Genomic DNA, 57671 nt, shown 5'->3' on the forward strand with positions numbered 1-57671 from the left:
GCGACGAGCTTGCGCAGCTTCGCGTTCTCGTCCTCGAGCTGCTTCAGCCGGCGCATCTCGGCCGGCAGCAGCCCCTCGTACTTCTTCTTCCAGTTGAAATACGTCGCCTGGCTGATCCCGGCCCGCCGGCAGATCTCCGCCACCGGAATTCCGTCCGCGCCCTGCTTCAGGATGAACGCCTTCTGGGCGGCCGAGAACTTCGAATCCTTCATCGTCTTCCGCTCCTCCCAGCTCATGGGAAACGACGCGGAAAACTCTAGCTCAAAGCGATCCAGTTTTAAGGGCTCAGATCAGGCTGCGCGTCCAAACGCAATTACAGCTGCCCCGACCCAAAGCGTCTATTGGCCTTAGGGTCAGTATTCCGGAGCTCGCCCCTCGACGTTGGGATCAGGAAGTCCATGCATCGCGAATCGCAAAAACTCTGAATCCCGAATCTGTGCAAGCGCCGGAGTTTGGCCCGGGGCGCTCCGCCGTCAACAAACTGATTTAAAAGCGATTTTTCCGTTTTCAGAGGGGCGCGGCCGGCACCGATTTGAATGATCTATACGCTGCTGCCGTATAGTCATGCTTCGGTGCCGGAACACAGAGGTTGCCGCATTCACAAAGCTGGGGAGCGGTTCAAATTGCGCTGGCTCCGGATTGGTGATCGGATCACAATCCTCGTGAGTACGTGAAACCGCAATGACGCGCTGACAACTGATGCAAACGACTGCGTTGGAGGACGCATCCAGTGTGCCTGGCCTTTCCGACGGAACGGATATGAATTCTCAACCATCGCAAGATCGTGAGCTCGATCATGAACATATCTTTCGAAGAAGGACTGGCGGTTCTTGAGGCCCTCGCCAGAAGTAATTGCCCCAGTACGATTAGCCAGATAAGTCTGCAGACGCGTTTCGACGAAGACACGATTCAGAATACATTGAGAATCCTTGAGATGACGCGATACGTCTCCGTATCACGCCATTCTTCGCGGGTTGCTCTATCACCAAAACTCTGGAGCTTAGGTTTTTGCTTGAAAGACCCGACAGACCTCAAGCGTGTGGCAGAACGGCACCTTTCAAAGCTCGCGATGGAAACCCGTGAGTCAGCGTGCTTGGCTGTGATTGCAGATAAAGAAATTGTAATTGCCGCCGGTATCAATGCTCCTGAACCGACTGTGACTGAATTCGATGTCGGAACTAAAGTGCCAGCCCGGCATTGTGCAGCAGGAAAATCGATCCTCGCATTTCAATCGCTGCAGATAATGCGTGAATTTGAGACAAGTGTCTTTGAAGTCGCGAGAGAAAAATCTGACGTCGAGGCATTTCGACGCGAACTCGAGCTGATCCGAGCCCGAGGATATGCTATTGAATTCGGTGAAGCAGGTGGAATGAGGTGCGAGGTCGCGGCGCCCATTAGATGTGCCGATGGAGTGATCGAGGCAGCCGTCGGTATATCAGGACCATCAAACCGCTTAACCTCAGAAGTGATTCCAGTGATTGCAGAGAATATCTTGGAAGCGGCCGAAGAAATTTCGCGTGAGTTGAATTATTTGAGCGGCGGCACAGCGTTCAAATCTTGAAGTGCCGCGGCTTTTTGGAGAGCGACTTGAACCACGAATCGACCAACTCGCGCACCCGAACTATGGCAAGGAATGCTCTCTGTCGCGGCACATCCCGCGATCTCGACGCTGCGGTGCGATGACCCAGGCTCAACGGATTGGCTCCCTTTCTGATCGGACAAAGCGACAAGACTATGGGGCTGAGCGGTACGACGGCAATGACCGAAACTCGGGTCCTTAGGCGTCGAGTGTATCATATCGGCGGCTACGACCCGGCGCCGCCATCGGCGGTGTTCGAACGATTCGCCAAGGAGTTGCGACGTTTCGAGCGTGCTTGGGGCGCACACACGACAATCTCTCAACTTGTGGTCAGTGGGGATCTCGCCGCTTGGCAAGTGTCTGCGTCGGGCTCCAACTGGCGTACCGAAATTGAGATGCGACTCGTCCGATGGGATGATGTGATAACCAGCGCAGGCACGCGGCCAACATGGAGCCGCCTGGTGCCTGCGATAGTAGCTTTTTACGATTTCCTGATTGCGGGGGCTTTGGTAGCCTACCTGCGGTCGAGCTGGCGATATGCCATGTTCTTCATCTATCCGTTCCTGATTCTTGCGTTGATCGCGGCACTCTCCGTTGGAGCTGCAATATTCACTCAGAATCTTCTAGGGAATTATTTTGCATCAATATTGAGTTTTCTTATCAGCGCATATCTGTTGTTGCACGCAGCAGACCGCTGGTTATATCTCAGTCTATTACTCGAAGATTGGATTTTCTCTAGCCATTACGTCCGCAGGGGGGATAATAATTTAGGCGATCGCTTACAGCGCATCGCGGCTGATATCGCAGACAATACCCGAATGGAGGCGGTGGACGAGATTCTCATTGTCGGGCACAGTTTAGGCGCGGTGCTTGCCGTCGATCTCATCGATCGCGTGATGAAAATCGAATGCGATCGACCTGGAGCCAACCGGAAGCTGGCCTTTCTGTCCGTCGGAGCTTCCATTCTCAAGATTGGGCTCCATCGCGCCGCATCCGGATTTCGCGCCGCGATCGGACGAGTAAGCTCCAATCGCAACGTGTTTTGGGCAGATTACAGGGCTCGTTCCGATGTTATGAATTTTTTCGGGGCGGAGTTGCTGCTACACTTGAATCTCCCCCCTACCGACTCCCCCGTCGTCCGGAATGTGAGCATCCGACGGATGATCGCTCCGGAGCGTTATCCACGAATCCGAAAGAACTGGTACAAAATGCACTGTCAATTTGTGAGAGGTAACGACCGACGAGCAGCCTATGATTACTTTATGGCGACCTGCGGGCCAATTTCCGCGGAACGGATCGCGCGATCGGAGCGAGGCGCGACAGATTTGTTCGATGTAGACGGCAGATTGATCGAATCGGCCAACTTCGCAGACGATATCAAGACCGTGGGGACGGCAAGACCATGACCCTTTCTGTTGCGAAGGCGATCTACCTAATTCTCGCAGTTGGTTGGTACGTGATCCGCATTCCTCACGAGCGGCGTTCTCGTCGGACTCCTATTTCCCGTTCGGCGCGCGGGATCAAGGAACGAATATTGCTTTCTATTTCTTTTACTGGCTTAGGTATCTTGCCTTTTTCCTACATTGCCTTCGGCTTTCCACGTTTTGCAAAATACACATTCCAACCCTCTCTTGCTTGGGCAGGAGCAGTTACTTCTATGGCAGCGTTGCTGCTGTTTTATCTTACCCATCGCGCCCTGGGGCGGAATTGGTCCGTTTCTCTAGACCTTCGTGAGAGCCACAAATTAGTGACAGATGGAATTTATACGTATTTGCGTCACCCGATGTATTCAGCCTTCTGGCTATGGGCCATTGCGCAAGCGCTTCTTTTGCCCAACTGGATTGCGGGCCCGGCTGGCTTGGTGGGATTTGGTACGCTCTATTTTTTTCGGGTCGGCGAGGAAGAAAAACTCATGAGAGAGGCCTTCGGAAACGAGTACCGGGACTACATCAATCGAACCGGCCGCATCGTCCCACGCGTGGGCAGCGTTCACCCGCACCGCTAACGAAAGGACAGGGACGCGAGTAAACTTGGTTCCGTTTTGCCGCGCGCATGTTGTTTGGCAACCATAACTCGTCGTAGGCGCCCCCCGGGATATTTTGCCAGTTGAAATTTATCATGGCATCTGAGACTGTTTGAGGGTGCCACACGACGATTTGAATACGAAATTGTTCGGCACCATGTTGCGCAATTACACTGGAATATAAATTGCGCTGAGCTGAGAATGGGCTTGTTAACTGAGGGCGAACCGATGAAAAAGATCGTAGTGTTGGCCGTATCTGTTGCACTCATTAGCGTTGGCGGGTGTGCTTCCATCGGTAAGGGGAAGGGCAAAGCTCCGCCTCCGGCTGCTGCGCCCATCGTAACCAAGGGCTAGCGTCGTCAGTCAAGAAAGCGGTCGAGTAATCGACCGCTTTCTCCTTGGGTATTGCAATACAGTATTCGGCGTGCGGAAATCCTGCATCCGTGCGCGTGCTTGATCGGGAGGCCTGCGATGCGGTTTGGGACAAACCCCTCAGTTCGCTCTTGGATCTTGGCTTGTGGCCTGGCGGGCGGGCTGCTGGTCTCTGGATACGATATAGCGGGCGCGCGCGATCGCAGCAGCTTCCAAGGTGGGGGGCACGTATCTCCCTCGACGAATGTGGTCTCCACATCCCGGCTGTCATACCCGTCACGCGAGAAGGCGCAGTATTTTGTCGAGTTCCGCTCCCGTTACGCCCTCAGCTATGGCCACACGTTCTTGGTTCACGGGCGCCTTAACGCGAGAGGTGAAATAGGCCCGGTAACGGCGGATCAGGTCGCGGGGCTTCACCCCGCTGGCGAGGGACCGCAGCTATGGTCGGTCGGCCACGTCGTTCCTGTTCCAGCAGAAACGGGCCCGAGCGATGGCGATTTGGAAGATCAGTACATCTCCAATCGCTTCCGCGTGCTGCTGGACGAAGCTCAGTACCGCCGCGTTTTAGCTTATATCAAACGCAAGCAAAGAACTGCTACGATGTGGCATGCCGTTCTTTATAATTGCAATCGTTGGGTTGGCGAGGTAGCGCAATTCATGGGAATGGATGCTCCGGATAATACGCTATTGTACCCAGCGGATTACATATCTAGCCTTCGGAGTCTCAATGACCGTAAGATGCTGGAGCCGCAATTTTCAGCTCACCGAACTTGGTAAATGCTGCCGGACGCCGCAGCACTCCGAGTACGATAGGGAGAAGCCCACGCGAAATTCAAGTGCTGCAATGTTCGTGTCGCTGCGGGCCGGCCGCCCTCCTTTCGGCGGCATCTATCTGAATGCATTGCTCCGAGAATAATCGGGGTGCAACAGAGAGCCTCGAGCGTCTTGATATTTGCTTCGATGACGCTCACCATATCCACCTATCGAAGGACGATAACCGGTGTTCCGATCGAAACTCGGCCGAACAGATCGATTATATCGTCGTTAAGCATGCGGAAGCACCCATAGGACGCAAACGTTCCGATAGAATCGGGCCTGTTTGTTCCGTGGATCGCGTATTGCCCTCCGCCAGAAAGCGTCAGAGCGCGGGCACCCATAGGATTTCGCGGAGACCCTCCCGAAATTACATCCGGAAGTCTTGGATTATCTCGCTTTATCTCAGTGGGTGGCGACCAGGCTGGATCAATATACTTTCCTTCTATTTTTACGGAGCCTACCCACTGCTTCGTTGATCTGCCGACCGCCACTCGATATCGAATAGCCGTGCCGTCCTCCAAAATTAAATATAACTGTCTGTCTTTTGTCTTGATGACGATGGAGCCAGGTTCTTCCTTGCCGGCGTAGGAAACGGAATCTCGGGCGCTGACAGGGGAAACCAGCAGGAGTGCCGCGAAGATCGTCGGCGAGAGCGTCCGGCAATTCTGCATTCCACTCTCCTGTCCGGTCGGTTCGGCGCACGAATTGAGGCTGCTGACCCTGCTCCGGTCATCCTCAGCGTCACGTAACGTGCCCCAGCCAGAGGCATTCGACCGAAATCATATTCTTTTGTTCTTCCGGAATTCAAGTTCGTGATCTCAGGCGAATTCTGCAGCGCCGATTGCCGAAGATAATGTCGTGAAGCATGATCCGGTTCCGATTGATCAAATGCCCTCTCCTGCAGCCGATCCTCAAGTCTCTTGATGACTTGCTGTCGCGTCAGAGCGCTCGTCCGGCATTTTTGCTGACGTGCGGCGGGGCATCGCGTTGGCTTGGCACAAGAGGCCCTCCTCGATTGTCATATGGTGTTTCGATGCAGAAGCCTGAACATGCCTCGGCCGCCGATTAATCATTCGAATTCAATCGCTATGTGTACTTGCAGAGGAGCGCGCGATCGGAGCCGGTCGTGTCCCTCTGAAGCGGTAAAATGACATTCAAATCTGTTGGTTGACGGCAGAGCGCACGGGTGGTCCTGAGCCCTGGAAACTGGACCGCTTTGGGTTAGGGTTACAACCATCACCGACGAGCCAATAGGCGCATTGCGGATGCCCGCAGATCCGGCCATCGGGCCGTCCATGCTGTGCCCGGCAAAAAGGCGGGCAGATACCAGCCAAAAAACTGGCCACCCTACTGAATTGTCAGCGTAATCGAGTGCCCGGATTTCGATTTCTCCAAAGTGACGAAAATATCACTTCAAGACGGATTTCGGCGCGCGTCGTTTGCGAATGATCGTCATTCACTTCCCGCTAATGCTTTCGTGTGCAACCAATAGGGTCTCCACTGTGCATGGGAGGAGGATCACATGCGTCTACGCCTTGTATCCACTGCTCTAGCAACATGCCTTGCTACCTCGACCTTCGCCGCCGATCTTCCGAGCCGCGCGCCACCAGTCGCCCCCATCGTCTACGCACCGGTGTTCACATGGGCCGGACTTTATGTGGGCCTCAACGCCGGCGTGGGATGGGGGGACTCAGGCGGCGTCATCGTCACAGGGCCGACGGGTGCCTCTTCCGCTTCTCTGGGCGGCGGCAGCAGCGACGGCCGCTTCGTCGGTGGCGCCCAGATTGGTTATAATTGGCAATCCGGCGCCGTAGTTTACGGCCTTGAGACCGACATCCAGTATGTCGACACGGGCGGCGGCAACGTGGCCTGGGGACCCTACACCTGGTGGGCAGGCCGAGGCGGTGGCGATGGCGCCTATCTCGGCACCGTTCGCGCCCGCCTGGGCTACGCTTTCGACCGGACCTTGATCTACATCACGGGTGGCCTCGCCTATGGTGGCCTCAACACCAACCCGCTCACCGGCAACTCCACGAGCAACGCAGGCTGGACCGTCGGTGGTGGCGTCGAATATGCCTTCACCAACAACTGGATCTTCAGGGTCGAAGGTCTTTACGTCGATACCGGCGAAGGCAGAACGACGCGGGCCTTTTTCAACCCGGCAGGCGGCGCTCTTCCGGCTGGAACCTATACTGCGACAACCAGCGGCGGCGGCGGTGCCGGGCTGGTTCGAGTCGGCGTGAACTACAAGTTCTGAGACGAATACGTGGGACCTGGGAGCAGCCCGGCGCTTTGCGCCGGGCTGTTTAGCGAGGCTTGGATTGCAAATGCAGTTGCTCGGGCTGCGGCCGCAGGCCTCGCCAATACCCTTGCTACACATGCGCTGGTCATTGGCCGGCAGAGCGTGCCCGGCGCGCAATCTGATCAAATTCGCCCGGCGAGCGCGTCCGTTCCTCGCATATCCGGATCGGCTCAGGACAGCCGGGCCGGGAAGACCGCGTCCACAATTCGAACATCAGCTCGACGAAACCTGCATCGGCGAAGGGTGCGAGCATTGGCTCGCACAGCCATTGAAATTCTCAATGAATAGCCCCGACCGAAAGCATATTTCCCAAAAGGCGCTGCTTGGGAAGAGACTAGGCGCCCTTGCGCCGAGGACGACGACTTCCGCGACCGAATTACCGGCGCCAGAAATCGGACGATCCTGACGTCCGCTAACGGGATGGACCGGATGCTCCCGCCGCCGCGTGAGCTGCGGCGTCGGCTTCGACGCGAACGGCAAGATCGCCTTCCGACGCAAGATCCCGCGCTTGGCGCTGGAGGAGACCTTCAAGACCCTCCCGGGCTGTATCGTCGGGATGGAGGCGTGCCTGAGCGCTCATTTCGTCGCCCGCACGTTGCGCAGTCTCAGGCACGAGCCCCGCATCATTCAGGCGAAGTACGCCAAGCTTTCCGCGGCTAGGACGCTGATGTTGTCCGCCTGCCGCGCGCGGCCTGCTTTACCGGCACGGCAGCGGCCTTCCGGCCCAGCCCCATCGACTTCGCGAGGTTGGAGCGGGCTTCCGCATATGCCGGCGCGACCATCGGGTAGTCGGCCGGTAGGCCCCATTTTCCGCGGTACTGTTCCGGCGTCATACCGTACTTCGAATTCAGGTGACGCTTGAGCGATTTGAACTTCTTGCCGTCCTCCAAGCAGATGATCCAGTCCGGCGTGATGGATTTCTTGATCGGTACCGCCGGGGCAAGCGTTTCCACGGGTGCCGGGGGCGGTTCTTTGCCCAACCCGGCTAGAGCGCCATGCGTGCGCTCGATGAGGCCGACGAGCTCGGCTTGAGGCACGCTGTTGTGCTGAACATATGCCGCGACAACCATCGCAGAGAGTTCAAGCACAGCCTTGTCGTCGCCAGCCATCATAAGCCTCCATCGTTATGAAGGGGGCTTAGCAGATCAGGCTGGCTGGGCAATCCTGATCTAAGTTCAATCATAGCATCCCGACTCGATTGCAAGGCCAAGCTATCCTCTCCACCCCCCGTCAGGATATTGTCCTCAGCGCAATGAAATTGCCCAGCGAGTTGGATTGCCGGGCATTTTTGACGACTGGGGAACGAGTTGCCCGCTCGTCCTACGAGGCTTCAGTATGGCCGATGCCGTCCACGAGCATGTTGCAGCCGCGCGAGGCGAGGCCCCACCGTCGGGTCACGGCGCCTGCCGCCGCGGTCAGAACGCCGCCCGTGGTCTGAGCGATGCCCAGGTTCTTCTCGCCGACGCCGGCGCCGTTAACGGTGTCCAGCTTGGCATCGGTCATGGCGACGGAGACTTCGGAGCCGGTGTTGCGAGCGTCGGTCATGTCGATCTCTTCATGTGGGCCGGTAGTTTCTTCGTCCGGCCTGATGAGAGGCATTTGACCGTGGCGCGCTTACACACGCCTTACAGCCCCGTTGAGAAGCCCCTTAGCGGAAGTCGAGATGCCCGAGTTGGGTCGGGAGCCGACGTATTCAGGAGGTTACGGAGATGTTTGGCGGCCGGTCCCGCTTCGGCGGGCCGGGCTTTCTTCGATTCAAAGCAGGATGATCGCGCTCATCTGGAGGCCTCGCGTTGGGTTCGAACCGAGGATGTGAGGACTTGCGATCCCCCGCGTAGCCATTCCGCCACGAAGCCGTTTGAGGGGTCTACAGCTGCTGCGCTTGCTAGCCTGTTAATTTTGTAGGGAATTGCCTTTCACTGCTTCGGCTGGTGTTTCGCCTGCTCTAGGCTGGCGCGGGCTAGCATCGCTTCGAGCTGGGCGAGCGCGGTCATGGGAAGGACGAGCAGCAGATCGGAGTCGCCCGCCGTCTCAAATTTCACTGCGGCATCGCCGCGCGCGTCGCTGCTCACCTGGATCTTTGTCGGCTGAATCACCGGGATCTCAACGGTTGGCTTTTCGGACATCACTTGGCTCTCTCAGCGTATTGTCCAATCAGCCTCGATCCCGCTTCGGCGGGGCAAGGCCTTTCATTTTGGAACTAACCTCGCTGGTTCGCGTTTCCAAGCCGGATTTCAGAGTATTGCTCGATCTCAGGTCGAGCAATGGGGCTGGAGGCCCACGTGAACCCCGCCACCCCATGGCGGGGTTTGCCGTTTCAAAGCATCACCCCTTAAGATCTGCGCACCTCAAAGGTCGTTGGGACAACGTTCATCTTTCGCCATCAATGTCTCAAAGCGCCTTCGATGCGGCGTGGCGCTGAGTTGCCGCGTCTCCCCCAAGCCGTGGGTGGCTCGGCGCCTTTTTCCCGCTATCCCGCGAGGGCGTCCCCGATGTCCCGCTCAAGCTCGATCACGATGCGCCGATAGTCTGCCGCGATAGCAACCGCCGCCGGCTCCGCTTTCTGAGACCACCGGATGTAAGCGAGTGATGCTAGTTCATAGCTTTCATAGAGGTCGAGAATCGAACCGTGGGCGGGTCGCTCAAGCTCGCCCCGCCGCTCGGGTCAGCGGAGCATCAGCCGAGCCAGCCCTGATTTCTGTTCTGGCGTCATTGCGACCGCTGCGATCAAAGGCGCAAGCCAATCCCTCTTTGGACCCGCAAATATTGCCCTTTGGGTCCAAGCTTTCGCGCCTGTCTGGATTGCGCCCCTTGAGGCGGACATGGTGACGGCCAGCAATTGACGGGGAAGCCGGGCTTTCGAAGGATGAAAGCCCATGGTTCGACATCGTTCCCACAGCATCGAGTTCAAGCGCCAGGTAGCCCAGGATTATCTGGCGGGGGAGACGCTCCATAGCCTCGCTCGAAGGCACGATCTGTCGCGCAACCTGATCCGCATTTGGATTCAGAAGTTCGAAGCCGGCGCCTTCGACGACGAGGCGGCCGCCGCCGTTACGATCGAAGCCTACGAGGCGCACACCCACTGCATAACGATCTCGCGTCGATCATGTTCGAAGTCGACATCGATATCGGGCGGCTCACGGCGCTCCTCCGAGACGAAGCGCTCGAACAGGAGATCGTTGACGCTGGGATCAATCGAGGTAATGCCGAGAACGAAGCAGACGGCCGAGTTCGCGGCCGAGCCCCTCCCCTGGCAAAGGATATCGCGCGAGCTGGCGAAGCGAACGATCGCGTTCACCGTCAGGAAGTACGGCGCGTACACGCGGGCGCACGGGGCTCGTCAGGTCACTTTAATCCAGGCCGAGCATCTCGGTACTATCGCCAGCCATCTCTCGGCCGCTCACAGGTTTTGCCGGGCGACCTGCGCCGTAACGTCGTTACTCAAGGCATCAATCTGCTCGCGCTGAAAGACAAGCGCTTCAGGATTGGCTCCGCAATCTTGCAAACCACCGGAGAATACCATCCGTGTTCGCGGATGGAGGAGATACTCGGCGTTGGCGGGTACAACGCCGTTCGCGGGCTCGGCGACATCACTGCCCGCATCATCGAGAGCGGTATGGTCAAGGCCGGGGACGGCATTGTCGTCGATTTCGGAGACCGACTTGCAGGCGGATCTGCCTAGGTCCACCGTCCAGAGACGTTGTTGGCCTCAAACCTGCTCTGTTCCTTGCGTCAGTCGCACGCACGCGACAATTTGCCGCGACGCCGCTTACCTCCCAGGCTTGGGGAAAGCGCGCCTCACGAACCGCGAACCCGCAAAGCCATATCGCCAGGGCTGCTCGGCGGCTTTCGAAATTCCAATGCGAGTGCTGCGAGAAATCTCCGGCGCATGTGATCGGTCGACAATCGAGAACGGGCGGCGTTCCAAACTCAGCCCATTATAGGCGCCCGTTATCCCAAGCGCCTGGGCCAACCGTCCCGGCCCATTGCATAGGGTTACCGTGCTGCGGCGACGCGCCCGCATTTCGGCCAGCCCATCTGTCGGCTCGATGGCCCTAAGCAAGACCGCGCCAGCGCCTTCAGCGACGATATTCAAACACCAGTGAAGCCCATAGGACCGATAAACGTAAGCGTGCCAGGAAGGCCCGAACATAGCCGCATTTCGCGGCGTCAGACCTCGGAAGCTGTGCGAAGCTGGATCGTCAGCGAGAGCCACCCTGTTTTCACCAACGAATGCTCAGCCCTCCGCGGCCGGTGATGCTGTGGCTGTCGGCGAAATGGGCCAGGCTGGTCTGGGCCTCGACCTCGCCATAGAGCGCATAACGGCCCCATTCGTATTTGGCGCCGAGGCCGAGCCCGCCCCAGAGCCGCTCCTGACAGCTGGTTAAGCGCGTGCCGGCGAGCGTTGCCGTCGTTCCGTCAAGGAATTCGTAATGCAGGTTGGCGATGCCGTAGAGCGAGGCATTGACCTGTCGTCCTGCGTTGTCGCGCCAGCTCTGCCGGTAGTCCGCGGAGATGCCGAGCCGCCCGCGCAGGCTGGCGCCATCGCCGAGCGCGACGCGGGCGCCGAACGGGTCGATGAAGCTGTCCGCATCGATATGTGAATAAGTCAGCTGCGCCTGTGGCGTCAGAGACCAGGCGCCTGATAGCGCGATGCGCTGTCCTAGTTCGAGCCCCAGCGCATAGCCGAAGCCGGCCTTGCCTTTGGCGAGCTGGCGCCCGGCCGTCGTGGACGACAGGTCGCTGTCGAACCAGCTGAGCTTGGTCTGCGCGTCGGCATAGAAGCCCGTCGCGCCATACCATGTCAGCGCCCCGCCAAAGCCGCGGCCCGAGGCTCTGATCTTGCCGCGCCCGAAGACCGAGGCGATGTCGGCCAGCGCTTCGCCATGATGCAGCGAGACGCCACCGACCAGCGTGCCGGCATCGCCTGCGAAAACCTGCCCGTCGGCGCCGGCCTGCAGGCGCCAGCTATCGATCATGTAGCTCGTGCCGGTCGTCGAGAAACCCGGCGTGATGCGACTGTGGGCTGCATCTATGCGGGCCCAGATCGCCCTGCCTGCCGCGTTCGCCGTGTCATCCGTCCGGCCGTCGAAGCGCTCGCCGACGCGCTGACGCAGCGTCTGGAGCTCGTTCAGGCTCTGCAGGACCTGGCCATAGGCTTCATAGATGGGCGCTCCCGGTTGGTAGATCGGACCGACGTCGGTCGGGCCGCTCGACGGTGAGGTGGAAGACGGCGGCGCCATATAGGCAGAGCGCAGATACCAGTCGCCGTCGTTCGGCGTGCTGATGCCGTTCTTCTGCAGGGTGTAGGCATAGGCGCCGGCGACGACGGCCTGCTGCCCCTTGAAGACATAGTTGCCCTGGAGCGTGAAGACGCCGTTCGAGGCCCCGCCGACATCGACGATCTTGATGCCCTCGATGGTCTGTGCGCCGGCGCCGCCCTGGTTCAACACCGTGACGAGGGTCGTTCCCGCGGTGCTGCCGGTGATGACGAGGCGGTCGGACGGCGAGGAATCGCCGCCGAGCACGGTTTCGATCTCGAGCCTGCCACCATTACCGAGATAATTGCCGTTGATCGTCAGCGTGCCGATCGAATTGCCCGGCGCGATCATGCCCCCCGGCTGATTGATCGTGGCGCCGACAGTACCGATGCCCTGGAGGCGGCCGCCGATGACCTCCATCGTCCCGCCAAGGATACCATTCACGGCGAGCGTGCCCGCCACCACGCTGCCGGCGCCGGTGAAGGTCGCGCCGCTGTCGCCGGTCAGCTCCAGCTTGCCCGCTCCGTCCTTGATCAACGCGCCTGCGCCGGTGAAGCTGGGAGACATGCCGATGTCATGGCCATCCGTGTCGATGACGACGCCATTCCCGGAGAGGTTGATGGTGCGGGTGTCGAAGCCTGCGAAGAAATTGGGATTGTCGTCTGTAGCACGCAGGAGGCCGCCATCGAAGGTGACGCTCACAGCGCCATTACCACCGAAGATCCGTCTGGTTTCCAGGACGCCTCGATTGTTCGTGGGGCCCTGCAGAAGCAGCGTCCCGCTGGCGACTGAGCTCTCACCGATCCGGACTCCGCCCTCTGCGCGAACCAACCCGCCATTCTCGACCGTCAGCGAACCGGTTCCGAGATTGCCGATGGTGAGGTTATAGGGCGACATCAACCACTTCGACCCCGCTCCCGTCACGGTGACGGTGCCGGTGTTGTTGGCGCCGATATAGCCCTGATTGCTGGTGACGGTTGCGCCCGCTTCGATGCGCAAGGTGCCCACGTCGAAGCTGCCAACGGTAAACTGTCCGGTACTGGTCCAGGTCGTGCCCGCGCCGGTCAGTACGACGTTGCCCTGACCGCTGCTGCCGACGAGACCCTCCGTGCTCGAAACCGTTGCGCCGCCCTCGACGCGCAAGGTTCCGGCGCCGGCCCCACCGACGGTCAGCCGGCCGCTGTTCTGCCAGGACGAGCCAAGTCCGCTGACCAACGCATTGCCCCCGCCGCCGATACCGCCGTCGGTATTCGACACCCGGCCGCCAGCCAGAATGTTCAGTACTCCGACGCCGCTATATCCGACATAGAGCTCACCGGCATTGGTCCATGTCGAGGCCATGCCGTTGCTTTTAACGCCCGAGACCGTGACCGTGCCCTGGCTGCCCAGATCGCCGGCGATATAGGCGCTTAGGCTGCTGACTTTGCCGCCATCGAGGATGGTCAGCGAGCCGGTGCCGGACTGCCCGACGACGAGGTCGCTGGTATTGGTCCATGTCGATGCATTGCCGCTGCCATCGATGCCTGAAACGGTGACCGTGCCATTCCCGGCCACATCATTGCCGATCGTGCCGAGATCGTTGGTGACGGTTCCACCGGCCGTGATGTTGAGCTGGCCAATACCGGTATCGCCAACCAGGAGATCGCTCCCAACGGACCAGTTCGGTGACTGGGCAGGGCCAGGGTTCAGATCGCCGCTGCCTGTAACCGATTGCGCGTAGGCTGGCCGCATCCCGGCGGCACAGAGCAGGGCGGCGATAGCCGTCGAGAGAAGCTGCGGCTGGCGGGAGAAGCCGGAGCCGACATGGCTCCTGATGGTCCGTCTCAGCACGTCTCAGCCCCCGGCGCGATGTCGCTTCGTGTTCGTTCCGTTCCCCGCATAGGCGCATATCCACGCGGAGAATCTTGCTGCAAGCGAATCGACGCTGCCGATTGCATAGGCTGACGTTCAATAGTTAATCGCAATGGCAAGGTGCGGCCTCTCCGGAACGACTTTCGGTTCCAGAGAGCAGCCGGACGATCTCACTTGGTGGTATAGCCACCGTTGACGAGAATGGTCTGTCCGGTCATCCACCAGCCATCCGAGACCAGAAAGCGGATGAAGGGCACGATGTCCTCGATGTCGGTCAGGCCCGTCTTTGTAAACTTAGACAAAGCTGCCGCATTCTTGTGATAAGCTTGAGCGTCGGCGTTTTCGGCAGGGTAGAAGAAGGATGTGTCCATCGGGCCCGGGCCGATCGCGGTCACCGAGATGCCCCGCTCGCCGAACTCTTTCGAAGCTGCGCGAGTGAAGTGCTCGACCGGCGCCTTCGTGCCGGCATAGGCGGCGTAGAAGGGTGTGTAGGCGCCAAGCAGCGAGGTCACGAGCGTGCAGATCTTACCGTTGTCATTGACGTGCTTTCCCGCCTCCTTGAGGAAAAAGAAGGCGGATTTCGAGTTTACCGCAGTCATTTCGTCGTACTCGGCCTCGTTGATCTCGACGAAGGGTTTCTTCAGAACCTTGCCGACCGTATTGATGGCGATGTCCGGTTTACCGATGGCGGCGACGGTGTCCGCGAAGAGCTTCTCGACCGCGCCGGCCGTGGTCAGGTCCGACTGAAGGGCGATGGCCTTTGCACCGGTGGCCTTGATGGCTGCGACCGTCTCATCCGCCGCGGGTTTGGTCGCGCTCGTGTTGTAGTGGATGGCCACGGCCTTCGCGCCGTGCTCGGCCAGATCACGGGCAAGCAGCCCGCCGAGGTTCTTCGCCCCGCCAGCAATGAGAACCGTCTTACCCTTGATGCCGTGATCGAACATGTTTCGCCTCCACTGGTCGCGGAAGCCAAAACGCGACCCTCGGCGAAACTGATAACGTTTTGGACGCCTGACCAGAGCAGCGACAGTATGTGCTCCTGACTCCCCTTGACGAGGCGGGCATTTTGGAGTTTGGCGCCAGTTGCGGAAGATTCGTGGCTTTCCGGCTCTTTCAAGGATCGATGCGAGTATCGGTCACCGCGAACCCGGCCTTGTCCAGGCCCTCCACGATATGGGCGATGTAATCTTCCTGGAACTTGCGCCCGCGCCAATCGGCATAGAATTCAGCGGTGTAGTTAGGCCTTAAACGGCGCAGGATTTGCAGATGCATCTCTGCTTTGGCTGTGGCGCCGAGCTGCCCGCAGACGGCCGCCAGCATGACATGCATGAAATAATACTTCTCATCGATGCTCAGGTTCGAGGCCAGCTGCAAGGCGCCCTCGTAGTCGCGCTGGCGATATAGCTCCAGGATCGGGACACCGTATGACATCGCCGGATGGTAATGCTCGCGCGCGTTCGCACGCCGCACGAGTTCGACCCCTTCCTCATAGCGACCCATGACATAGAGCCGATTGCCCAGCGTCAATTGATGCTCGCCGGATCCCGGGTTCTGGGTTATGGCCCGCCGCCCGGCCCTTTCGAATTCCTCGAACTTCCCCATGGCGAACAGCACCGTCGAGCGCATGCTGTGAGCCAGAGCCGAGTGCGGCGCGACGCGAATGGCCTCGTCGGCCATGTCGAGAGCTTCCTGCAGGATCCTGCCACCCTCAGCCGGCCGGGCGTAGAGACCTCGAATCTCGTTCATTTGGATATAGGACAGCATGGCCCAAGCGTCCGAATAAAACGGCTCCTCTCTGACCGCGGCCTCAAGGCATTTCCGGATATCCTTCTGCTCTGTGTCGTCGAGGTTCGCCAGGTAAGTGACGGCGTGCACGACACAGCTATAGGCATCCTGGTGCTTGTCCGGGTGGAGTTTGCGCTCATTCACGTTGATGATGCCCCAGCGCTGCCCGATCTGCCTTGCGACGGTTTCGCCGATGGCCTTCTCCGCCGCCATCATCGAGGACGCTCCGGCTGACTCGATTTCCTCGCGCGAAGCCAGAATGAGCCCCGACCGGTGCTCGCTCAGCATCCATTGGCATCGCAGCGTTCGTTCCTCAGCGTCGGCGGCGACGTCGAGGACATAGAGGCTGCCGGCCCCGCTGGGACGCAGCGACGCGACGAGCTCCTCAAATGATTTGTGAGGCTCGAGACCGGCGATGCGCAGGCCGTGATAGGCAACGAGAGCAGCGACAACTGAGCGGATCGTGCGAGACGATGCCTCGCTGGAGCCCCCGCCGGCCGCTGCCCTGACCACAATGATCGGGATCTTGTGCTCGGGCCCCCGCTGGCCTTCTTCCGGCGGCGCTTGCGCCGACATAGGCCGAAGCCCCGCCCGAACCAGTGTCTCGTTGCTGCCCGAAATCCCGGCCGCTTTCGCCTGACGATGCTCGAAGCGCGGGACGTATCCGCCGACGGGCAGATGAATCACCACGTTCTCCGCGGCGCCATCAACAGCGTAATAAAGGGCCAGTGCCGAACGCAGGCGGGTTGCCTCGTTGCGAACGACGGCATCCTTGGCGGGGTCGAAGTCGACGCCTTTGCCAAAGACGTCCACAGCGATCGTGTAGGCCTTCAGCTGGGCGCTTTTTCCCTCGATGGCCTTTTCGACGACATATCGGAGGAAGCGCGCGCCTCGTGCTGAAATCCGCGTGCTCGGCGCATTCAACAGGTTGTCGAGCGCCGATGCGATTTCCCTCTCTTCAACGCCACCGATAGGCATAACGCTGCTGGATCCACCCTGCCATGCATCCCACGTGCGGGGAGCCGATTGCCACGGGGCGCAGTAATCTTTGCCTGACTGCGCTTTGCTTCACTGCAGCATAGCGCTCCGCGTTCAACAATTGTCCGCCCCCAAAATTTCCGGATATTTTGCTCACGGTCCCGATGCGCTCCAAATGGCGCGAGACAATTTCCGCCTTAAGGCATCCAGCCAACGCCAGCTGACACCGGCTGAGTAGGCACCCAACGCCTGCTTCCGGGCAATGGCCCAATGTCCGCAACTGGCGCGCTACCGACGGAAAATCATATGAGTATCCAGCCTAAGCGTATTCGGGCCGGCGCGGCGTGAACACATCAAGATTGATCACCGGCTCATCGCCGACGACCTCGCCCCAATGCTCGACATTCGACGGGATCACGACTAGCCCCCCGGGACCGATCAGATGCTCCTCGCCGCCGATGAAGAAGCGGATGGTGCCGCTGACGATATACGCGATCTGCTCATGGGGATGGCTGTGCGGTTTGGGCTCGTGTCCAGGCATCAGCCGGTGCAGCGCCACCGTCGCTGCATTACCGGAGAAGGCCTTGCGGTCTACACCCGGGCGCACCGGTGTCCACGGAATCTGGCTCCAGTCGATCTTGTGAATGTCCATGGCAGCGGCTCCGATCGTCGCTCAGTCAGATAGTCACTTGGGTGGTCATTTGGCGGCGCCGAGGATCCCCGACGGGCGGATGAACAGGAACAGCAGCAACACCGACAGCGCTGCGACATTCTTCAATCCGGCGCCGAAGCCAACGATGGCGAGCGCCTGCAGCAGGCCGAGCAGCAAGCCGCCGAGAAAGGCGCCGAAAGGCCGCCCGAAGCCGCCGGCGATCGCGGCGATGAAACCGCTGATCGCGAAGGGCACGCCGACATTGAAGGCGGTGTATTGCGTCGGCGTGATCAGGATGCCGGCGATTGCGCCCAGCGCGGCGCTCAGCGCGAAGGCCAGCGCCAGCATGCGCGAGATCGGGATGCCCTGCAGCGCCGCGGCCTCGCGATTGATCGAGCAGGCGCGCATCGCCTTGCCGGTCCGGGYCAGCCCGAAGAATGCGGCGAGCGCTGCGACGATCGCGAGCGAGCCGCCGACGATCCAGATCAATTGGTAGCCGATCGCGACCGGGCCGATCATTAGCGGCGGCCGGTCGGTGAAGACGGGCAGCGTCTTGGGCTGGTCGCCGACCGCGATCAGGGTCAGCCGCTCGACCACGATCTGTGCGGCGAGCGTAGCAAGGATCATGACGAACATCGTCGCCTTGCGGTTCCAGAGCGGCCTGACGACGACGCGCTCGATCGCGACGCCGAGGATCGCCACCGCCGCGATCGCGATCAGCGCCGCCAGCGGCAGCGGCACGCCGTTCCGCGCGAACAGCACATGGGTGATCATGCCGCCCAGCATCACGAACGCCCCTTGGGCAAAGTTCACAATGCCGCTGGCGTTGTAGATCACGCAGAAGCCGATGCCGATCAACCCGTAGACGCAGCCGATGCCCAGCCCGCTGACCAGGACCTGGGGGATATAGGACCAGTCAGCCATGGGGCGTCTCCTGCATGGTCGGCTCGCCTGCGGACGATTTTCCGGTGCCCAGATAGGCCGCGATCACGGCCGGGTCGGCGCGGACTTCGGCCGGGGTGCCTTGCGCGATCTTGCGGCCGAAATCGACCACGATGACGCGATCGGCGGTGTTCATCACCAGCGTCATGTCGTGCTCGATCAGGAGCACGCTGGTGCCGTCCTCGGCGATGCGACGGATGATCCGCGACAGCGCCGCGGATTCCTCGGTGTTGAGGCCGGCGGCCGGCTCGTCGAGCAGGATGAGCCGCGGACCTGCGGCCAGGGCGCGTGCGAGCTCCAGCATGCGCTGGCGGCCATAGGGCAGCGCCGAGGCGGGCTCGTCGGCCATCGCCGCCAGCCCGGCGAAGGCCAGGAGTTCGCGCGCGCGCGCCTCGACCGCCGCTTCCTCGCGGCGCGCCGAATCCGGCCGCAGCAGTGCGGCGAACAGGCCGGCCTTGCCCTGCAGATGGCAGCCGACCTTGAGGTTGTCGAGCACGCTGAGATCCTCGAACAGCTTGACGAGCTGGAAGGTCCGGACCAGTCCCGCCCTGGCGATGTCGGCCGGCGGGCGGGCGGTGATGTCGTTGCCTTCGAAGATGATGCGGCCGACGCTCGGCGGCAGGAAGCCGGAGATCAGGTTGAACAACGTGGTCTTGCCGGCGCCGTTGGGGCCGATCACCGCGGTGACGCCGTCGGCGGGCACCTCGAACGAGACGTCGTCGACCGCGACCAGCCCGCCGAAGCGCCGGGTCACGCCTTCCAGGCGGAGCCGGGTCATGACCGGCCTCGCGGCGCGAACAGGCTGGAAAGGCCGCGCGGCGCATAGATCAGCAGAAGGATCAGCGCCGCGCCATAGGCGAGGTCCTGATACTCCTTGAAGGCGCGGAAGGTCTCGGGCAGCAGGCTGACGATCAGTGCCCCGACAAGGGGGCCGGCGACCGTGCCGATGCCGCCGACATAGAGCATGGTGAAGGTGACGATGACCATGTGCAGGCCGAAGACCTCCGGGCTGACGAAGCCGACGACATGGACGAAGAGCGATCCGGCCAGTGCCGCGAAGCCGGCCGATAGCAGGAAGGCCGCGAGCTTGTAGCGGGAGACGTCGATGCCGAGCGCGGTCGCCGCCTCCTCGCTGCCGGCGACCGCCGAGAGCGCGCGGCCGAAACGGGAGCGGCGGATGCGCGCGGCGGCAAAGGCGCAGGCTGACACGACGAGCGAGAGCAGGATGAGCTGGCCCCTGTCGGAGGTGACCTCCCAGGGGCCGATGCCGAAAGGCGGGATGCCAGAAATGCCCATGTAGCCCTGCGTCACCGACTGCCATTCTACCGTGATCTCATAGGTGATCAGGCCGATCGCCAGCGTGCCCATGGCGAGGTAATGGCCCTTCAGCCTGAGCGTGGGATAGCCGATGATGGCGGCGGCGAGCACGGCCGCGACCATGCCGAGCACGGTGGCGGGCAAGGGCCCCCAGCCATGGCTCGTCGTCAGCACGGCGGAGAGATAGCCGCCGATCGCGGCGAAGGCGTTCTGGCCGAAGGAGACCTGCGCAGCGAAGCCCATGAACAGGTTCAGCCCGGTGACGAAGACCGCATAGATCAGGGCGAAGGAGACGACGGTTGCCGCGTAGCCGCCGACGACCATGGCATAACCGACCACCACCGCGGCGAAGAGCCAGGGCAGCAGGCCGACCAGCCTGATCGGGCGCCGTTCAGGCGAAGTAATGCTGTGCGAGATCGTCATGGGAGGTGATGTCACGCGGATCGAGTTCGGCGACGATGCGCCCGAGCGAAAGCAGGTAGACGCGGTTGGCGAGTTCGAGCGCCAGCGGCGCCTTCTGCTCGACCAGCACGATCGCCAGACCTTCGCGGTTCAGGAGGCCGAGCGTCTCCAGGATTTCTCCGGTGACGCGCGGCGCGAGGCCGAGCGAGGGCTCGTCCAGCAGCAGGAGCTTCGGCCCCGCCATTAGCGCCCGGCCGAGCGCGAGCATCTGCTGCTCGCCGCCCGACATCGAGCCCGCGGCCTGGCCGAGCCGTTCCTTCAGGCGCGGGAACAGGGCCAGCACGCGTTCGCGCCGGCGGTTGAACTCGGCCTTGTCGCGCAGGCGATAGGCGCCGAGTTCGAGATTATCGGAAACGCTCATGGGCGAAAACAGCCCGCGTCCTTCCGGAACCAGCACGATGCCGCGCGAAGCGACCGCGACCGCATCGTGCCGGGGTAGCGCCTCGCCCCGGAAGCGGACCTCGCCGCTATTGGCCGACAGTCCCATGATGGCGCGCAGCAGGGTCGACTTGCCGGCGCCATTCGGGCCGAGCACGGCGACGAGCTCGCCTTCGCCGATGCGCAGATCGACCCCGTGCAGCGCGTGGATATGGCCGTAGCGTGCGGCGAGGCCGGTCGCGGCCAGGATCGGCGGAGCCGAGTTCGGCAGAGCTGCGCTCCCCTGTGTGCCGGCCGCGACCGCCGGGATCATTGCACCACCTTGACCTTGCCGCCTTCGATGGTGGCGAGCACGAAGGGGTTCTCGGTGATGCCCTGGTGGAGGTCCGGCCGGAAATTGTAGATGCCGGTCGTACCCTGGAAGCCGGTCAGCTCCTCATAGGCAGCGCGGACCTTCTCGCCCTCGAAGGACTTCGCCTTCTCGATCGCGGCGATTGTCAGCATGACGCCGTCCCAGCCGCGCGAGGCCCAGTTCGGATCACGATCCCTGAACTTCTCGCGCCAGGGATCGAGGAAGGCCTTGATCCCGGTCTTGAGCGGGCCTTCGGGCAGCGCTTCATAGACCTGCGAGGGCGAGGCGACGAAGAGGAACTTGTCCCCGAGCACCTCGGCAACGGGGCCGAACACGGCGAGATCCTCGAGGCTCGTCAGCAGCAGCATGTCGGCGCCGAGCTGCTTGATGTTCTTGGCGGCGGTGAGCGTCGTGCCGCCGAGCCCGATCTTCAGGATCGCGCCCGCGCCGGCCGCGCGGGCCTTGCTGATCTGCACGCTAAGATCGGCATCGTCCTGCTTGTACTGATCGACCGAGACGACCTCGAGGCCATATTTCGCGGCGTTGCGCTCGGCCACGCTCTTCTGGAGATTGGCGTAAGGAGTCGGGTCGTGCAGCACCGCGATCTTGCGGATCTGCGTTTTCTCCTTGAGGTATTCCAGGCGCTTGTCGACCTCGAAGCCAGCGGGCGGCAAGGTGGTGAAGGCCCAGGGCAGATGCTCGGCCTGCGTCGGCAGGATCGAGCACAGCATCATCGGAATCTTGGCGCGCAGCAGCAGGCCAGCGGCCGCGAAATTGCCGGCCGAGACGCAGCCGCTGACGAAGACGTCGACCTTGTCCGAGCTCAGCATCTTCCGGTAGACGGTCGCCGCCTCCTGAGGCTCGGAGCGGTTGTCCTCGACGACGACCTGGATCTTGCGGCCCATCACGCCGCCCTTGGCGTTGACCGCGGCGGCCGCGAGTTCGACACCGTCGCGCCAGGCGCGGTCGACAGTCGCGGCATAGCCGGTCAAACCGGCTGAAACGCCGATCTTGTAGGGTTCCTGCGCATAGGCCGGCATCGCGCCGGCCAGCGCGAGGCTTGCGGCAAGGCAGGCCGCCAAAAGGGTCTGCTTCATCATTTCTCCTCCCGTTTTCCCTCGGTTCGGGCTGGTGGCCCCGTTCCGAGGCCCCGCCTTTTTCTTGGCTTTTCAGGCTGGTGGTGGTTGCCGTCAGGTTGTCGGCTTGCCGTAGCCGCCGCCGCCGGGCGTCTCCAGCAACACGACGTCGCCGGCTTGCATGGTCAGCTTCTTGGCTTCGCTGACGGATTTGCCGTTGACGAGGAAGCGGCCAGGCGCACCGGACAGGCCTCCATCGATGCCGTCGGGACCGCGTTCGAGCCGGCTCGGCACGGCATTCAGCAACCAGGGGTGGTCGGTGCGCATATGAAACTGGATGATCTGGCCGTCGCCCCCCTGCATCCGGCCCCTGCCGCCGGAGCCCGGCCGCAATTCCTTGCGATCGAAGACAATCGGCATCGCCGCTTCGAGGATCTCGATCGGCACCGCCGCGACGCCGGTCGGGTAGCAGGTCGCGCTCGGTCCGGGCTTGCCGGCGCGGGCGCCCATGCCGCCGGAATAGTTGAACATCGACGAGGTGAAGGCCTCGCCGCTGGGCTTGCGGCCCTGGATCTGGATCGTCCAGACCGCGCCCGAGCCTTCCGCCAGCACGCGCTCCGGCATGACCTGATGCAGTGCTTTCAGGATCGGCATCGGCACATACATGCCGACGACATGGCGCGCATTCACCGGTGCCGGATAGGCGCAGTTGACGATCGAGCCAACCGGCGCACGCACCTCGATCGGCGCCAGCGAACCCGTGTTGTTCGGCAGGTCCGGATTGAGGCAGGAGCGGATCGCGAAGGTCGAATAGGCGTGGGTGTAGTTCAGGACGACGTTGATGCCGGTCGTCGTCTGCGGCGAGGACCCCTCGAAATCGACGATGATCGAGCCGCTCTCGGCATCGACCGTGACGGCCGTCCTGAGCGTGATGATCTCGCCGCCGGGAACGTCGAAGATCGCCTCGCCGTGATAGGTGCCGGCCTTCAGCTTGCGGATGGCGTTGCGCGTCGCCTCCTCGGAGCGGTCGATGATCTCGTCGGACAGCGCCTCGATGTCCTCGATCCCGTAGCGCTCGCACAAAGTGATCAGGTGGTCGGCCGCCGCCTCGCCGGACGAAACCTGCGCCGAGAGATCGCCGAAGACGGCATCGGGCGTGCGGACATTGCGGCGGATAATATCGTGCAGCATTTCGCTGGGCTTGCCGCGCTCATAGAGCTTGAGCGGCGGGATCCAGAGGCCTTCCTCATGCACGTCGCGGGCGCCGGCACCGATGCCGTAGCCGCCGATATCGGTGTGGTGGATGGTCGAGCCGATATAGGCGAGCAGCTTCTCCCCGTCGAAGATCGGCGTCAAAATGGTGATGTCGAAGAAATGCCCGGCCGAGAGCCAGGGATCATTGGTGATCAGCACGTCGCCGGGCTCGCAGCGGCCCTTGAACAGGCGCACCAGATGCGCCCCCGCGAAGGCGAGCGAGTTGATATGGCCGGGTGTGCCGGTATTGGCCTGCACCACCATGCGGCCGCGCTGATCGAACAGCGCGCAGGCGAGGTCGCCGGCCTCGCGCACGATCGGGCTGAAGGCGATGCGCTGCAGCGCCTTGGCCCGCTCGGTGACGATGCCGATCAGGTTCGACCAGAGGATTTCGAGCTCGACTCCGTCCATTGGATGTGACCTTGCCATCGGACTTACCCTTTCGTGGCGACGATGCAGCCGAGCGCGTCGATCGTCGCGCTCCAGCCGGGCGGCAGCGCGGTCGTGGTCTCGCGCTCCTCGATGATGGCGGGGCCGGCGACGGTCTGGCCGATGGCGAGCGCCGAGCGCTCGTAGACGGGGACGGACTGGCCGTCCTCCCAGGCATGAACCGGCCTGTGGCGCTTAGGCGCCCCGGCGGCGATCTGCGACCGGGCCTGGCCGTCGAAATGCGGCAGGGGCCCACGCGCGACGACACGCCAGGTCACGAGTTCGATCGGGACATGCGAGGGGTTGACGCCGTAGAGCGTGCGATAGGCCGCCTCGAATTGCGCGGTGAGCGCCTTGCTGTCGCGGCTCTGGCGCGGATCGGCCTCGAAGATGATCGTGACCTCGTGCTGCTGGCCGACATAGCGCATATCGGCGCCGACCAGGATCGTGACATCGGCGGCTGCGCAGCCGGATTCACCCAGCGCCGTCAGCCCTTCCTTCTCGAGGTCGCCGATGACGCGATCGACGCGCTCCCAGTCGAGATGGTCGATCCGCGTCAGGTCGCTGCGCACGAGATCGAGCCGGACGGGAGTGACGAGCGTGCCGAAGGCCGAGAGCACGCTCGACTGCGGCGGTACGATCACGCTGGTGCTCTGCAGCAACTCGGCGACGCCGCAGGCATGCAAGGGGCCGGCGCCGCCGAAGGCGAAGAGCGGTAGGCCGCGATAATCGACGCCGCGATCTGTCGCATGGGTTCGCGCCGCCGAGGCCATGGCTTCCGTAACGATGCGGTAGATGCCACGCGCCGCCTGCGCGGCATTGAGGCCGAGCGCCTCGCCGAGCCGCGCCATGGCCGCGTCGCAAGCGGCCTTGTCGAGCGACATGTCGCCGCCGAGGAAGTTCTCGGCATCGATCAGGCCGAGCACGAGGTCGGCATCGGTCACGGTCGCGTTCTTGCCGCCGCGGCCATAGCAGGCCGGTCCCGGATTGGAGCCGGCGCTTTCCGGCCCGACTTTGAGCAGGCCGAGATCGTCGACATGGGCGATGCTGCCGCCGCCGGCGCCGATCTCGATCAGGTCGATCGAGGGCACGGTGACCGGCAGGCCGCTGCCCTCGCGGAAGCGGTAGCGCCGGTCAACCTCGAACAGCCCGGTGATCAGCGGCGTGCGGTTTTCGATGAGGCAGGCCTTGGCGGTGGTGCCACCCATGTCGAAGGACATCAGCCGGTCGATGTCGAGCAATTCGGCATAATGGCAGGCCGCGAGCGCGCCGGCAGCCGGGCCGCTCTCGATCATCCGCACGGGGTTGCGGCCCGCGGTCTCGGCCCCGACGACTCCGCCGGAGGACAGCATGATCAGCGGGGTGTTGGCGAAGCCCTCGACGCGCAGCCGGTCGCTCAGCCGCTTGAGATAGGGCTGCGAGATCGGCATCGCATAGGCATTCACCGTCGCCGTCGAGGCTCGCTGGTATTCGCGGATCTGTGGCGCGACCTCCGACGAGGTGCAGATGAAGACGTCGTTGAGTTCGCGCGACAGGGCGACTGCGACCAGCGCCTCGTTGTCCGGGTTGGCGAAGCTATTGAGGAAGCAGATCGCAACAGCACGCGCGCCGCTGGCCCGGATATCGGCCGCGAGCTCTGCGATATCCTGCGGACTCGGTGCGAGCGCCACCGTGCCATCAGCCAGGACGCGCTCCTTCAGGCCGAAGGTCAGCTCGCGCGAGACCAGCGGCTCGGGGAACTCGATCTGCGGATCGTACATGTCGTAGCGATGCTCATTGCGGATCGAGAGCACGTCGCTGAAGCCGTCGGTGACGACGAGCGCCGTCGGCAGACCCTTGCGCTCGATCAGCGCGTTGGTCACGACGGTCGTGGCATGGACCACAACGCCGTCGACCGCGCCGGCGGCGATGCCGGCCTTGCCGAGCACGGAGTCGACGCCCCGGAAGAAGCCTTCCAGCAGATCGTGATGCGTGGTCAGCGTCTTGTCGACGCTAAGCCCGCCCTGCGGGTCGCGCAGGACTATATCGGTGAAGGTGCCACCGATATCGACGGCCAGCGAGTAGGTCATGCTCTCAGTCTTTCCAGGTCAAGCCACGCGAGATGCGTGCGGCGCTGCCGACGACCTCACGGATCTGTTCGGGATCGGGAACGGGCGGAATGAACTGCGTCGCGCCGACGATGGCGATCGAGCCGACGAGAACCTTGCGGTGGTCGAAGACGGGGGCGGCCACCGTGTTGACGCCGGTGATCACCTCGTCGGGTGCGGTGGCCCAGCCGCGTTCGCGAACGGCGTCGACCTCGGCAAGCAGCGCTTGCGTTGAAATGATGGTCGCTGGCGTCCAGGCTTCGAGCGGGCCGTTGGCGATCGCGGCCGTACGCTCCTGCGAGCCGAAAGCGAGCCAGATCTTGCCGTGGGCGCTGGCATGGAAGGCGAGCCGCGTGCCGGGCCGAGTGGAGAATTCGATGAGCGTCCGGCCCTGGATCAGTTCGAGGACGATCAGCTCGTCGTCGATCGCGGCGCAGACGGTGACCGCCTGGCCGGTGTGGTCGCGCAGGGTCATCAGTTCCTCGCGCGCGGCGCTGACGATGTCGAAGCGTTGCCGCAGCGCCTCGCCCAGCACCATCAGCTTGATCCCAGCCTCGTAGCGGCCGGTCTCGACCTCCTGCCGGACGAAGCCGTGGCGCTGCAGCGTTACCAGGTGCCGATAGATCGTCGCCTTCGACGCGGAGAGCGCCTCGGCGATCTGGGCCAGCGAAGCCGGGCGGCTCTGCTGCACCAGATACTCGACCGCGTGAAGTGCGAGATCGAGCGTGCTGGTGCCGGCAGGCGCAGGCTTCCCCGCAGCTTTTGGCAAATCCGTCGACAAGAGCGTTCCTCGTATTTCATTTCATATAATGAAACGTCATTTTATTATTTGATACGCTATGGGTTAACTGAGGCGCCTGTCAAGTGTCGGCCGAGGCTGCGATGTCCGGAGCGGCGAAACATTTGGGTTAGCGCATCGATCGGTCGGCGATGCTGATGAAGCGCGCAGCCTCCGCGAATATCAGCAGCCAAACGAAGCAGCGCTTCCGGCCCGCCGCTCGAACTATGACGCCAGGCTCAAACGAAGTGGCCCAACCATCGCTTAGGTCCGCAAAGGATCGCCAACGGACCGCGCTAATGGACAGGCCCCCGAATGGCCGCTGCCGGGCACCCAACCGATGTCCGCAATTGGCGCGTTGCGTCAGGATTTGTCGCCGCATGCGGAATGAAGGGTGCCCAGAGAGCCGAATGACGTCTTGGCTCGAAAGGAGCCATATCTCATTGCGCGCTGTGCGGAGTCGTCGGGAGATGCCTGACGGAGGTTCGCGGCGAAACCTTCGCCGCCCTCAGGGCGACCGAATAAAAAACCTTGGCCTATTGGACATCCCATGCCAGCCAATAGCGCTCGCTGGGCCTCCGTCTCCACCCCCTCCGCAACGACGGTGAGTCCAAGGGCGCGCCCAAGGTCGATGATGGCGCGGACGATGACGGTCTTCGAAGGACTGGCAGTCAATCCCCCGACGAAGCTCCGGTCGATCTTGATTTCCGTAACGGGAAACGCCTCAAGCGAACGGAGGTTTGAATAGCCAGTTCCGAAATCATCTACGGAGAGGCCGACACCGAGATTCCGCAGCCGGCGGAACGCCTCCAGCACGCCGGGCGTGTCATTGAGAAACATGCCTTCTGTGATTTCGAGTGTCAGCAAGGCTGGTCGAAGACCGGACTGTCGTAAGATGCGGTCCACGATCTCCGCCATGTCCCTGTGCAAAAACTCGGTGGCGGAAACGTTCACGGAAAAGCGCAGCGGTTGTTCCCGGTGTTCGTTGATCGTGCGTGCAAAGGCGGCGACGGCGGCTAGACCGCGCTCGCCGAGGTCGAGCAGCACGCCGCTCCGCTCTGCCGCTTCGATGAATCGGCCCGGGGGTACGATACCAAACAGGGGATGATTCCACCGTATCAGTGCTTCCGCACCCACGCACTGGCCTGTCGCAAGGTCGATCTGGGGTTGGAAGTGATGGATGAACTCATCGTTGGCGAGAGAGGCCCTCAACTCGCGGGTCATTTGGACCCGATTGCGCGCCTCCTCTTCATCTGCACGCTGAAACCGGCGAGGCCCACTCAGCGGAGCTGCCTTCGCCGCGTGCAGTGCCGCGCCAGCATTGCGGATCAAGGAGATCAGGTTGCCGTCAGGGGGGCCGAGCGCATAGCCGAAGGCGAAACGCAGGGAAACATTCGCCCCCGGGACTACGAAGTCTGGGGCGAGAGCGGCACAAACCTCGGCCACGATCGGTGGCCCGCTTGCCTCATCGGTCAGTTCGAAGGCCAGGGCGAATTCGTTGGCTCCAATCCGGGCGACCAGAGCGGCCCCGGTCCCGCGCAGCCGGCGGCCGATTTCCATGAGCAGCGCGTCCCCTACATCAAAGCCGTACCCTGCGTTGATGTCGTGGAAGCCGATCGCGTCGAGCTTCACGAACATCACCGGGCCGGCAGTTGTCGCGAAGTGCCGTTCTGCGCCGACGATGAACGATTGACGGTTGAGGCAGCCGGTTGGAACGTCGAGGTTCGCGGCGCGATCGAGTGCAATCTCTGTCTGGCGCGTCGCCGAAACGTCACGAAGAATACCAAGGTACAGCAGTTCGCCACCGACCGTGAAAGGTCTAAGGCTGAGGTTGTTCCAGAAGACTGACCCGTCTTTACGATGATTGCGAAGCGTGACGTCCACCGGTTCGGCGGCCCCGATGGCGTCTCCGATGCGGCCGATTTCCGGTTGCTGGCGTTCATTGCCCTGGAGGTAACGGCAGTCCTTCCCGAGCACCTCGCGCCGCGTATATCCGGTCAAACGCTCGAAGGCCCTGTTCACGTAGAGAAGTGGCCCATCCCCCCCGGAAATCCGGGCGATCGCCACACCGTCGGAGAATTCCTCGACGAGCGGCGGCAGAACCGAGCGGAGCAATGCGTCCGAGCTGAGGTCACCGTTGCCAGCGCAGAGCGCCGGTGCGAACCTCATGAACTCCAACGGCTTCAGTCCCTTGAAATCCTTCATACCCAAGCAATGGCGCTGTTGCCGGTTGCTGGGCAATCGGCGGGTACGGCCGTTTCGAGACAACCGTCAGCCGATTTCGGACATAGTGGGTCTCGACCCGTCTCCAGATGTCCGGAATCGATCGCGGTAGTCCGAGGGCGTCGCTCCGAGATGCTCAAGAAAGGCGCGACGCATCGCCCGGGCAGAACCGAAGCCGCATTTCGCGGCGATCGAATCCATCGATAGCCGGCTGCCTTCGAGCAGAAAGCGCGCGACATCAATCCGCGTGAGATCGACATATTCGGCCGGCGAGATTCCCACCTCCTGCGTGAAGACCCGCGTGAAGTTGCGCGGGCTCATCGCCGCGATGTTCGCCAAGGTGTTGACGGACAGATCAGCATCCGGGTGGCTCAGGATGTACTGCTGGACCTTGTAGAGGCGGCTGTGGTCGACGCCTTGCGCTGCCAGATGCATGCTGAATTGAGACTGGTCCCCCGGCCTTTTCAGAAACACGACCAGACGGCGGGCGACATAAAGCGCCACGTCTCGGCCGAGATCCTCTTCGACCAGCGAAAGGCCGAGATCGATCGCCGCGCTCGATCCGGCAGACGTGACCATGGGGCCATCCCGCACGAAGACCCGGTCGCCGTCCACCTTAGCTTCTGGGAAGCGTTGGGCGAGGAGAGCCGCATACTGCCAGTGCGTCGCCACGTGGCGGCCGCCCAGAAGTCCGGCGTCACCGAGCAGGAAAGCCCCAGTGCAGACCGAGCCGTAACGCCGCGTCTGAGGGGCCGTCCGGGCGAGCCAGTCGATCAAGCCTCGACCCGGTGCATTGGGTATGCCGACGCTACCGGCCACAAGAAGCGTGTCGAGACCCTTCGGACTCAAGAGGTAATCTGAGTCCGGCAAAACTCTCAATCCCGACCCACAGCGGATCGGTCGGTCCTCCTCCGCGACGATGCCGACCTCGTAGAAGGCTTCGGCAACACGCGCGTTCGCTTCGGCAAACACGTCCATCAGGCCGGCGAGTTCCAGCGAGTGAACGTCGGAAGGCGCGAAGATGATGACCCGCACTGGACGGTCCTCGAGAAGCGCTGAGCCGAATATGCCGGTAGGCCAGCCCGCAGCAGTCACTCGGTCTACGTGGTGGCTTCCGGCGCATGCTATGATGGCGCCGGCCATTTCCGGCTAAGCGCGGCTGCTCAAGAAAATCAGAGGGACTCCCCGCGATTGCCCCTCGCGTGCGAAGTTGATCCTCCTCTTGCCGTCATGCTGCCATCCTCTCAGGAATTGGCGCTTTCGGCAAACTTGGAGTGGTTCAAGCCGAACATCCAATGTTCGGTTGTAGGCGCAGTCTCAAGGTCAGTAGTTGGAGCGCAGCCGCAGGGCGTTCTGTCGGATATTTGCGAACCACTTCTGTGCGTTCTACCGAACGCCCTTCGTCGCCAGGCGCGGCCAGTTTCCGTCGGCGCGGGCGATGTAGATCCTCGCCCGCCCGAGCCAAGTCTTCCGCACGTCGAGATCGTAGTTGAGATAGAGACGGCCGTCGACGATCGACCAGGCTTCCGGCTCGATCTTGACGAGATAGCCGCGCGAGGTGCCGTAGGCGCAGAAGCCGCCATAGGCCGGCAGGTAGCGCTCCGGATCGGCCTCGAACAGCGCCTTGTGCTCGGCGCTGGCGAAATGCCAGGTCGCGCCGCCGTGCCGGACCGAGAATTCCGGCTGGCCGAGCCGCGGACCTCCGTCGCGAAAATAGGCGACGGGATCGTAACCGCGGATCGCGAGGCCATCGGCCGAGCCCAGCGTGTTGACCGGGTGCAGCGTCTCCGCTTTGGCCCCGCCCCCCGCCAGCGCTGCGGCGGCAAGGCCGATGAAGACGCGTCGATCGAGCATGCGCCTTACCTCCCGCGCGCTTCGAGCGCCTCGAAGACATAGGCCGCGAGATAGCCGTAGATCGCGTGGCCAATGAGGCTCATGAAGGAGAGGCGCGGCACGTCGTTTAGCAGGAAATGTTGCCCGGCCAGCGGCGCGAAGAAGGCGAGCGCGATGAAATAGGTGATCACGCCCCAGATCCAGCCATCGGCCGGCATGCCGAAGCTCTTCACCCAGCGCGTCAGCCCCCAGTAGCCGAGCGGGTAGAACAAGAAGCCGGTGGTGAAGTGCAGGAGCTTGGCGGTCGGCGTCGAGATCGTCAGGCCGAGCTGATGGTAGAAGAGCGATTTCACCAGCTCCGGCGGTTCCAGCGGATATTCGGCGAACCAGGCGGTCGGCACGGCCGAGAACAATTCCCAGAAGCCGAGGCCGGCAAAGCCGCCGAGCGCAAGGTTGATCACGGTGCGGGTCGAGGGCAGCGCGAAGCTGCGGGTCATGGTCGCGGTAGTCATGGCAGCGGTCCTTTCCGGATGTCAGTGGGCGATGGCGAGCGGGGTGGAAGCGATGGCGAGCGCGGCAAGCCGTCCGGCGCCGCGACCGCGCAATTGCGCCAGCCGGCGGGCGGCGAAGAGATTGGAGCCGCAGCGCCGCCGCAGCCGTTCGCCGAGGATCTCGGCGGCGCGTTCATGCTCGCCGGCCCGGATCAGGCTCTCGGCATAGGCCTGCTCGAGCAGGTCGCGCTGGGCATGGCTGCCGCCGATCGCGATCAAGCCGTTGCGGGCCGAGCCGAGCAGGCGGGCGGCCTCGTCATAGTCGCCCTCGTGGAAGGCGATCAGCCCGAAAGCGGCGAAAGCGCCGTTGCGGGCGGCGGCGCGCCGCTCGATGCTGGGATGAGCCTTGGCATCCTCGATCAGGCCGCGGGCGATGGCTTCGGCCCCCTTGGCATGGCCGGCGCCGAGCAGGGACAGGGCATAGTGCAGATCGGCGAAGACGAGACGGCCGTCATGGACGCGCCCCTCGGCCCTGGCGGCGAGCTCTTCCCAGCGATCGCCGACATCGACGCCGGCATAGTCGAGCCGCGCCAGCAGCGAGGCGCCGTTGGCGATGTCGCGGTAATCGTCGGTCGGTTCGGCCCGGATTTCCTCATCATAGAGCCGCAGCGCCTCGCCGGTCTCGCCGCGCTCCAGCCGGAACAGCGCGAGGTGCCAGAAGATGTGGAAGCGCAGGTTGTTGGCATGGGCGATGTCGCGCCCGTCGCCCAGCCAGGCGATGCCTTCCTCAGTGCGGCCGGTCATCTCCAGCACATGGGCGACGGCATGGCGGCCCCAGGCGTCGCGCGGGCTCAGGGCCACGGCCCGGCGGCCGACACGCTCGGCCTGCGCATAGAAACCGCGCTCCTCCAGCGCGAATGCATGGCAGCCATGGACGAAGCCGGCGAGCGGATGGCTCTCGCCGAAACCCGGCGCGAAGCGATTGAGCGTCGCGAGCATCTCCGGCTGATCGCCGAGCATGAAGCGCAGGCCATGCGAGAGCTTGAGCGCCAGAACGTCGAAGGGATGGGCGAGCAGGATCGCCTCCAATCGCTCGGCGGCCCGGCGCGGCTGATCGTCGAGCCAAAGCGCCAGGGCTTCGACGACCATCGTTTCGCGCCGCGTCACCGGCCGCAGCAGCGCGGCCGTGCGCGCTTTGTCGAGGCAATCGCGAGCCGGCGCGACGAGCTCGGCGCGGGCCAGCGAGAGCAGCATCAGGCCCTTGGCGGCATGCGCCAGCGCGAAGTCGGGATCGGCGCCGAGCGCCCGGGCGAGATGCTCGGGCGTCGCGGCGGCATGGGCCAGCAGCGCCTCGAGCATGTCGTTCCAGGCGAGGCGCGCGGCATCGCTGGAGACGGTGATCGGATCGCCGGAGAGATCGTGATGAACGGCGTAAGACATGGGCTGCTCCATTGCCGCGCCGTGAAGGGCGCTTGTCAGGGAGTTCGCAACGGCTCGATCAAGCGGCGTTCAACTCGCTTCACGGACCCGTGTTGTCAGCGGAGCGCTCGCGGGCGGCGCGCTCTGCGCCGCGATCGCGGGCGTGCGCCCCGCGCCGGCCCAGGGCGCGCTCTTGAACCAGCCGACCACGCATGCGGTGGCGAGGATCAGCGCGAAGCCCGTGAGATTGAGCAGAACCACCACAAGTTCGCCCCGCCCGGCCATGTCGGCGATCGTGCCCAGCAGCCGCGCCAACACGACGCTTGCCAGGAAACAGGCGAGCGACTGCCGCCCGATCAGGATGAGCAGATGGCCTGCGCCGCGATCGAGCCGGTCCCGCCAGGGCTCGATCAGGCTCAGCGCGAGATAGGCGAGCGCCAGGAAGTGCAGCACGCGCAGGATATGCAGATCGGTCTTCTCGCTGGCGGGGATGACGAGATCACGGGCCGCCTGCGCCGGAGGCCAGTGCTCCAGGATGCCCCAGAAGGACAGCGGCACCGAGAGCAGGAGGAAGAGCGCGGCCCCGATCATCAATCGCCGGTCACCAAGCGCGGGTACCGGCAGCCATTTCATGGCGATGAAGAAGCCGATGAAGAAGATGAACTGCCAGGCGAAGGGATTGAGGAACCAGCCGGCGCCGGTCCAGGGATTGCCCGACAGGTTGAGGCCGCTCGCCCAGACCGCCGCATAGAGCGTTGCGGCGATCAGGAAGGGCAAGACGGCATGGAGCCGGCGCGCCAGCATCATCACCGGCACGAGCGCGAGGATGACGAGATACATCGGCAGGATGTCGAGATAGTCGGGCTGCCAGCTCAGCGTGGCCAGGCCGAGCAGGGCATTCTCGGGATCGGCCAGCAGCGGCTGGAACTGCTGCGCCAGCACGGCGAGGCCGAAGACCCGGTCGAGCGCGGCGGCGAGCGCGATCAGCGCCAGGACGAGGCCGATCTGCGCCCAATAGACCTGCCAGATCCGGTAGGCGATGCGCGCGGTCCCGAGCCACAGCCCGCGACGCGTGAAGACGCTGCCGAAGGCGAGCGCGCTGGCGATGCCGGAGCAGAAGACGAAAAGCTCGGCGCCGGATGAAAAACCGAAGCGTGCGGGAATCCAGGCGTTCCAGCTATTCTCCGGCAGATGCGCCACGAAGATGATCAGCATCGTCAGGCCGCGAAAAAGGTCGAGCCGTTCGTCGCGGGGGCGCTTCGCAGGGGTGGTGGACGCAGCGTCCATCAGAACGCTCCCTCGTAGCTGGAAGCATCGATGCGGCAGGCGAGCACAGTGAAACCAGTCCGCCGGAAAGCCGCTTCCGCCTCACGCGCTAGCGTTTCGCGGTCGTCGATCGTGGCGCCATGCCCGCCCATCGCGCGGGCGACGGCCGCAAAATCGGTCTCGCCGATATCGACGCCGGCGCGGGCCAGGCCGAGCTGGCGCTGCTTCAGCGCGATCAGCCCGAGCGCGTGATCCACGAGGACCACGACGATCACCGGCAGGCCGAGATCGCGCAGCGTTGCCAGCTCCCCCAGCACCATTTCGAGGCCGGCATCGCCGACGAAACACAAGGTCGGCCGGCCGGAGCCGAGCGCCGCCCCCGTTGCCAGCGGCAGGGCGCAGCCCATGGTGCAGAGCCCGCTCGACTGCAGCAGGCGGCGCGGCCCGTCGCAATTCCACATCTGGCTGAGCAGGATGCGATGCGCGCCGGAATCGGCGGTCGCGACCGTTCCGGCCGGCGCGACATGGCGCAGGGTCTCGAAGACGGTGTGCGGCCCCCATGCGCCGGGAGCGGCAAAGGCGGCGCGGAGCGCTTCGCGGACCACCGCAGGCTCGCCGCCCGGCCAGCCTATCTTCGTCGCCTGCCCTTCCGAGAGCTTCGTCAGCGTCATGGCGACATCGCCTTCCAGCACCAGGCTGGAAGAGTGCATGCCGTGCTGGACCGGCTCCGCGACGATGTCGATGACGGGCTTGCCGGCGGGCCAGGGGTTCCGCCAACCCTGGCGCATCTCGATCGGGTCGTAGCCGGTGAGTACGATCAGATCGGCCGCCTCGATCAGCGGGCGGAAGAGCGCGTCGGCCTTGGGCGAGAGGCCGACGGCCCCGATCACGCGCGGATCGCCCTCCGGCACCAACCCCTTGGCCTTGTAGGTGGTGAGCAGCGGCGCGCTTGTGCGAGTCAGGAAGCGGTCGAGCGCTGCTGCTCCGTCCTGAACAAGGTCGAGCCCGGCGATGACCAGCGGCCTCTGCGCGGCGGCGATGAGCGCTTGCGCGGGCTGGAGATCCGCCGGGATGGAAGGAGTTGCTGGTGGAATGGCGGGCGCAGTACGACGGCCAATGCGGGCTTCGGCGACCGAAATCGGCAGGTCGATATGGACCGGGCCGGGGCGCCCTCGCTGGGCGAGCGCGACGGCCTTGGCGACCACGAGATCCTCGGTGCCAACAGCGGCGCGGAAGCTCGCCTTGACCAGTGGCCGCAGCACCGCCTGGTGGTCGAAGACCTGATGCGTATAGCTCTCGGCCAGGGCCTGATCGACGCAGCCGGTCACGAAGATCAGCGGGACCCGGTCCTGCTGCGCATTGGCGACGACATTGACCGCATTGGCAACGCCGGGGCCGAGCGTCGCGACCAGCACGGGCAGCGCGCCGGTCGCGTGCCACAGGCCTTCCGCCATGAAGCCGGCGGCGTTCTCGTGCCGCGCGAGGTGGAAGCGGATGCCGGCGCGCTCCAGCGCATCGACCAGCGCCAGCACCTCGCCACCGGGGATGCCAAAGGCATGCGTCGCGCCGGCCTCCGCCAACCCAAGCGCCAGGAGATCGGCACCAGTCACGAATCCGGCCGGGCCGGCTTCAGCCGGCTCTGCGTCCGCTATCCGTTCGTTACGCATCGTCTCTCTCCGCTTCGCCGCTGCAGCGGCCTTGCCGGAGAGATCGCGCGGCACCCTGGTTTGGTTACACGATCACGGAGACGTGAGGCCGCCTTGCCCGGCCGCGACGGGTGAACCTACCGGCATGGTCAACCGCCAGGCTCGTTCGACCCAGGCCGGATCGGCCTCGTGACCGCCGGCATGCAGGCAGAGCTCCAGCCTGGCAGAACCGTCGCAGCCGGCCGCCATGCGGCAGATCAGTCCGTCCGCGATCGTTTCGGTGCGGGCTGCTCCGGCCCAGCCGGCAGTGCAGCCGCCCGGCGCGAAGATCGCGAGGCTCTTGAAGACATCGCCCTGTCTGGAACCTTGTCGCAGCGTGCGGCCGGCGAGCGGCACCGTCGTATCGCTCGTGCCATGGACATGGATCAAGGGTGGGCGCGGGCCTTCGCAGCTTTCGGGCAGCGGCTCCCAGAAGGCGCCGGCGATCGGGGCGAAGGCGGCAAAACGCTGTGGCATCCGGCAGGCGAGATACCAGACCATCGAGCCGCCCTGCGAGAAGCCGCTCGCTAGGAGGCGGCGGGGATCGATAGGAAAGCGCGCGACGACGTCGTCCAGAACCTGACCGATGAAGGCGAATTCGTCGCGTTGCTTTGCCGGAGAACCGGGAAAGGACCATGAGCGTCCGGCGCCATCAGGTGCGATCAGCGCGACGCCGAGGCGACGCGCGACGGCGGCGAGGCCCGGATCGGCGATCACGTCCTCGGCCGAACCTTGATAGCCATGGAAATACACGATCGCGCCGACCGGCCGCCCTGCTCCGGCCTCCGGCGGTAGCACGATGCGATAGTTGCCGCTCGCCACGCTGCAGCCCGCGGCCTCGGCACAGGCGTCGCCGGGCTTGGAAGGACCGTGAGGCTCCCGAGCAACCGCCGAGCCGGCAACCAGGATGCCGACGAACGCAGCTACGAGCGGCAGCCCTGTCGCCATTTGCTATCTCTCCGCTGTGCCGGTTAAGCCTTGCGCTCCGGCGCGAGCGTAACCGGGCGGCGCACGCGCTTCACCTCGGCATCGCGGGCTTGTGAGCGGGCGTCCGCCATGCAACGGACTGGGTGCAAATCCGCCTTCCGAAAAGCGCAATACGTGTCGCTACAAGAGCTCGAAAACCAGCTCCGACCGGTCTTCCTCGCCGCCCTCGCCGGCGATGCCGCGGCCTATCGCCTGTTCCTCGATACGATCAGCATGCGGCTGCGCGGCTATCTCAGCCAGATGCTGGCGCGTGCGGGCCGGACCGAGGCGAGCGAGGCGGAGGACGTGCTGCAGGAAACCTTGCTGGCGCTGCATCTCTCGCGCCATACCTACGATGCCGCGAGCCCGGTGACGGCCTGGGCGCATGCGATCGCCCGCTACAAGCTGGTCGACCATCTGCGCCGCTCCGGCCGCCATGCCGGCGCCCTGCCGCTCGAAGACGAGGCGGACGGGCTCGCCGGCCCGCCGGAGGGCGTCGCGGCCGAGGCGAGGCTCGACCTGGCCCGTGCCATGGCCGCGCTGCCCGAGCGCACGCGCCGTTTGATCGAGCAGGTCAAGCTACAGGGTGCCAGCGTCGTCGAAGCGGCCAATGCCGCCGGAATGACGGAGACGGCGGCGAAGGTCGCGATCCATCGCGGCCTGCAAGCCATGGCGAAATTCCTCACGAAACGCGGGGCGAAACCCTGATGAAGCCCATGGTCATCGACGCCTCGTAACCTTTCGCCAGCTTCTCGCGAACTCCAATAGACCGCAGAACCACGAAGATCGGACATGCAGACCAACGATTTGATCTCCCTGATGAGTGCGAGCGCCCGGCCGGTCGATACCGGCTGGCTGCGCCGCGCGACGTGGCTCTGTGCCCTCGCTGCACTCTCGATCACGGTTGGGCTGGTGCTGCTCACGCTCGGCACCAGGCCAGATTTCACCAGCGCCTGGACGACACTGCCGGTCATCGCCAAGGCCGCGTTCGGCGCGAGCGTTGCGGCCATCGCGCTCGTGCTGTTCCAGAACAGCCTGCGGCCGGGCCTGAAGCCGTCGCGGCGCCTGCCACTCATCGCGGCCCCGCTCCTTGTGGCGGCTAGCTGGGCGCTGCTCACGCTGATACAGGCGCCGGCCGAGCAATGGAGTGCCTTGATCTTCGGCCGCTACTGGCGAGCCTGCCTGATCGCGGTGCCGCTTTACGCGCTGCTTCCGCTCATCCTGCTGCTGCTGCTGGCGCGCCGCGGCGCACCTGTAGATCGAGTCCTGACAGGGGCCTTTGCCGGCCTCGCCTCGGCTGGCCTTGCTACTGTCGCCTACAGCCTGCATTGCCCGGATGATACGGCGGCCTTTCTAGCAACCTGGTACACTATAGCGACCGTGATCGTTGCAGCGCTCGGCGCGCTTATCTTTCCACGCCTTCTGCACTGGTGAGATGACGCCGGCGGCCTGGCTTTAAGTAGCGCCGGACTCTGCTGGCCGATCTGAGAAATCAGCCGCCAACCGATGCGCCGCTCGCAGCGCCTCTATCTTCACGGATCGATCAATCCGCTCCTCTCGCCGGTCCGAGACGATCAGGAGGCGCATGCGCAAGCTTTCTCCGGGGTGCTCAGCACTTGCTTAGACCGCTATATTTTTGAGAACGCAGCCAATCGAGCGCTGTGAATTGGCCGATTGGGCGAGACCACTCTTCTGCGTGCCGACGGCTGAGCCGCATGCATCCTTAGGAGGGCGGCAAGTTTGGACGCGCGATCACTAACGGCCCTTAGCTCGGCGTTATGCTCTCCGCCCGAGATCGGATCCTCCTGTGCGTGCCTGTGCCATTCCCTCCCAATCCATTGGAAAATGAATTGGTCCAGCGATGTCGGCCCAGACACGACAGTCCTCGTGGCTGTCCAATTTGTCCGCGCATTTCCGCAGATTATCTCAACGCTCTGACCGTGAAGATTGCACCATCTTTGAAAGGCACGCTGCCAGCGATCTCGATCCGCTTGAGGTCCTCTGGCACTCACCATGAGCTCAAAATTTGATCCGATCGGGTCTTGCCATTCGAAGGCGACATCGAACGTGAGAGGCGCGAAATTCTTCAGAACGCATCTTTTACTGTGCACGGCGGCCGTAGTCGTAAGCAGTCCTCGAATCGATTTAGACACTATAATGCCTGGCCGAAATGAACACTCCGCTACGTTCGGCGGCTCCTTGCGAAAAATCTGCGAGAATTGCGCGCTGCTGCCGGACTTTCGCAGGAAGAAGTCGCTGTTCGCATGGGAGCCGAGCAGACCTATGTCAGCGGCCTAGAGCGCGGCGTGCGCAACCCAATGCTGACCACCCTTGATCGCACCGCCCGTGCGTTGAACGTCAAAATCGGCGAGTTACTCAGGGAAAGGTCGGACTAAAGGAGGCTAATTCGCGGTGCACGAACCTGAGCGGCTGTTCCCCTAGCCAAGCGACCGCTCCAGACATTGGTGTCAGGCTTTTGCCGCCCCTCGCCCGCAGCGGGGGCAAGCCGCCAATCGACCGGTCATTGGGCCGCCATTATCAGCTTTTGCATTCACGGCTCGGTCAGCCGCCGCCATGCCGCCTCACCTGTCCCACTGAACCAAACTGCTAGGCCGGAACATCTCGGCATACGTGGCACCCATATGCCGACACGCATCGCTCTGATAAATATGGAGAATTATAGAAAGCCATTATTATTGCTGGGTTCTACAACCGGGTGCAGTTGATTATTCCGACTGCGTGGGCCGTTTTGAAACTCGGGCGACCGATGCTTATAACAACGACCACGGATAGGTGAGCGCAATGGCTACTATCGGGCCGCCTGATAGAGCTCCGCAGCGAGCTCCCTCAAAGCCCGGCGGCCATCCGGCCTCAGATACATCATGTGGCCGCCGTCGAGCACGGCGGACCGAACGGGCCTCGCACCGGCGATCGCGCTCATCTGGCTCAATAGGTAGCGGGAGATCATGTAGGGCGTCACGAGATCGGTGTAGCCGTTGACGATCAGGACGCCCATCGCCGGATTCAAGCTTCGCGCTCGCTGGAGATCGCCCATCACCCCGGCGTAGCCCTGACGAGAGGAACTGGTTCCGTAGTCCCAGTTGCGGCCGACCTCCCCGTTCAACAGGCGGTAGGACATGTCCGTCCGAAAGCCCAGTTCGTCGCGGACATAGGCCGTGAAGGCAGAGGTCAGGGCGGAGACGCTGCGATCGAGGATCGGATCCGGGCCTCGATCTCTCGGACTTTGCGGCGCGATGTCCCCGGTCTCGATCAGACCGTCATACGGGCTCAGGACGTTCCCTCGCGCCCGGGCGAACTCCTTGGTGAAGAGACTGGTAGAAATGCGCGCGAAGCTGCGCTGCACCAACTCTAGCGGCAGGCCGGTGATCTCGGCGACGCGCTGGCTGGCAGCGCGCCCACCCGAGTCCAGCCCGCTTGCAAGCCCGACGAGATATTCGCCGAGCGCGAAACGTTCGATCTCGGCGAGTTTATCCCGGAAGGCCTGCCCGACGAGGCCGTCACGCTGGAGGCGAACGGCTGCAAGCGAGGGAAGCTCCAGCGCAAAATGAAGGATGTCGAAGTCATCGGGCCGCAAGAGGGCGAATTCCAGGGCGGGAGAGACGAGGACGATGCCGCTCGGGCTGATGCCGATATCCTGCTGAAGCGTTCGGGAGAGCAGCGCAGCCCGGAACCCACCGTAACTCTCGCCCGCCAGAAAAACCGGTGAGCGGGTCCTGCCCGCTTGCGCCAGATACAGACGGACGAACGCTCCCATCGAGGCAGCATCCTGGTTCACGCCCCAGAAGTTCCGCGTCTGCTGGCCGGAGGCCTCACGACTGTAGCCCGTCCCGACCGGATCGACGAACACGAGATCGGTCATGTCGAGCCAGGTGTCCGGGTTGTCGATGAGCTTCTGAGGCGACGGAAGCAGGCTTCCGTCGGTTCCGGTCATCAGTACCCGCGGCCCCATGGCACCGAGATGGAGATAGGCCGCGGCGGCCCCCGGGCCACCGTTGAAGACGAACGTCACCGGCCTTTGCGAACTCTCGTCCTGGCCCTGCTCAGGCTGAACTGTATAGGCGACGTAAAAGACCTCGGCCGTCGCTTCGGCGTTGCCTCCGAGCAGCGATAGCGTGCCTGCCCGAGCCCGATATCGCAGCGTGCGGCCGCGCACGTCAATCGCATGTTCCGTCGTCTGAGGCTCAGGCAGGAGCGATAAGATCCCCGTCCTAGTCGTGCTGCGCTCCGGGCTTTGCCCGCGGCTGGAATCAGGCGCGGATAGGAACAGCGCCAGAGCGATTGCAACGGCCAGAGGCAGCCTGGGCATCATTCGGACTCCTGATTCTGCGGCTCTTCCCAGGACAACGGAGCGACGGTCCGGATATGTCCTCAGATCGTCTCCCGCATCGAACCATGGTCACTCAAAGATAGAACAACGGAAGCAAATTATCCTGAGTTCCCGAGCGGCGTAGCGGTCCGGCCGCGGTTCCATGCTGGCCTTGTCAGAATCCGTGCGCAGTCAGGCATGGCCTGAACACTCTCCATTTCATACTGTGCGGTCAGTGGTCTTTGCTACCCGCGCTTGGCGCGATCGGTGGGGAAGTTGTCAAACGCGAACGGCTGAGCGGTCCTCATGGACAGAGGAACTTCGGACCGAGTCTCCCGGTTGTTGTGAAAACCGGAGGACTTTGCCGTGGCAAAACAACCAGAATCTCTCGCCACATTCGCTGCGACCGCGAGAAACGCCGGACAGAAACCCAAGAACATTGGATTGACGGCTACGCCCGAAACAAAACCGATTCCGACCGATCCAAAGAAAAAGGCCGATGCGGCCACCAAAGTGCTGCGTGAGGGCGTACTTCACAAGGATCAGGGCGCGGAAAAAGCTGTCGATTCACTGCCAGATCGAACGCGAGACACTCGCAAGTCGTGAGGTTGGTCGGACACATCAGGCCGTGAACCCATAAACCGAATGCGGCCGAGATGGACGGCCTCCAGACGTTCGGCCTGGCGACGTGGCTGGGTCGGTTCACCCCGATCGGCAACATCGGTCGTTTCTCCATCAGCGGAGATTGCCGTCAGGCGCGAACCGGTACCGACCTAGTCTGAGACAGACCTGCTGATCTTGATGCCCAGGAGGCGTTCCACCGAGCTGAGAGCGATGTCGATCTGAAGAGACTCGTCGATTTCTTCGGCGCTCAAGCACCCTTCCAGCCAAAGCCCATCGATGATCGCGTTCAGCGCGATACTCAGATGGTGCAGCTTTTCTGCGGAAGCGCGGACATCGTCCGCCTCGAGCACGCCTTGTATGAGGCTCCGACATGCTGCGCGATAGGCGACATACCGCGTCCGATGAATCTCCCTGAAGCGCTCGTTGATGTGCACCTGGCTGATGAACGTCGCCCATAGCGAGAGAATGCGGGGCTCTGCGACGGGACCGCTGATGCTGGCGATAAGGAAGCGCCGCAGCTTGTCGATGGGAGACCCCTCCTCCGCCGCAACCGCCAGCGGTGGCCCGGTGATGATCGCGATGGTCCTGCCATAGGCTTCCGCAATCAGGTTCTCTTTCGACGCGAAGTGATGCCGGATGAGGCCGTTACTGACCCCGGCCTTTGCGGCGACCGCGCGCACGCTCGTGCCCTGGATGCCCAGCTCAACAATGCAATCCATCGTGGCTTCGATCAGGTCCGTGCGCCTGTCGAAGTCGGGGGTTCGCCTGAAGGAAGTCGTCACATTGCCTCGTCCGAATTGCAGCAAAGCCAAACTATGCACTTGCATAGTCGCTATACGATCGCATAGTGACCGACCAACGGCCAGCCCGCTATCGCCTCCGACATTCCCATCACATCAGCGAAACTGCATGCGCGACCCCCGCTACGATATCCTCTTCGAACCGGTCACGATCGGCCCCGTCACCACACGCAATCGCTTCTATCAGGTCCCGCACTGCTCCGGCATGGGGCATCGTTACGCCCGCTCGGATGCTCATATGAGAGCCATGAAGGCCGAAGGCGGCTGGGGAGTGGTTTCGACGCAGGAAACCGAGATCCATCCATCCTCCGACCTCACGCCCTCCAACCAGGGCCGGATCTGGGACAGCGCCGACGTGCGTGTCTTCAGGGAGACGACGGACCTCATCCACGAGCGCGGCAGCCTGGCGGCGGTCCAGCTCGTTCACAATGGCCTGCACACCGCCAATCGGCTCTCGCGCATCGCCCCCTACGCCCCGTCCGATGCCGTCGTCGACACCGACGATCCGGTCCAGGCTCGCGGCATGGATAAGGCGGATATCCGCGAGTTCAGGCGCTGGCACCGCGATGCAGCAATTCGGGCACGCGAGGCGGGTTTCGACATTGTCTACGTCTATGCCGGCCACGACATGACGCTGCTGATGCACTTCCTCCTCGCGCGTCACAACCATCGAACCGATGAGTACGGCGGATCGCTGGAGAATCGTCTGCGGCTCTTTCGCGAAGTGTTGGCCGATACCCGCGATGCCATCGGCGATCGGTGCGCCCTGGCGGTCCGCTTTGCCGTGGATGAGCTGATGGGCCCGGCAGGCATCGAGCGCGACGGCGAAGGGCGCGACATCGTGGCGGCGCTCGCCGAGGAACCGGACCTGTGGGATGTGAACCTGTCCGATTGGTCCAATGACAGCCAGTCCGCCCGATTTTCGCAGGAAGGCTATCAGGAGGAATATACGCGCTTCGTGAAACAGGTCACGACCAAGCCGGTCGTCGGCGTGGGCCGGTACACTTCGCCCGATACGATGGCCCGTGTTGTTCGACAGGGCCATCTCGACCTGATCGGCGCCGCCAGGCCGTCCATTGCAGACCCGTTCCTGCCCCTCAAGATCCAGGAGGGCCGCATCGACGACATTCGGGAGTGCATCGGCTGCAACATCTGCGTGGCGGGCGACAACATCGTCGCGCCGATGCGATGCACCCAGAACCCGACGATCGGCGAGGAGTGGCGGAAGGGCTGGCATCCGGAGCGGATTCCGGCGTTGGCTGGCCCTGCGACGACCCTGATCGTCGGCGGTGGGCCTGCCGGGCTCGAGGCCGCACGCGCATTGTCGCAGCGGGGTGCATCGGTGATCATCGCGGACGCGGGAACCGAATGGGGCGGGCGCGTATCCCGCGAGAGCCGGCTTCCAGGGCTTTCCACCTGGGCCAGAGTGCGAGATTGGCGCCTCGGGCAGCTTCAGGTCGCATCCAATGTCGAAATGTACCTTTCGAGCCCACTCACGGCCGATGACATCCTCTCCCATGGGAGCGAGCATGTCGCGATTGCCGTGGGCGCCAGATGGCGGGAGGACGGTGTCGGCCGGGCTCACCGCTTGCCGCTGCCGTTTCTCAGGAATGGCAAGGTCGCCGGGGTAGATTTGCTCTTGGACGAGGGAAGCTCTGCCGCCGGGCAAGGGCCTGTGGTGATTTTCGATGACGATCGATACTACATGGGCAGCGCTTTGGCTGACAAACTGGCTTCGGCAGGTATCGATACGACCTATGTCACCCCGGCGCCACTGGTGGCGGCCTGGACGGTGAACACTCTCGAACAGGCCCGTATTCATCGCCGATTGCTGGAACTGGGCGTGAAAATCAGGGTTCTTTCGGCTCTCGCAGATCGAGCAGCCGACACCTTGTCGATCAGGTGCGTTTACTCGGGCGCAGTCGAGGTCATTCCCTGCGACTTGCTCGTGCCTGTCACCGCGCGTGTCCCCTCAAGCGATCTGTGGACGGCGTTGCAGGCCCGGCAGGAGGAATGGCTGGATAGCGGGCTGACCCGCGTCGACAGGATTGGGGATTGCCTGGCGCCGGGCACTATCGCCGCAGCCAACTACAGCGGTCACCTGTTCGCCAGGAGCATCGGTGCGCTGGAGGAAACCGAGGGCGCTGACGCTTTCCGGTAGCTCCTGGGCCGCCGCGGTTTCTCGGCCAGTTGCCTGCCGTCACGCTGCCGAGCAGGGGGAAATTCTCAATTGGGTTCGCGAGGTCGTTATCAGCGGTAGCACGGAGTATCGCCGTTATCAGTTTGCGGCGGCGAAGCGGAGATACGCCCTGCGCTTCAAGGGCCTGGGGCTGGAACCGACGGCGGGTAGGCACGCCAGAATCGACACCGCGCGCAACGGCGCCCTTGTCGACGCACCGCCGCAATTATTGCACGAGATGAGCGAGATCGTTCGCTTCAACACCTCCCATCTGACGGCAGTCGGCTTACGACGGAACGGCGTCTGGAACGCCGAGACCGCGTCCCAGAAGGTCGAGCACTTCGCGCTCATGTTCGGCGCCCTCGGTTCCGATCCTCAAGGCGACATCGCCGGTCACGGTGTTTCGCTCGAAGCGATGACGCTCGCCATGCCGGTCTTTTCAGCCGTGTGGGATTGGTATCTCGGCTGGCGTGATCGAGGGTCTGCTTTCACACGGGCCCCATAACGTTCGGGACGTCCTTGCAACTCACATCCTGAAACAGACCGGCTCGCACGAGCAGCCCAGTTATGCGATCCAGGACACGCCAGCGATGATTGCAAATCACTACGGTCGCTTCCTCCCACAGGACAAGTCTGTCACCGCAGCCAAAATCCTGAATCGTGTCTGGCCGGACGCATAGGCGTCGGTGCTGGAACCCGCAGAAAGAGGCAGGCAGGCCGGATCGTCTAGCTCAGGCTCGATTACGGCGCCGGATGATCGGAACGGCAAAGAAGAAGGCGGGGCCGGTTCCGGCCCCGCCCCTCCAGAGCGATGGGATGTCGTCTCTGCTTACTTCGCTGCGCGCCCGGCCGCGACCCAGCTGTCGAACTGAGTCTTGTGGGCACCGACCCATTCATCGGCCATCTTGGTGATCAAGGCGTTGCTGCCGCCGTTCTTGTTGATGTTGAACTCCCAGTGCGACCAGTCCTCAAGCGGGAACTTGATGTTCTCGATCAGCGCCTTCACGGCCGGGTTGGCGGCGACGAACTTCTTGTTCCCGACGGCGCCCCAGTTCCAGGAGGCCATGGCCATGCGGCAGGGATCGGCGCCGCCGGCGCATCCCTTCACGCCCTTGACCAGCGCCGAGCCCTTGTTCGGGACAGAGGGCGGCAGCGCGTCTTCCGGCGTCGGCAGCCAGACGACATCCTTGCCGGGAACGAGCGCGTTGTTCACCCAGGACGGGCTCCAGGCGTAGAAGAAGGCCGGCTCGCCGCGCTTCACGCGGGCCACGGCTTCAACCATCAGCGCCTCGTACTTACCGCGAATAGACTTGACGTTGTCCTTCAGGCCGAACTTGTCGAGCTGAAAGTCGACGACGTCGCCACAGCTCCAGCCGGGATCGCAGTTGATCAGGTCGGCCTTGCCGTCTTTGCCGAACAGCGCCGCGATCTTTGGATCCTTCATCTGGATCAGCGAGGTGATGTTGTGGGCATCTGCCGTCTTCTTGTCGATCAGGTAGCCGTTGATGCCGCCACCGACGATCAGGCCGCCGCCGACGATCTCCGCATCCTTCTCTACCGCGCGGAAGCCAGGCTCGCGCTGCGGGAAGTTGACGTCGGTCGCGAGGTCGAGATCGCCCTGCGCCGCCGCCTGGAAGAACAGCGTCGTGTTTATGGTGCTGAGCTTGACGTCGTAGCCGAGCTCCTTCAGCGCCTTCATCACGATCTGGGCGGTGACGTAGTTGGCGCCGAGGCTGTCACTTTGGGCGTAGCGCACGGTCTTGCCTTTACCGGGCATCTCCTGCGCTTGCGCGGGCGCTGCCGCGAAGGCGAGCGCGCCAGCGGCCATTGCCGCCGTCAACATCTTCAATCTGGTCATGGTCATCGGCTGTTCTCCTCGTCGTCGACCCGTGCCGGTCGTTTTGTTGCTTTCCCTTCCCCGCCTTGCGGTGGGGCTTTAAAAGCCGGGACGCTGTGCTGTCCCGGCCATTCCTTGAATGCGAGAGCCTCGGGTGACCTGGAGCTCCGCGAGACGCTCAGAGCGCCTGCTTCGCCGGCATCACGGCCTGGACGGTCTCGTCCGGGCGGCCGCCTTTGAACAGCCGCGCGACGATGCCGAGCAGCGAGGCTCGTGCAGCGGTCCGGCCGCCTGCCTTGGGGGCTGCAAGCTTCTGGGTGATCCGGTCGAGCACCATGGCCAGGAGCACGATGGCGATGCCGCCCACGGCCGCACGACCGACATCGAGGCGACCAAGGCCCTGCAGAACGACGAGACCGAGGCCCTCCGCGCCGATCATGGCGACGACAACCGACAGCACCATAGCCGTCAGGACGGTCTGGTTCAGGCCGCCGAGAATGGTCGGGATCGCCAGCGGCAGCTGGATCTCGAAGAGGAGCTGGCGCTTGTCGGCACCGAAGGCGAGGCCGGCCTCGACGATCTCGTGCTCGACCATGCGAATGCCGAGATTGGTGAAGCGGATCAGCGGGGGCACCGCGGCCGTCACGACTGCGACCTCGCCCGGTACCGTGCCGACGCCGAACAGCATCACTACCGGCACGAGATAAACGAAGCTCGGCGTAGTCTGCATGATGTCGAGGATCGGGCGCACGACGTTCCAGACCCGATCGCTGCGCGCGCACCAGATGCCGATCGGGATGCCGATGACGGCGCAGAAGACGATCGCGGTCGAGATCAGCGACAGCGTCGTCATCGCCTCGTTCCAGACGCCGAGCACGGCGATGACGATCAGCGAGACGGCGCTGAAGATCGCGATGCCAAGCGTCGAGAGCCGCCAAGCCAGCAGGAAGAAGCCGACGACGAGGACCGGGAACGGAATCGCGTGGAGAATCCAGTCGTTCAGGCTCAGCAGGTTCTCGACCGGCCATTTGATGGCGAGGAAGATCGGACGCAGGTTGAGCGCGACCCAGCTGACGCCCTGCTGGATCCAGGCGTCGATCGGGAAGACGGCAAGATCGTCTGCCTTAAACATGGCGCTCTCCGGCGGATGCGGTCTTGCAGGAGTTGGAGGAGATGCGGGCCAGGATGTCGTCGGCGCCGAGCGAGCCCATGAACTTGCCCTCATCGTCGACGACCGCGATCGGGCGGCCGTCGCGATAGCTGCGGGCAACGTCGAGGAGCTTCGCGCCGGGCGGGACGCTGACATAGTCGCCGCTCGGTGCTGCGACCCCGCCGCCCGCGCGGGCCTGCCCGCAAGCCTCGGCGTCGAGCGTGCCGAGTACCTTGCCGTCGCGGTCGAGCATGAAGCCCGCCCCGCCGGCCTCGCCGACCAGCGTGCCCCGCTCCGATTGCAGGATCGGCTCGCCCGCACGCATCACCGAACGCGCGTCGAACAGCCGGGCGCGGTCGACCTCGCGGGTGAAGGCGGCGACATAATCACTGCCCGGTTCCAGCACGATCGACTGCGGCGTGCCTTCGCGGACCAGCTCGCCCTCGGACATGATGGCGATGCGGGTGCCGAGCTTCAGCGCCTCCTGGAAATCATGGGTGATGAACAGGATCGTCTTGTTCAGCGTGCGCTGCAGACGCAGCAGCTCATCCTGCATCTCCGAGCGGATCAGCGGGTCGAGCGCACTAAAGGCCTCGTCCATGATCAGGATGTCGGCGTCGGTGGCGAGCGCGCGAGCAAGGCCGACGCGCTGGCGCATACCGCCGGACAGCTCATGCGGGTAGTGGTAGCCCCAGCGGCCGAGGCCGACGACGGTGAGCACTTCCTCTGCCCGGCGGCGGCGCTCCACCGGCGCGATGCCGCGCAGTTTCAGGCCGAACTCGACATTTTCGATGACACGCTTGTTGGGCAATAGCGCGAAATGCTGGAAGACCATCGAGATGCGAGTGCGGCGCACCTCGCGCAGCTCCTCCTCACCGAGCGGAACGATGTCGCGCCCGTCGAGCAGGATCTTGCCGGCACTCGGCTCGTTCAGGCGGTTGATGCAGCGCGCCAGCGTCGACTTGCCGGAGCCGGACAGACCCATGACCATGTACATGGCGCCCTGCGGCACGCTCAGCGAGACGTTGTTGAGCCCGACAACCGCGCCGAGCTTCTCGAAGACCTCGTTCTTGTTGCCACCCCGCGCCAGCATCTCCAGCGCCGGGCGGGGCGTGTTGGAAAATATCTTGTACAGATTCTGGATCTGCAGTCGCTCGGTCATATCCGGACCCCTCTTCTCGGCGCCCGATTGATCGGGCTTGTTCGACCTGCCTGCCGACAACCATCAAGTGCCGGCCGGGATGGCGCGTCTTCCTGCGATCCGATGGAGGAACGAGCTCCTCCCTCGTTCCTGCGGAGGAAGATGCGCTTGGCAGCCGCTAACGCAGCGGCGAAAAATCCGTCGGCAGCAGGATCCGGTTCTCGGCCTGCTCGATGTTCTCCGAAAGCTTGGGCAGGAAAGCCTGCCAGCGCGGATCGTCCGCGAGCAGCTGGCGCCGGCGGGTCCTGTCCTCGAAATCGGCATAGGCCCAGAGATGGGTCACATGACTGAGCGCGCCGATCTCGGTGGTGAAGTAGCCGATCAGATGGCCGAGGATCGGCTGCTGGATCGCCAGCCCCTCCTCGCGCACGAGCTGGAGATAGCGGCCCATGCGGCCGTTGCGGATGCGGTAGATGCGTTCTTCGACGATCATGGCCGTGCGTCCTCCCTGCCATCGCCGAGGAAGCCGCCCATCAGCCCGGCGATCTGCTCGGGTGCCTCGGTCAGGATCGAGTGGCGCAGGCCCGGCAGGATGTGCAGCTTTGACCCGGAAATGCGCTCCTGCATGTAGAGCGCCATGCGCGGGTTGGAACCGGCGTCCTCCTCCCCGGTCGCGATCAGGACGGGGACGCGGATCTGGTCAAGCAGCCCGCCGAAATCTGTCTGCGCCAGAACGCGATAGGCCGCGGCATAGCACTCCGGGTCGTTTTCCGCATTGCGCTGGCGCACCTTGGCGATGAGTTCCGGATTCCTCGCCTGGAAGTCTTCGGTCAACCAGCGCGACAGCGACGCGTCGTAATGCGCGCCGCGATCACCGGCCTGGAGTGCAGCCAGCCGGGCGGCGACACGCTCACGCTCCTCCTCGGTGCGCCCGGCGACAGTCGAAAGCAGCACGAGGCGACGGATGCGGTCCTGATGGGTCAACGCCAGGCGCTGCGCGATCAACCCGCCGAGCGAGAAGCCGGCGAGGTTGAAGCTCCCGAAGCCGGCACGGTCGGCAAGCGCCAGCACGTCGCCGACGAAATCGTCGATCTCGTAGCGGCCGCGCACCTTGCTCGAGCGGCCATGGCCGCGCAGGTCGAAGGTCAGGATGCGGAAGCGATCGGAGAGACGCGCGACTACGCCCTCCCAGGCCTCCAGGTAGGAGCCGACGCCGTGGATGCAGATCAGCGGCTCGCCCTGCCCATCTATCCGGTATCTCAGCGTCACGCCGCTGATGGTCAGGCTCTGCGGACCCTCCGCCGGCTTGGCGCTCCGGGCAGCCGTTGTCGCAGCGGCCATCGCCTAGTACCCCACCGCGGCCAGGCGCGGGGCCTGCTCCGCCACCTTGGCCTTCTCGCGCTCGCGAGCGGCGAAATGCGGCATCACCTCATCGATGAAGAGACGCAACGTCTTCACCTGCAATTCGAAGGGCAGGTTGAAGGAGAGGCCCAGCGCGAACTGGTCAACGCCGGCATCCTCGTAGACCTGCAGCTTGCGGATGATCTCGTCGGGCGTGCCGAACATCAGATTGTCGCGCACAGCCTGCGGATTGTAGTTGCCGCGGTTGGCGATGGTTTCGAAGGGAATGGCCTCGGGGAAGCCGTTCGTCACCGTGCCGCTGTTCTGCATCAGGTTTTCAAAATAGCCGCCGTAGTCGACCGAGTGCCGCACCGCGAGCTCCCAATCTGCCTGCCCGTCGTAGACGCAGGTGCGCCGCTGCATCATCAGCTTCGGACGCGACCGCTCCGGATGGTCGGCCACCGCCTTGCGGAACTTCTCACCGAGCACGCCGACCTCGGCCGGGGGCGCCGACAACGGCGTCGACAGGATGTTGGCACCGATGCCGACCGCCCAGTCGAAGGTGCCGGGATCGCGCGCGGCGACCCAGATCGCCGGGTGCGGCTGCTGCAAGGGCTTGGGTACCGATGTGGCAAGCGGAAACTTCCAGTAATGACCGTCGTGCTCGTAGTCGCCGGCCCAGAGCTTCTGCACGGCCGGGACCAGCTCCTTCATGAAGGCGACGCCTTCCTGCTGCGGGATGCCGCCGGCCATGCGGTCGAACTCGTATTGATAGGCGCCGCGCGCGATGCCGAATTCGAGTCGCCCGCCGGTCAGGTGATCGCAGAGCGCCGCCTCTCCGGCCAGCCGGATCGGCGACCAGTAGGGCGCCACCAGCGTCGCCGTGCCGAGCCGGATGCGGTCGGTGTGCTGGGCGAGCCAGGTCAGCGTCTGGAAGGGGTTTGGCGAGATCGTGCACTCGATGGTGTGGTGCTCGGCGGTCCAGAGCGTCTCGAAGCCGCCCTCGTCGGCGATCTTCGCCAGCGCGCGGAAGTTGCGGACGGCGTCCTGCATGGATTCCTGCGGCGAGAACCGCTCCATGGAGAGCGAAACGGCGAATTTCATGGCTTTCCTCCGTTCTGGTTTCTGTCGCGGACAGCTCAGCGCAGGCGAATGACGAACGGGTCCTGCATGGCGCCCGAATAGTCGATGAGAACGTTCTTCAGGCGCGAGAACTCGCGCATGACCTCGAAGCCGCCGCGGCGGCCATAGCCGCTGTTCTTCATGCCGCCGTTGGCGGACATGTAAGCGGCGGAGCGGTAGGTGTTGATCCAGACGGTGCCGGCATCGATGTTGCGGGCGAAGCGCATCGCCCGGTCGATGTCCTTGGTCCAGATGCCGGAGGCGAGGCCGTATTCGGTGTCGTTGGCGAGCTCGATCATCTCCTCCTCGGTCTTGAACGGCACGATGCCGACGACCGGTCCGAAGATTTCCTCGCGCATGAAGCGCATGTCGTTGCGCGCCTCGACCAACACGGTCGGCTCGAAATACCAGCCGCGCGCCAACTCGCCGTCCTGTGGCTTGCGGCCGCCGACCGCGACCTTGGCGCCCTCGCGCACGCCAGAGCCGACATAGTCCTCGACCTTGGCGAGCTGAGAGGCCAGCGCGACCGGGCCGATATCGGTGTCCTCGACCTGCGGATGGCCGACCTTGATGCGGCGCGTGCGCTCGACCAGCGCATCGACGAAGCGATCGTAGATCGGCTGCTCGACGAAGCAGCGCGAGCCGGCGACACAGGTCTGGCCGGCGGCGGCGAAGACGCCGGAGACGACGCCGTTCACCGCCCGGTCGATGTCGACATCCGAGAAGATGACATGGGGTGACTTGCCGCCCAGCTCCATCTGGCAGGGCACCAGGTTCTGCGCGGCGTTGCCGGCGATCTTTCGCCCGGTGAAGGTCGAGCCGGTGAAGACGTATTTCGCGATGCCGGGATGGCGCGTCAGCGCCTCGCCCGTGGTGGCGCCATCGCCGGTGACGACGTTGATCACGCCCGGGGGAATGCCGGCCTCGATCGCCAGCTCCGCCAAGGCGAGGCTCGACGCTGTGGCGTGTTCGGAGGGCTTGACGACGATGGTGTTGCCGATCGCGAGGCAGGGCGCGAGCGTGCCGGTCAACATCATCAGCGGCGAGTTCCACGGAATGATCATGCCGATCACGCCGAGCGGCTCGCGCAGGTTGAAGTTCAGCGAGTCGAGCTTGTTGACCGGAATGGTCTCGCCGAGCAGCTTGTCGGCCATGCCGGCGAAATAGAGATAGGAATCGGGAATGGCCCGCATCTGCGCGCGCATTTCCTTGAGCAGCTTGCCGTTGTCGCGGCACTCGATCATCGCCAGCGCGTCGGCATTCGCGAGCACGAGCTCGCCGAGGCGGCGCACCAGCTTGCCGCGCTCGGTCTGCGTCATGCGGCGCCAGGACGGGTTGACGAAGGCGGCCTTCGCCGAGCGCACGGCGGCGTCGACATCGGCCGCGTCGCCCTGGGCGAATTCGTACCAGGGCTCGGCCGTGGTGGGATCGTAGGACGGAACGTAGACGCCGCTTTTCGGAGCGACGAAGGCGCCGTCGATGAACAGGCCCTGGCGCGAACCTTCGAGGGATGTGACGGTCGTCTTCATGATCGCTCTGCCGGCTCAGGATTGCGGAAGGTTGGCCCAGGGCTGCGCGTCGCCGACCATGGCGAGGCGGCCGCCATCATCAGAATCCATGTAGATTCCGAAGCGCTTGCTGGCGCTTTCGCGGGCGTAGCGCCGCAGCATCGAAGAGATCTCCCGGGTCGGAATCTCGTCATAGGGAAGCTGATCGATCGGAAAGAAGCGCAGGCCTGAGGAAAGCTGCTGCGAAGCGGCTTGCTGCGCGAGGCGGGCGCGGTAGATCAGGTAGCCCGGGTCGCCGTCGGTCACATCGAAAACGGAGTAGAGGAAGGTGTCGTCGGGCACGAGCGTCAGTGCGTCGCCGCCATCGAGCTTGAGCTCGTTGTCAGCGATGCGGCGCTTCGCGCTCGGCAGCACCCAGCCTCCCTTGCCATCCGACCGCAGCAGAAGATTCCCTTCCGCTTCAATCAGATAGCCGACAATCATGCCATGCGACTCGAGCCAGCCTGGCGGCAGCGGATCCTTCACATTGGCATAGCGGCCGCGGCAGAAGCCGAGCGGCGCGGTGGGGCTCGTGCCGAAGGCCTGCACCTCGCCGATCAGCACCAGATGATCGCCGGCATCGACGCGGCTATGCACGGTGCAGTCGAACCAGGTCAGGCAATCCGTGAGCACTGGTGCGCCGGTATGGACGCGATCGTGATTGATCGTGTCGAACTTGTTCGCAGCCTTGGAGGCGAAGAGGTTGGAGACGTCGGTCTGCGCCTCGTGCAGAAGATTGACCGCGAAGGCGTCGGAACTGTTGAAGGCACCGTAGCTATGGGCGCTCTTGCCGACGCAGACCAAAAGCAGCGGCGGGTCGAGCGAGACCGAGGTGAAGGAGTTCGCGGTCATGCCGCGGGGTGCGCCCTCGGCATCGCGCGTGGTGATGACCGTGACTCCAGTCACGAAGGTGCCGAAGGCGCGTCGCAGCGCGACCGGATCGATCGCTGTTGCTGTTTTTTCCGCGGGAGCGAGCATCCGCCTCACCTCGATCAATGCGGGATCGTGGTGAAAGGCTAGGCGACGGGAATGCCCTTCGCTTCCTAGGAACAGCGGGACAAATGCGGGAAATGTTTCATCGAATCGGCGGAGCCGATGGCGCTTCTCACGCCACCGTCACTTCGCTGCTTTCGATGACACCGTGCAGCCGGATGGCAAGCTCGATGGCGAAGCGCTTGTCGGCGGTTTCGGGGTCGATGCCGAACAGATCCTGAATGCGCGAGAGCCGGTAGCGCAGCGTCGTGACATGGAGCCCCATCGCATCGGCACAGGCCTGGGCACGGCAGCCCTCGCGCAGATAGGCGGCGAGCGTCTCCAGATAGGGCGTGTCGTGCTTGCGGTCATGCGCGATCACCGCGCCGATCGCGCCATCGACGAAGCTACGCACATCCGCCGATTCGGCGGCGCCGATCAGCATCGGCATCGGTCCGAAATCGAAGGCCGACAGGGTGCCGCTGCGCCCAAAGGAACGCGCGATACGGATCATGCGCCAGCAGCGCTCCCATTCCTTGGGATAGCTTTCAAGGCCATCGCAGATGCCGCCGAGCACGACGATCGGCTCGCGGTTGAAGCTGTGGCGGAGCACCTCGACCATGCGGCGCGGCAAACGTCCGGCGCGCTCCGCCTCCCCGCTCTTCTCCTCCGGAACGAGGCAGACGAGCCCGCCACCGACCGCGATGACGCTGATCGGCAAGTTCATCTGGCGCGCAAGCCGGGTCACGGCATGATGGCAGTCGATGCTGATATCGGCCGGCAGGGACGGGCCGTCGGGAAAATCCACCACAATCATCCGGGCAGGCGCGCCGAGCGCGAGCCCGAGCCGACGACCGCGCTGGACGATGTCGTCGGCGTCGCGCCAGCGACGCTCGACGATCTCGAAGAAAAGCTCGGTCAAGGTGCGCGTCTCGAAGCGGAAGCGGATGACGCTGCGCATCATCTGCACGCTCAGGGCGAATTTCACGCTGTCGAGCAGCAGCCGCTGGAGATCGCCGCCACTCTCCMCGGCCTCCGGAAAGACCACCAGCGCGCCGACCGCCTGCCCGTCGACATCGAGCGCCTCGATCCGCGCCGTGATCTGCAGACGCTCGATTCCGTTGTCGAGACGCAGACCCAGAGGCTCGGTGCGGCCCGCTGCAACCGCGTCGCGCGCGGCGGCTGTGATCTGCGCCCCGATCGCGCCGTCGAGCCCCCGCTGCCAGGCGGCATCGTCGAAGCGCAGCGGCGCCGGCGAGCGGCTGGCCGCCAGCGCGTTGCCGGCGAAATCCACCACCAGGATCGCGTCTGGCAAGAGTTCGGCGAGCATCGTCGAGAGCGCCACAGTCGAGCCACCTGACAGGACCGCCTGCAGCAGCATGGTCTGGGTCTGCAGCGCGTTCTGCAATTGCTCGGCCGCCTGGCGCTGCGCGCGCAGGCGGTGCTCGCGCTCGACGGCGATGCCGCCGAGATGGACGATCATGCTCATGAAGGCGAGATCGTCGGCCGAGACGTCCTGGATGTCGCGGGAGACGACGTTCAGCACCATGGCCCGCCCCTGCGCATCGGAGCAACTCATCGGCAGCACCAGCACGGTGCGGTAGTCGCGTTCGAAAGCCTCCCGGCGATAGCCGGGGAATTCCTCGGAGGCGCGTGCGTCCCGTATATAGATGGGCTCATTGCGCTGGAGCGCGATCAAGGCTGGGCTGGTGGCCAATTCCCAGCGATCCTCCAAGCGTCGGCGCAGCAAGGTCGGATCATGGCGGACAACGACATGGGCGTCGCCATGAGGAGCGTCGATCGCCATGATCGAACCCAGCGCCCAGCCGCCGTGCTCGCAGGCCGCGCGGATGAGATCGCGGAGCACCGTGTCGAGATCGCCGCCGGAATTGATCCGGCTTGCGACATCACGCAACGAACGCATCTGCGAGGCCTGATCCGCCATGGGTCTCTCCCTACCGACCGCATGCGATCTTACGCTGCATCGCAGGTCGATCCATGAGTTTCTTCCCGCGTTCCGATGGAAGACGATGCGGGAACGGTCTCGCTAGGCTGCTTCACCCATTCACGATCGCAACAGGTGGACACGCCATGGACTACGGCCTTCGCAAGATCTCGACCTTCGTCGAGGAAACCTTCATCGAAGGCGGCAAGGGCGCCGACAAGCCGGTGCGCTTCGTCGTGGTGGCGGCCGTGCTGCACAATCCCTGGGCGGGCCAGGGCTTCGTCGAGAATTTGCGCCCGGAGATCCTGCGCATCGCGCCTGAACTCGGCAAAGAACTGACGAAGCGGCTTGTCGCCGTGATGCCGGCCGAGCAGGTCGAGGCCTATGGCAAGGCTGCCGCCGTCGGCACGAACGGCGAGATCGAGCATGCCTCGGCGCTGATCCACACGCTGCGCTTCGGCAACATGTTCCGTGATGCGGTGAAGGGCACGGCCTTTCTGAGCTTCACCAACACCCGCAATGCGCCGGGCGCGCTCATCTCCCTGCCGATGATCCACAAGAGTGAGACTGGCAAGCGCTCGCATTTCCTCACCGCCCAGTTTCAGATTCCGGACGCTCCGGCCGCCGACGAGGTGCTGGTCGCCATCGGCGCCGCCGACAACAGCCGCGCCCATCCCCGCCTCGCCGATCGCTTTCAGGACATGGAAGAGATGAAGCGAGAGCTGGTGGACGCCTGACGCCACCGAACCGAACAGCTCCCCCAGTCTTGCAGGGCCCGCCCATCCGGCGGCCCCTTTTTTCGTGGCCAGAGAGCGCCGGGCCGCCATCTCAGGCGAGCGCGACCTTGTCACGGGCGAGCTCGTCCATCACCTCCCGCACCGCCTTCTCAGCGATGACGACGATCTCATCGACCTCGTCGCGAGTCGTGACCAGCGGCGGCGCGAAGCCGAGGATCTCGCCATGCGGCATGGCCCGGGCGATCAACCCGCGATCGCGTGCTGCCTTGGAGATACGGGCGCCGACCTTCAGGCCGGGATCGAAACGCGTCTTGCGCTCGCGGTTGGCGACGAATTCGAGCGCGCCCAGCATGCCGACACCGCGAACCTCGCCGACGATCGGCAGTTGCGCGAAGACCGCCTTCAGTCGCTCCTGGAAATAGCCGCCGACCTCGCGCGCCTTGCCCGCCAGATCCTCCCTCTCGACGATGTCGAGCACGGCGTTCGCTGCGGCGGCGCCGATCGGATGACCGGAATAGGTGTAGCCGTGCGAGAAGGCGCCGACGCGGTCCGCGCCCTCCTCCATCACCTTGTAGACCTTGTCGCCGACGATCGCCGCCGAGAGCGGGAAATAGGCCGAGGTCAGCCCCTTGGCGACGGTGATGAGATCGGGCTCGATGCCATAGAGATGCGAGCCGAAAGGCGTGCCGATGCGGCCGAAACCGGTGACCACCTCGTCGGCGATGAGCAGCACGTCGTATTTGCGCAAGATGGCCTGGATCGCCGTCCAGTAGCCCTCCGGCGGCGGGGTGATGCCGCCCGTGCCGAGCACCGGCTCGCCGATGAAGGCGCCGACCGTCTCCGGCCCCTCGCGCAGGATCAGCTCTTCCAGTTCGGAGGCGAGGCGCTTCGAGAACTCGGCTTCCGTCTCGCCGGGCTGGGCGCCCCAATAGTGATGTGGCGCGCCGGTGTGGAGGATGCCGGAAAGCGGCAGGTCCATATGGTCGTGGTAGAAGCTCATCCCGGTCATCGAGCCGGAAACGACGCTGCAGCCATGGTAGCCGCGCAGCCGCGAGATGATCTTCTTCTTTCGCGGCTGACCACGCAGATTGTTGTAGTACCAGACGAGTTTGGCCTGGGTTTCGTTCGCGTCCGAGCCGGACATCCCGTAGAAGACCTTGCTCATCTTGCCTGGCGCCATCCTGACGAGACGATCCGACAGGATGGCGAGCTCATCCGTCGTGTGGGCGGCGTAGGAGTGGTAATAGGCCAGCCGGTAGGCCTGCCGGGAGATCGCCTCGGCGACTTCCGTACGGCCATAGCCGATATTGACGCAGTAGAGCCCGGCGAAGCCGTCGATATAACTGCGGCCTGTCGCGTCCTGGATGCGGAT

General features: G+C 63.8%; 51 protein-coding genes, 1 tRNA gene and 3 pseudogenes (1 of these 55 running past the window's edge). 15 read left to right on the forward strand and 40 right to left on the reverse strand.

All coding sequences use genetic code 11. The features are described from left to right. A partial coding sequence (locus AC1DNE_RS24515) for a transposase (protein WP_476766660.1) occupies positions 1-212 on the reverse strand: 212 nt, incomplete at its 3' end. A 584-nt stretch (positions 213-796) separates the two neighbouring features. Between AC1DNE_RS24515 and AC1DNE_RS24520 the strand changes: the two genes are divergently transcribed. From AC1DNE_RS24520 to AC1DNE_RS24535, 4 genes are all read left to right on the forward strand, one after another. Further along, complete coding sequence (locus AC1DNE_RS24520) at positions 797-1561, forward strand: IclR family transcriptional regulator (RefSeq protein ID WP_441473306.1); 765 nt, start codon at positions 797-799, stop codon at positions 1559-1561. A gap of 137 nt (positions 1562-1698) precedes the next feature. Beyond that, positions 1699-2985, forward strand: coding sequence for a hypothetical protein (locus AC1DNE_RS24525; protein WP_441473305.1), 1287 nt, complete (start codon positions 1699-1701; stop codon positions 2983-2985). Further along, positions 2982-3584 (forward strand): protein-S-isoprenylcysteine O-methyltransferase, encoded by a 603-nt coding sequence (locus tag AC1DNE_RS24530; protein WP_476766662.1) that lies wholly within the window; start codon positions 2982-2984, stop codon positions 3582-3584. The genes AC1DNE_RS24525 and AC1DNE_RS24530 overlap by 4 nt, the downstream gene beginning before the upstream one ends. A 246-nt stretch (positions 3585-3830) precedes the next feature. Then, positions 3831-3956 (forward strand): ABC transporter, encoded by a 126-nt coding sequence (locus AC1DNE_RS24535; protein WP_441473303.1) that lies wholly within the window; start codon positions 3831-3833, stop codon positions 3954-3956. A gap of 998 nt (positions 3957-4954) precedes the next feature. Here the strand turns inward: AC1DNE_RS24535 and AC1DNE_RS24540 are convergent. Then, the gene (locus AC1DNE_RS24540; protein ID WP_476766663.1) at positions 4955-5461 is read right to left on the reverse strand and encodes a L,D-transpeptidase; all 507 of its coding nucleotides are present in this window, start codon (positions 5459-5461) and stop codon (positions 4955-4957) included. 851 nt (positions 5462-6312) lie between these two features. Here AC1DNE_RS24540 and AC1DNE_RS24545 point away from each other — a divergent pair. Then, positions 6313-7047, forward strand: a complete 735-nt coding sequence (locus tag AC1DNE_RS24545; RefSeq protein ID WP_441473301.1) for an outer membrane protein — start codon at positions 6313-6315, stop codon at positions 7045-7047. A 502-nt stretch (positions 7048-7549) separates the two neighbouring features. Next, positions 7550-7738, forward strand: a pseudogene (locus tag AC1DNE_RS24550) (IS110 family transposase); the annotation flags it as partial. Positions 7739-7748: 10 nt separating this feature from the next. Here the strand turns inward: AC1DNE_RS24550 and AC1DNE_RS24555 are convergent. The 4 genes from AC1DNE_RS24555 to AC1DNE_RS24570 form a co-directional block, all read right to left on the reverse strand. Further along, positions 7749-8201 carry a Ros/MucR family transcriptional regulator gene (locus AC1DNE_RS24555; RefSeq protein WP_476766664.1) on the reverse strand — a complete coding sequence of 151 codons (453 nt, stop codon included), beginning with the start codon at positions 8199-8201 and terminating at the stop codon, positions 7749-7751. A 211-nt stretch (positions 8202-8412) separates the two neighbouring features. Next, complete coding sequence (locus AC1DNE_RS24560; RefSeq protein ID WP_476766665.1) at positions 8413-8637, reverse strand: hypothetical protein; 225 nt, start codon at positions 8635-8637, stop codon at positions 8413-8415. A 235-nt stretch (positions 8638-8872) separates the two neighbouring features. Then, positions 8873-8948 (reverse strand) — tRNA-Cys (locus tag AC1DNE_RS24565). 60 nt (positions 8949-9008) lie between these two features. Continuing rightward, positions 9009-9218 carry a hypothetical protein gene (locus AC1DNE_RS24570; protein WP_476766666.1) on the reverse strand — a complete coding sequence of 70 codons (210 nt, stop codon included), beginning with the start codon at positions 9216-9218 and terminating at the stop codon, positions 9009-9011. Between the two features lie 750 nt (positions 9219-9968). Here AC1DNE_RS24570 and AC1DNE_RS24575 point away from each other — a divergent pair. Then, a pseudogene (locus tag AC1DNE_RS24575) lies at positions 9969-10076 on the forward strand (transposase); the annotation flags it as partial. Between the two features lie 92 nt (positions 10077-10168). Here the strand turns inward: AC1DNE_RS24575 and AC1DNE_RS24580 are convergent. Continuing rightward, positions 10169-10411, reverse strand: a pseudogene (locus AC1DNE_RS24580) (PHP domain-containing protein); the annotation flags it as partial. A gap of 90 nt (positions 10412-10501) precedes the next feature. Between AC1DNE_RS24580 and AC1DNE_RS24585 the strand changes: the two are divergent. After that, positions 10502-10774, forward strand: a complete 273-nt coding sequence (locus tag AC1DNE_RS24585; RefSeq protein ID WP_441473297.1) for an MOSC domain-containing protein — start codon at positions 10502-10504, stop codon at positions 10772-10774. A gap of 87 nt (positions 10775-10861) precedes the next feature. Here the strand turns inward: AC1DNE_RS24585 and AC1DNE_RS24590 are convergent, their stop codons facing one another. From AC1DNE_RS24590 to AC1DNE_RS24690, 21 genes are all read right to left on the reverse strand, one after another. Further along, positions 10862-11308, reverse strand: coding sequence for a DNA-3-methyladenine glycosylase (locus tag AC1DNE_RS24590; protein ID WP_441473296.1), 447 nt, complete (start codon positions 11306-11308; stop codon positions 10862-10864). Between the two features lie 7 nt (positions 11309-11315). Then, the gene (locus AC1DNE_RS24595) at positions 11316-14183 is read right to left on the reverse strand and encodes an autotransporter family protein (protein WP_441473295.1); all 2868 of its coding nucleotides are present in this window, start codon (positions 14181-14183) and stop codon (positions 11316-11318) included. Between the two features lie 191 nt (positions 14184-14374). Then, a complete protein-coding gene (locus AC1DNE_RS24600) occupies positions 14375-15148 on the reverse strand; it encodes an SDR family oxidoreductase (protein ID WP_441473294.1) in 774 nt (257 codons plus the stop codon). A 169-nt stretch (positions 15149-15317) separates the two neighbouring features. Further along, the gene (locus tag AC1DNE_RS24605; protein ID WP_476766667.1) at positions 15318-16967 is read right to left on the reverse strand and encodes a tetratricopeptide repeat protein; all 1650 of its coding nucleotides are present in this window, start codon (positions 16965-16967) and stop codon (positions 15318-15320) included. Between the two features lie 319 nt (positions 16968-17286). Beyond that, positions 17287-17619, reverse strand: a complete 333-nt coding sequence (locus AC1DNE_RS24610; RefSeq protein ID WP_265055132.1) for a cupin domain-containing protein — start codon at positions 17617-17619, stop codon at positions 17287-17289. A gap of 45 nt (positions 17620-17664) precedes the next feature. Continuing rightward, positions 17665-18543, reverse strand: a complete 879-nt coding sequence (locus AC1DNE_RS24615; protein WP_476841252.1) for a branched-chain amino acid ABC transporter permease — start codon at positions 18541-18543, stop codon at positions 17665-17667. Beyond that, on the reverse strand, positions 18536-19339 hold the full coding sequence (locus AC1DNE_RS24620) for an ABC transporter ATP-binding protein (protein ID WP_476841253.1): 804 nt from the start codon (positions 19337-19339) through the stop codon (positions 18536-18538). The genes AC1DNE_RS24615 and AC1DNE_RS24620 overlap by 8 nt, the downstream gene beginning before the upstream one ends. Beyond that, positions 19336-20301, reverse strand: coding sequence for a branched-chain amino acid ABC transporter permease (locus AC1DNE_RS24625; protein ID WP_441473290.1), 966 nt, complete (start codon positions 20299-20301; stop codon positions 19336-19338). The genes AC1DNE_RS24620 and AC1DNE_RS24625 overlap by 4 nt, the downstream gene beginning before the upstream one ends. After that, the gene (locus AC1DNE_RS24630; protein ID WP_441473289.1) at positions 20270-21031 is read right to left on the reverse strand and encodes an ABC transporter ATP-binding protein; all 762 of its coding nucleotides are present in this window, start codon (positions 21029-21031) and stop codon (positions 20270-20272) included. The genes AC1DNE_RS24625 and AC1DNE_RS24630 overlap by 32 nt, the downstream gene beginning before the upstream one ends. Next, a complete protein-coding gene (locus AC1DNE_RS24635; protein ID WP_476841254.1) occupies positions 21028-22167 on the reverse strand; it encodes an ABC transporter substrate-binding protein in 1140 nt (379 codons plus the stop codon). The genes AC1DNE_RS24630 and AC1DNE_RS24635 overlap by 4 nt, the downstream gene beginning before the upstream one ends. 93 nt (positions 22168-22260) lie before the next feature. After that, the gene (locus AC1DNE_RS24640) at positions 22261-23811 is read right to left on the reverse strand and encodes a hydantoinase B/oxoprolinase family protein (RefSeq protein WP_476841255.1); all 1551 of its coding nucleotides are present in this window, start codon (positions 23809-23811) and stop codon (positions 22261-22263) included. A gap of 23 nt (positions 23812-23834) precedes the next feature. Continuing rightward, positions 23835-25898 carry a hydantoinase/oxoprolinase family protein gene (locus AC1DNE_RS24645; RefSeq protein WP_441473286.1) on the reverse strand — a complete coding sequence of 688 codons (2064 nt, stop codon included), beginning with the start codon at positions 25896-25898 and terminating at the stop codon, positions 23835-23837. A 4-nt stretch (positions 25899-25902) separates the two neighbouring features. Further along, positions 25903-26697 (reverse strand): IclR family transcriptional regulator, encoded by a 795-nt coding sequence (locus tag AC1DNE_RS24650; protein ID WP_441473285.1) that lies wholly within the window; start codon positions 26695-26697, stop codon positions 25903-25905. A 360-nt stretch (positions 26698-27057) separates the two neighbouring features. Continuing rightward, positions 27058-28899, reverse strand: a complete 1842-nt coding sequence (locus AC1DNE_RS24655; protein ID WP_441473284.1) for a putative bifunctional diguanylate cyclase/phosphodiesterase — start codon at positions 28897-28899, stop codon at positions 27058-27060. Positions 28900-28965: 66 nt separating this feature from the next. Continuing rightward, the gene (locus AC1DNE_RS24660; protein ID WP_476766670.1) at positions 28966-29952 is read right to left on the reverse strand and encodes a GlxA family transcriptional regulator; all 987 of its coding nucleotides are present in this window, start codon (positions 29950-29952) and stop codon (positions 28966-28968) included. 351 nt (positions 29953-30303) lie between these two features. Further along, positions 30304-30771 carry a YHS domain-containing (seleno)protein gene (locus AC1DNE_RS24665; RefSeq protein WP_441473282.1) on the reverse strand — a complete coding sequence of 156 codons (468 nt, stop codon included), beginning with the start codon at positions 30769-30771 and terminating at the stop codon, positions 30304-30306. 5 nt (positions 30772-30776) lie between these two features. Further along, positions 30777-31262, reverse strand: coding sequence for a hypothetical protein (locus tag AC1DNE_RS24670; protein ID WP_441473281.1), 486 nt, complete (start codon positions 31260-31262; stop codon positions 30777-30779). A 21-nt stretch (positions 31263-31283) separates the two neighbouring features. After that, positions 31284-32681, reverse strand: coding sequence for a tetratricopeptide repeat protein (locus AC1DNE_RS24675; RefSeq protein ID WP_441473280.1), 1398 nt, complete (start codon positions 32679-32681; stop codon positions 31284-31286). A gap of 69 nt (positions 32682-32750) precedes the next feature. Beyond that, positions 32751-33947, reverse strand: coding sequence for an OpgC family protein (locus AC1DNE_RS24680; RefSeq protein ID WP_441473279.1), 1197 nt, complete (start codon positions 33945-33947; stop codon positions 32751-32753). Then, positions 33947-35593 (reverse strand): thiamine pyrophosphate-binding protein, encoded by a 1647-nt coding sequence (locus tag AC1DNE_RS24685; protein WP_441473278.1) that lies wholly within the window; start codon positions 35591-35593, stop codon positions 33947-33949. The genes AC1DNE_RS24680 and AC1DNE_RS24685 overlap by 1 nt, the downstream gene beginning before the upstream one ends. Positions 35594-35665: 72 nt before the next feature. Next, positions 35666-36559, reverse strand: a complete 894-nt coding sequence (locus AC1DNE_RS24690) for a CE1 family esterase (protein ID WP_441473277.1) — start codon at positions 36557-36559, stop codon at positions 35666-35668. A gap of 153 nt (positions 36560-36712) precedes the next feature. On the opposite strand from AC1DNE_RS24690, the gene AC1DNE_RS24695 reads away from it, so the two are divergent. The 3 genes from AC1DNE_RS24695 (at position 36713) to AC1DNE_RS24705 (ending at position 38973) form a co-directional block, all read left to right on the forward strand. Beyond that, the gene (locus AC1DNE_RS24695; protein WP_441473276.1) at positions 36713-37285 is read left to right on the forward strand and encodes a sigma-70 family RNA polymerase sigma factor; all 573 of its coding nucleotides are present in this window, start codon (positions 36713-36715) and stop codon (positions 37283-37285) included. Positions 37286-37369: 84 nt separating this feature from the next. Continuing rightward, positions 37370-38011 carry an NrsF family protein gene (locus tag AC1DNE_RS24700; RefSeq protein ID WP_476766671.1) on the forward strand — a complete coding sequence of 214 codons (642 nt, stop codon included), beginning with the start codon at positions 37370-37372 and terminating at the stop codon, positions 38009-38011. A gap of 776 nt (positions 38012-38787) precedes the next feature. Next, on the forward strand, positions 38788-38973 hold the full coding sequence (locus tag AC1DNE_RS24705) for a helix-turn-helix domain-containing protein (protein ID WP_441473309.1): 186 nt from the start codon (positions 38788-38790) through the stop codon (positions 38971-38973). 413 nt (positions 38974-39386) lie between these two features. On the opposite strand, the gene AC1DNE_RS24710 is transcribed toward AC1DNE_RS24705, so the two are convergent. Next, complete coding sequence (locus AC1DNE_RS24710) at positions 39387-40751, reverse strand: S10 family peptidase (protein WP_441473274.1); 1365 nt, start codon at positions 40749-40751, stop codon at positions 39387-39389. Between the two features lie 519 nt (positions 40752-41270). On the opposite strand from AC1DNE_RS24710, the gene AC1DNE_RS24715 reads away from it, so the two are divergent. Then, a complete protein-coding gene (locus tag AC1DNE_RS24715; RefSeq protein ID WP_441473273.1) occupies positions 41271-41510 on the forward strand; it encodes a hypothetical protein in 240 nt (79 codons plus the stop codon). Between the two features lie 167 nt (positions 41511-41677). On the opposite strand, the gene AC1DNE_RS24720 is transcribed toward AC1DNE_RS24715, so the two are convergent. Next, entirely contained in the window at positions 41678-42310 is a 633-nt protein-coding gene (locus tag AC1DNE_RS24720; protein WP_441473272.1) for a TetR/AcrR family transcriptional regulator, read from the reverse strand. A gap of 127 nt (positions 42311-42437) precedes the next feature. Between AC1DNE_RS24720 and AC1DNE_RS24725 the strand changes: the two genes are divergently transcribed. Beyond that, positions 42438-44489, forward strand: coding sequence for an oxidoreductase (locus AC1DNE_RS24725; protein WP_441473271.1), 2052 nt, complete (start codon positions 42438-42440; stop codon positions 44487-44489). Continuing rightward, entirely contained in the window at positions 44449-45012 is a 564-nt protein-coding gene (locus AC1DNE_RS24730) for a hypothetical protein (RefSeq protein ID WP_441473270.1), read from the forward strand. Before AC1DNE_RS24725 ends, AC1DNE_RS24730 begins: the two co-directional genes overlap by 41 nt. A gap of 324 nt (positions 45013-45336) precedes the next feature. On the opposite strand, the gene proX is transcribed toward AC1DNE_RS24730, so the two are convergent. The 9 genes from proX to AC1DNE_RS24775 form a co-directional block, all read right to left on the reverse strand. After that, on the reverse strand, positions 45337-46371 hold the full coding sequence (gene proX, locus AC1DNE_RS24735; RefSeq protein WP_441473269.1) for a glycine betaine/L-proline ABC transporter substrate-binding protein ProX: 1035 nt from the start codon (positions 46369-46371) through the stop codon (positions 45337-45339). A 151-nt stretch (positions 46372-46522) separates the two neighbouring features. Then, complete coding sequence (locus tag AC1DNE_RS24740; RefSeq protein WP_476766672.1) at positions 46523-47476, reverse strand: ABC transporter permease; 954 nt, start codon at positions 47474-47476, stop codon at positions 46523-46525. After that, positions 47469-48656 (reverse strand): quaternary amine ABC transporter ATP-binding protein, encoded by a 1188-nt coding sequence (locus AC1DNE_RS24745; protein ID WP_476766673.1) that lies wholly within the window; start codon positions 48654-48656, stop codon positions 47469-47471. Before AC1DNE_RS24745 ends, AC1DNE_RS24740 begins: the two co-directional genes overlap by 8 nt. Before the next feature lie 157 nt (positions 48657-48813). Beyond that, the gene (locus AC1DNE_RS24750) at positions 48814-49128 is read right to left on the reverse strand and encodes an NIPSNAP family protein (RefSeq protein WP_441473266.1); all 315 of its coding nucleotides are present in this window, start codon (positions 49126-49128) and stop codon (positions 48814-48816) included. Next, entirely contained in the window at positions 49125-49976 is an 852-nt protein-coding gene (locus AC1DNE_RS24755; RefSeq protein WP_476766674.1) for an alpha/beta fold hydrolase, read from the reverse strand. Before AC1DNE_RS24755 ends, AC1DNE_RS24750 begins: the two co-directional genes overlap by 4 nt. 3 nt (positions 49977-49979) lie before the next feature. Beyond that, positions 49980-51080: an LLM class flavin-dependent oxidoreductase gene (locus AC1DNE_RS24760; protein ID WP_441473264.1), complete on the reverse strand. Its 1101-nt coding sequence runs from the start codon at positions 51078-51080 to the stop codon at positions 49980-49982. A gap of 35 nt (positions 51081-51115) precedes the next feature. Next, positions 51116-52627, reverse strand: coding sequence for an aldehyde dehydrogenase (locus AC1DNE_RS24765; RefSeq protein ID WP_476766675.1), 1512 nt, complete (start codon positions 52625-52627; stop codon positions 51116-51118). A 15-nt stretch (positions 52628-52642) separates the two neighbouring features. Continuing rightward, complete coding sequence (locus AC1DNE_RS24770; RefSeq protein ID WP_476766676.1) at positions 52643-53623, reverse strand: flavin reductase; 981 nt, start codon at positions 53621-53623, stop codon at positions 52643-52645. Between the two features lie 127 nt (positions 53624-53750). Further along, complete coding sequence (locus AC1DNE_RS24775; protein WP_476841256.1) at positions 53751-55562, reverse strand: helix-turn-helix domain-containing protein; 1812 nt, start codon at positions 55560-55562, stop codon at positions 53751-53753. Between the two features lie 146 nt (positions 55563-55708). Between AC1DNE_RS24775 and AC1DNE_RS24780 the strand changes: the two genes are divergently transcribed. Further along, positions 55709-56299: an amino acid synthesis family protein gene (locus AC1DNE_RS24780; RefSeq protein ID WP_441473260.1), complete on the forward strand. Its 591-nt coding sequence runs from the start codon at positions 55709-55711 to the stop codon at positions 56297-56299. A gap of 91 nt (positions 56300-56390) precedes the next feature. On the opposite strand, the gene AC1DNE_RS24785 is transcribed toward AC1DNE_RS24780, so the two are convergent. Then, positions 56391-57671, reverse strand: the 3' portion of a protein-coding gene (locus tag AC1DNE_RS24785; protein WP_441473259.1) for an aspartate aminotransferase family protein. It continues 126 nt past the right edge of the window; the window shows 1281 of its 1407 coding nt (coding positions 127-1407); its start codon lies off the right edge, out of view; the stop codon is at positions 56391-56393.

It is taken from the genome of Allobosea sp. 05L423, assembly GCF_056397745.1.

Bases quoted from the DNA above. Each gene is read 5' to 3' on its own strand.
- AC1DNE_RS24600 (WP_441473294.1), bottom strand. From the start codon at position 15,148: ATGTTCGATCACGGCATCAAGGGTAAGACGGTTCTCATTGCTGGCGGG.
- AC1DNE_RS24605 (WP_476766667.1), bottom strand. From the start codon at position 16,967: ATGCCTATCGGTGGCGTTGAAGAGAGGGAAATCGCATCGGCGCTCGAC.
- AC1DNE_RS24560 (WP_476766665.1), bottom strand. From the start codon at position 8,637: ATGACCGACGCTCGCAACACCGGCTCCGAAGTCTCCGTCGCCATGACC.
- AC1DNE_RS24610 (WP_265055132.1), bottom strand. From the start codon at position 17,619: ATGGACATTCACAAGATCGACTGGAGCCAGATTCCGTGGACACCGGTG.
- AC1DNE_RS24535 (WP_441473303.1), top strand. From the start codon at position 3,831: ATGAAAAAGATCGTAGTGTTGGCCGTATCTGTTGCACTCATTAGCGTT.
- AC1DNE_RS24780 (WP_441473260.1), top strand. From the start codon at position 55,709: ATGGACTACGGCCTTCGCAAGATCTCGACCTTCGTCGAGGAAACCTTC.
- AC1DNE_RS24680 (WP_441473279.1), bottom strand. From the start codon at position 33,947: ATGGACGCTGCGTCCACCACCCCTGCGAAGCGCCCCCGCGACGAACGG.
- AC1DNE_RS24675 (WP_441473280.1), bottom strand. From the start codon at position 32,681: ATGTCTTACGCCGTTCATCACGATCTCTCCGGCGATCCGATCACCGTC.
- AC1DNE_RS24520 (WP_441473306.1), top strand. From the start codon at position 797: ATGAACATATCTTTCGAAGAAGGACTGGCGGTTCTTGAGGCCCTCGCC.
- AC1DNE_RS24635 (WP_476841254.1), bottom strand. From the start codon at position 22,167: ATGAAGCAGACCCTTTTGGCGGCCTGCCTTGCCGCAAGCCTCGCGCTG.
- AC1DNE_RS24760 (WP_441473264.1), bottom strand. From the start codon at position 51,080: ATGAAATTCGCCGTTTCGCTCTCCATGGAGCGGTTCTCGCCGCAGGAA.
- AC1DNE_RS24765 (WP_476766675.1), bottom strand. From the start codon at position 52,627: ATGAAGACGACCGTCACATCCCTCGAAGGTTCGCGCCAGGGCCTGTTC.
- AC1DNE_RS24750 (WP_441473266.1), bottom strand. From the start codon at position 49,128: ATGATCGTCGAAGAACGCATCTACCGCATCCGCAACGGCCGCATGGGC.
- AC1DNE_RS24625 (WP_441473290.1), bottom strand. From the start codon at position 20,301: ATGACGATCTCGCACAGCATTACTTCGCCTGAACGGCGCCCGATCAGG.
- AC1DNE_RS24770 (WP_476766676.1), bottom strand. From the start codon at position 53,623: ATGCTCGCTCCCGCGGAAAAAACAGCAACAGCGATCGATCCGGTCGCG.
- AC1DNE_RS24640 (WP_476841255.1), bottom strand. From the start codon at position 23,811: ATGGACGGAGTCGAGCTCGAAATCCTCTGGTCGAACCTGATCGGCATC.
- AC1DNE_RS24670 (WP_441473281.1), bottom strand. From the start codon at position 31,262: ATGACTACCGCGACCATGACCCGCAGCTTCGCGCTGCCCTCGACCCGC.
- AC1DNE_RS24745 (WP_476766673.1), bottom strand. From the start codon at position 48,656: ATGACCGAGCGACTGCAGATCCAGAATCTGTACAAGATATTTTCCAAC.
- AC1DNE_RS24620 (WP_476841253.1), bottom strand. From the start codon at position 19,339: ATGACCCGGCTCCGCCTGGAAGGCGTGACCCGGCGCTTCGGCGGGCTG.
- AC1DNE_RS24645 (WP_441473286.1), bottom strand. From the start codon at position 25,898: ATGACCTACTCGCTGGCCGTCGATATCGGTGGCACCTTCACCGATATA.
- AC1DNE_RS24690 (WP_441473277.1), bottom strand. From the start codon at position 36,559: ATGGCGACAGGGCTGCCGCTCGTAGCTGCGTTCGTCGGCATCCTGGTT.
- AC1DNE_RS24685 (WP_441473278.1), bottom strand. From the start codon at position 35,593: ATGCGTAACGAACGGATAGCGGACGCAGAGCCGGCTGAAGCCGGCCCG.
- AC1DNE_RS24665 (WP_441473282.1), bottom strand. From the start codon at position 30,771: ATGCTCGATCGACGCGTCTTCATCGGCCTTGCCGCCGCAGCGCTGGCG.
- AC1DNE_RS24530 (WP_476766662.1), top strand. From the start codon at position 2,982: ATGACCCTTTCTGTTGCGAAGGCGATCTACCTAATTCTCGCAGTTGGT.
- proX (WP_441473269.1), bottom strand. From the start codon at position 46,371: ATGACCATGACCAGATTGAAGATGTTGACGGCGGCAATGGCCGCTGGC.
- AC1DNE_RS24570 (WP_476766666.1), bottom strand. From the start codon at position 9,218: ATGTCCGAAAAGCCAACCGTTGAGATCCCGGTGATTCAGCCGACAAAG.
- AC1DNE_RS24655 (WP_441473284.1), bottom strand. From the start codon at position 28,899: ATGAAGGATTTCAAGGGACTGAAGCCGTTGGAGTTCATGAGGTTCGCA.
- AC1DNE_RS24545 (WP_441473301.1), top strand. From the start codon at position 6,313: ATGCGTCTACGCCTTGTATCCACTGCTCTAGCAACATGCCTTGCTACC.
- AC1DNE_RS24755 (WP_476766674.1), bottom strand. From the start codon at position 49,976: ATGGCCGCTGCGACAACGGCTGCCCGGAGCGCCAAGCCGGCGGAGGGT.
- AC1DNE_RS24700 (WP_476766671.1), top strand. From the start codon at position 37,370: ATGCAGACCAACGATTTGATCTCCCTGATGAGTGCGAGCGCCCGGCCG.
- AC1DNE_RS24555 (WP_476766664.1), bottom strand. From the start codon at position 8,201: ATGGCTGGCGACGACAAGGCTGTGCTTGAACTCTCTGCGATGGTTGTC.
- AC1DNE_RS24630 (WP_441473289.1), bottom strand. From the start codon at position 21,031: ATGATCCCGGCGGTCGCGGCCGGCACACAGGGGAGCGCAGCTCTGCCG.
- AC1DNE_RS24540 (WP_476766663.1), bottom strand. From the start codon at position 5,461: ATGCAGAATTGCCGGACGCTCTCGCCGACGATCTTCGCGGCACTCCTG.
- AC1DNE_RS24740 (WP_476766672.1), bottom strand. From the start codon at position 47,476: ATGTTTAAGGCAGACGATCTTGCCGTCTTCCCGATCGACGCCTGGATC.
- AC1DNE_RS24725 (WP_441473271.1), top strand. From the start codon at position 42,438: ATGCGCGACCCCCGCTACGATATCCTCTTCGAACCGGTCACGATCGGC.